48 protein-coding genes (2 of these 48 only partly in view) are annotated in these 57,671 nt (G+C 63.2%); 30 read left to right on the top strand and 18 right to left on the bottom strand.

The genetic code is table 11. The features are described from left to right. A protein-coding gene (locus OF385_RS14075; protein WP_264275933.1) for a polysaccharide lyase family 1 protein crosses the window boundary here: on the top strand, positions 1–747 show its 3' portion. 687 nt of this gene lie to the left of the window's left edge; only the last 747 of its 1,434 coding nucleotides appear in the window; its start codon lies beyond the left edge, outside the window; the stop codon is at positions 745–747. A gap of 50 nt (positions 748–797) precedes the next feature. Here the strand turns inward: OF385_RS14075 and OF385_RS14070 are convergent, their stop codons facing one another. From OF385_RS14070 to OF385_RS14040, 7 genes are read right to left on the bottom strand one after another with little or no spacing between them, the layout of a single operon-like run. Further along, positions 798–1,847 carry an LLM class flavin-dependent oxidoreductase gene (locus OF385_RS14070; protein WP_264275932.1) on the bottom strand — a complete coding sequence of 350 codons (1,050 nt, stop codon included), beginning with the start codon at positions 1,845–1,847 and terminating at the stop codon, positions 798–800. Between the two features lie 32 nt (positions 1,848–1,879). Further along, a complete protein-coding gene (locus OF385_RS14065) occupies positions 1,880–2,068 on the bottom strand; it encodes a tautomerase family protein (RefSeq protein WP_060702738.1) in 189 nt (62 codons plus the stop codon). A gap of 10 nt (positions 2,069–2,078) precedes the next feature. Continuing rightward, the gene (locus OF385_RS14060; RefSeq protein ID WP_264275931.1) at positions 2,079–3,563 is read right to left on the bottom strand and encodes an aldehyde dehydrogenase; all 1,485 of its coding nucleotides are present in this window, start codon (positions 3,561–3,563) and stop codon (positions 2,079–2,081) included. Continuing rightward, complete coding sequence (locus OF385_RS14055) at positions 3,560–4,312, bottom strand: alpha/beta fold hydrolase (protein WP_264275930.1); 753 nt, start codon at positions 4,310–4,312, stop codon at positions 3,560–3,562. The genes OF385_RS14060 and OF385_RS14055 overlap by 4 nt, the downstream gene beginning before the upstream one ends. 34 nt (positions 4,313–4,346) lie before the next feature. Beyond that, positions 4,347–4,898, bottom strand: coding sequence for an amino acid synthesis family protein (locus tag OF385_RS14050; RefSeq protein WP_171919287.1), 552 nt, complete (start codon positions 4,896–4,898; stop codon positions 4,347–4,349). Next, on the bottom strand, positions 4,895–5,554 hold the full coding sequence (locus OF385_RS14045) for an amino acid synthesis family protein (protein WP_264275929.1): 660 nt from the start codon (positions 5,552–5,554) through the stop codon (positions 4,895–4,897). The genes OF385_RS14050 and OF385_RS14045 overlap by 4 nt, the downstream gene beginning before the upstream one ends. 36 nt (positions 5,555–5,590) lie before the next feature. Continuing rightward, the gene (locus OF385_RS14040; RefSeq protein ID WP_264275928.1) at positions 5,591–6,286 is read right to left on the bottom strand and encodes a GntR family transcriptional regulator; all 696 of its coding nucleotides are present in this window, start codon (positions 6,284–6,286) and stop codon (positions 5,591–5,593) included. 116 nt (positions 6,287–6,402) lie between these two features. Here OF385_RS14040 and OF385_RS14035 point away from each other — a divergent pair, with 116 nt between their 5' ends. The 6 genes from OF385_RS14035 to OF385_RS14010 all read left to right on the top strand — a co-directional run bounded on the left by OF385_RS14035 (position 6,403) and on the right by OF385_RS14010 (position 15,593). Further along, a complete protein-coding gene (locus tag OF385_RS14035) occupies positions 6,403–7,377 on the top strand; it encodes a flavin reductase (protein WP_264275927.1) in 975 nt (324 codons plus the stop codon). A 44-nt stretch (positions 7,378–7,421) separates the two neighbouring features. Continuing rightward, entirely contained in the window at positions 7,422–9,071 is a 1,650-nt protein-coding gene (locus OF385_RS14030) for a BCCT family transporter (RefSeq protein ID WP_264275926.1), read from the top strand. A 114-nt stretch (positions 9,072–9,185) separates the two neighbouring features. Then, positions 9,186–10,016 carry a formate dehydrogenase accessory sulfurtransferase FdhD gene (gene fdhD / locus OF385_RS14025; RefSeq protein ID WP_264275925.1) on the top strand — a complete coding sequence of 277 codons (831 nt, stop codon included), beginning with the start codon at positions 9,186–9,188 and terminating at the stop codon, positions 10,014–10,016. 57 nt (positions 10,017–10,073) lie between these two features. Further along, positions 10,074–12,395: an FdhF/YdeP family oxidoreductase gene (locus OF385_RS14020; RefSeq protein ID WP_264275924.1), complete on the top strand. Its 2,322-nt coding sequence runs from the start codon at positions 10,074–10,076 to the stop codon at positions 12,393–12,395. Between the two features lie 88 nt (positions 12,396–12,483). Then, on the top strand, positions 12,484–13,938 hold the full coding sequence (locus OF385_RS14015) for a nucleobase:cation symporter-2 family protein (RefSeq protein WP_264275923.1): 1,455 nt from the start codon (positions 12,484–12,486) through the stop codon (positions 13,936–13,938). A gap of 182 nt (positions 13,939–14,120) precedes the next feature. After that, positions 14,121–15,593, top strand: coding sequence for an HNH endonuclease (locus tag OF385_RS14010; protein WP_264275922.1), 1,473 nt, complete (start codon positions 14,121–14,123; stop codon positions 15,591–15,593). Positions 15,594–15,678: 85 nt separating this feature from the next. Here the strand turns inward: OF385_RS14010 and OF385_RS14005 are convergent, their stop codons facing one another. Continuing rightward, complete coding sequence (locus OF385_RS14005) at positions 15,679–16,560, bottom strand: SPFH domain-containing protein (RefSeq protein ID WP_264275921.1); 882 nt, start codon at positions 16,558–16,560, stop codon at positions 15,679–15,681. Positions 16,561–16,693: 133 nt separating this feature from the next. On the opposite strand from OF385_RS14005, the gene OF385_RS14000 reads away from it, so the two are divergent. After that, complete coding sequence (locus tag OF385_RS14000; RefSeq protein ID WP_264275920.1) at positions 16,694–17,683, top strand: aldo/keto reductase; 990 nt, start codon at positions 16,694–16,696, stop codon at positions 17,681–17,683. A 22-nt stretch (positions 17,684–17,705) separates the two neighbouring features. Here OF385_RS14000 and nirB read toward each other — a convergent pair whose 3' ends face one another. Next, on the bottom strand, positions 17,706–20,309 hold the full coding sequence (gene nirB / locus OF385_RS13995; protein ID WP_264275919.1) for a nitrite reductase large subunit NirB: 2,604 nt from the start codon (positions 20,307–20,309) through the stop codon (positions 17,706–17,708). Between the two features lie 355 nt (positions 20,310–20,664). Here nirB and nirD point away from each other — a divergent pair, with 355 nt between their 5' ends. Continuing rightward, positions 20,665–21,039 (top strand): nitrite reductase small subunit NirD, encoded by a 375-nt coding sequence (gene nirD, locus OF385_RS13990; RefSeq protein WP_264275918.1) that lies wholly within the window; start codon positions 20,665–20,667, stop codon positions 21,037–21,039. An 83-nt stretch (positions 21,040–21,122) separates the two neighbouring features. Here nirD and OF385_RS13985 read toward each other — a convergent pair whose 3' ends face one another. From OF385_RS13985 to OF385_RS13975, 3 genes are read right to left on the bottom strand one after another with little or no spacing between them, the layout of a single operon-like run. Beyond that, entirely contained in the window at positions 21,123–22,589 is a 1,467-nt protein-coding gene (locus OF385_RS13985; protein WP_264275917.1) for an FAD-dependent oxidoreductase, read from the bottom strand. After that, entirely contained in the window at positions 22,586–24,700 is a 2,115-nt protein-coding gene (locus OF385_RS13980; RefSeq protein WP_264275916.1) for a molybdopterin oxidoreductase family protein, read from the bottom strand. Before OF385_RS13980 ends, OF385_RS13985 begins: the two co-directional genes overlap by 4 nt. 1 nt (position 24,701) lies before the next feature. After that, the gene (locus OF385_RS13975; RefSeq protein ID WP_319019136.1) at positions 24,702–26,084 is read right to left on the bottom strand and encodes an MFS transporter; all 1,383 of its coding nucleotides are present in this window, start codon (positions 26,082–26,084) and stop codon (positions 24,702–24,704) included. A 366-nt stretch (positions 26,085–26,450) separates the two neighbouring features. On the opposite strand from OF385_RS13975, the gene OF385_RS13970 reads away from it, so the two are divergent. From OF385_RS13970 to xdhC, 5 genes are all read left to right on the top strand, one after another. After that, positions 26,451–26,936: a nucleoside deaminase gene (locus tag OF385_RS13970; protein WP_264275915.1), complete on the top strand. Its 486-nt coding sequence runs from the start codon at positions 26,451–26,453 to the stop codon at positions 26,934–26,936. A gap of 9 nt (positions 26,937–26,945) precedes the next feature. Next, the gene (locus OF385_RS13965; protein WP_264275914.1) at positions 26,946–28,430 is read left to right on the top strand and encodes an NCS2 family permease; all 1,485 of its coding nucleotides are present in this window, start codon (positions 26,946–26,948) and stop codon (positions 28,428–28,430) included. Between the two features lie 177 nt (positions 28,431–28,607). Next, positions 28,608–30,104: a xanthine dehydrogenase small subunit gene (locus tag OF385_RS13960; protein ID WP_264275913.1), complete on the top strand. Its 1,497-nt coding sequence runs from the start codon at positions 28,608–28,610 to the stop codon at positions 30,102–30,104. Next, positions 30,101–32,428 carry a xanthine dehydrogenase molybdopterin binding subunit gene (xdhB, locus tag OF385_RS13955; protein ID WP_264275912.1) on the top strand — a complete coding sequence of 776 codons (2,328 nt, stop codon included), beginning with the start codon at positions 30,101–30,103 and terminating at the stop codon, positions 32,426–32,428. Before OF385_RS13960 ends, xdhB begins: the two co-directional genes overlap by 4 nt. A 2-nt stretch (positions 32,429–32,430) precedes the next feature. Next, positions 32,431–33,264 carry a xanthine dehydrogenase accessory protein XdhC gene (gene xdhC, locus OF385_RS13950; protein WP_264275911.1) on the top strand — a complete coding sequence of 278 codons (834 nt, stop codon included), beginning with the start codon at positions 32,431–32,433 and terminating at the stop codon, positions 33,262–33,264. On the opposite strand, the gene mmuM is transcribed toward xdhC, so the two are convergent. Further along, positions 33,265–34,221, bottom strand: coding sequence for a homocysteine S-methyltransferase (gene mmuM, locus OF385_RS13945; protein ID WP_264275910.1), 957 nt, complete (start codon positions 34,219–34,221; stop codon positions 33,265–33,267). A gap of 129 nt (positions 34,222–34,350) precedes the next feature. On the opposite strand from mmuM, the gene OF385_RS13940 reads away from it, so the two are divergent. After that, complete coding sequence (locus tag OF385_RS13940; RefSeq protein WP_264275909.1) at positions 34,351–35,799, top strand: amino acid permease; 1,449 nt, start codon at positions 34,351–34,353, stop codon at positions 35,797–35,799. Positions 35,800–35,870: 71 nt separating this feature from the next. Beyond that, positions 35,871–36,593 (top strand): hypothetical protein, encoded by a 723-nt coding sequence (locus OF385_RS13935; RefSeq protein ID WP_264275908.1) that lies wholly within the window; start codon positions 35,871–35,873, stop codon positions 36,591–36,593. Positions 36,594–36,649: 56 nt separating this feature from the next. Here OF385_RS13935 and OF385_RS13930 read toward each other — a convergent pair whose 3' ends face one another. Further along, on the bottom strand, positions 36,650–37,966 hold the full coding sequence (locus OF385_RS13930) for a helix-turn-helix domain-containing protein (RefSeq protein ID WP_264275907.1): 1,317 nt from the start codon (positions 37,964–37,966) through the stop codon (positions 36,650–36,652). 158 nt (positions 37,967–38,124) lie between these two features. Between OF385_RS13930 and hxlB the strand changes: the two genes are divergently transcribed. Both hxlB and hxlA read left to right on the top strand, forming a co-directional pair. After that, the gene (gene hxlB / locus OF385_RS13925; protein WP_264275906.1) at positions 38,125–38,721 is read left to right on the top strand and encodes a 6-phospho-3-hexuloisomerase; all 597 of its coding nucleotides are present in this window, start codon (positions 38,125–38,127) and stop codon (positions 38,719–38,721) included. Between the two features lie 46 nt (positions 38,722–38,767). Continuing rightward, a complete protein-coding gene (gene hxlA, locus OF385_RS13920) occupies positions 38,768–39,400 on the top strand; it encodes a 3-hexulose-6-phosphate synthase (protein WP_264275905.1) in 633 nt (210 codons plus the stop codon). 69 nt (positions 39,401–39,469) lie between these two features. Here the strand turns inward: hxlA and OF385_RS13915 are convergent, their stop codons facing one another. Then, positions 39,470–43,924 carry an FtsK/SpoIIIE domain-containing protein gene (locus OF385_RS13915; RefSeq protein WP_264275904.1) on the bottom strand — a complete coding sequence of 1,485 codons (4,455 nt, stop codon included), beginning with the start codon at positions 43,922–43,924 and terminating at the stop codon, positions 39,470–39,472. After that, positions 43,921–44,961 (bottom strand): RDD family protein, encoded by a 1,041-nt coding sequence (locus OF385_RS13910; RefSeq protein WP_264275903.1) that lies wholly within the window; start codon positions 44,959–44,961, stop codon positions 43,921–43,923. Before OF385_RS13910 ends, OF385_RS13915 begins: the two co-directional genes overlap by 4 nt. A 147-nt stretch (positions 44,962–45,108) precedes the next feature. Between OF385_RS13910 and OF385_RS13905 the strand changes: the two genes are divergently transcribed. From OF385_RS13905 to OF385_RS13880, 6 genes are all read left to right on the top strand, one after another. Next, positions 45,109–45,396 carry a WXG100 family type VII secretion target gene (locus OF385_RS13905; RefSeq protein WP_264275902.1) on the top strand — a complete coding sequence of 96 codons (288 nt, stop codon included), beginning with the start codon at positions 45,109–45,111 and terminating at the stop codon, positions 45,394–45,396. 116 nt (positions 45,397–45,512) lie between these two features. Beyond that, complete coding sequence (locus OF385_RS13900; RefSeq protein WP_264275901.1) at positions 45,513–45,827, top strand: hypothetical protein; 315 nt, start codon at positions 45,513–45,515, stop codon at positions 45,825–45,827. A gap of 30 nt (positions 45,828–45,857) precedes the next feature. Beyond that, the gene (locus OF385_RS13895; RefSeq protein ID WP_264275900.1) at positions 45,858–47,213 is read left to right on the top strand and encodes a TrbC/VirB2 family protein; all 1,356 of its coding nucleotides are present in this window, start codon (positions 45,858–45,860) and stop codon (positions 47,211–47,213) included. Positions 47,214–47,465: 252 nt separating this feature from the next. Continuing rightward, a complete protein-coding gene (locus OF385_RS13890) occupies positions 47,466–47,900 on the top strand; it encodes a hypothetical protein (RefSeq protein WP_264275899.1) in 435 nt (144 codons plus the stop codon). After that, the gene (locus OF385_RS13885; protein ID WP_264275898.1) at positions 47,897–48,487 is read left to right on the top strand and encodes a hypothetical protein; all 591 of its coding nucleotides are present in this window, start codon (positions 47,897–47,899) and stop codon (positions 48,485–48,487) included. Before OF385_RS13890 ends, OF385_RS13885 begins: the two co-directional genes overlap by 4 nt. Then, positions 48,487–49,107: a hypothetical protein gene (locus OF385_RS13880; protein ID WP_264275897.1), complete on the top strand. Its 621-nt coding sequence runs from the start codon at positions 48,487–48,489 to the stop codon at positions 49,105–49,107. Before OF385_RS13885 ends, OF385_RS13880 begins: the two co-directional genes overlap by 1 nt. 90 nt (positions 49,108–49,197) lie before the next feature. Here OF385_RS13880 and purB read toward each other — a convergent pair whose 3' ends face one another. Beyond that, complete coding sequence (gene purB / locus OF385_RS13875; protein WP_264275896.1) at positions 49,198–50,604, bottom strand: adenylosuccinate lyase; 1,407 nt, start codon at positions 50,602–50,604, stop codon at positions 49,198–49,200. A gap of 139 nt (positions 50,605–50,743) precedes the next feature. On the opposite strand from purB, the gene OF385_RS13870 reads away from it, so the two are divergent. Both OF385_RS13870 and OF385_RS13865 read left to right on the top strand, forming a co-directional pair. Continuing rightward, the gene (locus OF385_RS13870) at positions 50,744–51,016 is read left to right on the top strand and encodes a hypothetical protein (RefSeq protein ID WP_264275895.1); all 273 of its coding nucleotides are present in this window, start codon (positions 50,744–50,746) and stop codon (positions 51,014–51,016) included. 2 nt (positions 51,017–51,018) lie between these two features. Next, the gene (locus tag OF385_RS13865) at positions 51,019–52,374 is read left to right on the top strand and encodes a hypothetical protein (protein ID WP_264275894.1); all 1,356 of its coding nucleotides are present in this window, start codon (positions 51,019–51,021) and stop codon (positions 52,372–52,374) included. A 74-nt stretch (positions 52,375–52,448) separates the two neighbouring features. Here OF385_RS13865 and OF385_RS13860 read toward each other — a convergent pair whose 3' ends face one another. After that, positions 52,449–52,835 carry a phage holin family protein gene (locus OF385_RS13860; protein WP_264275893.1) on the bottom strand — a complete coding sequence of 129 codons (387 nt, stop codon included), beginning with the start codon at positions 52,833–52,835 and terminating at the stop codon, positions 52,449–52,451. A gap of 81 nt (positions 52,836–52,916) precedes the next feature. On the opposite strand from OF385_RS13860, the gene OF385_RS13855 reads away from it, so the two are divergent. The 4 genes from OF385_RS13855 to OF385_RS13840 all read left to right on the top strand — a co-directional run. Then, the gene (locus OF385_RS13855; protein ID WP_264275892.1) at positions 52,917–54,032 is read left to right on the top strand and encodes a histidinol-phosphate transaminase; all 1,116 of its coding nucleotides are present in this window, start codon (positions 52,917–52,919) and stop codon (positions 54,030–54,032) included. A gap of 121 nt (positions 54,033–54,153) precedes the next feature. Next, positions 54,154–55,296 (top strand): pyruvate dehydrogenase (acetyl-transferring) E1 component subunit alpha, encoded by a 1,143-nt coding sequence (pdhA, locus tag OF385_RS13850; RefSeq protein WP_264275891.1) that lies wholly within the window; start codon positions 54,154–54,156, stop codon positions 55,294–55,296. Beyond that, complete coding sequence (locus OF385_RS13845) at positions 55,297–56,274, top strand: alpha-ketoacid dehydrogenase subunit beta (protein ID WP_264275890.1); 978 nt, start codon at positions 55,297–55,299, stop codon at positions 56,272–56,274. 21 nt (positions 56,275–56,295) lie between these two features. Further along, positions 56,296–57,671, top strand: the 5' portion of a protein-coding gene (locus OF385_RS13840; protein WP_264275889.1) for a dihydrolipoamide acetyltransferase family protein. The gene runs 40 nt beyond the window's last position; the window shows 1,376 of its 1,416 coding nt (coding positions 1–1,376); it begins with the start codon at positions 56,296–56,298; its stop codon lies off the right edge, out of view.

Here is a 57,671-nt window from a genome sequence, read left to right as displayed (position 1 = left end):
ACCTCCACCAATATCTGGGTGGACCATGTGACCCTGGGCGATGGACGGTTCCTTGACCGCGATGCCCCCACCGGCCCCAACGGCGCCCCGATGAACCGCCACGACGGCCTGTTCGACATGAAGGACGGCACCGACTTCGTCACGCTGAGCAACTCCCACCTGCTCAACCACGACAAGACCATGCTGATCGGCTCCGGGGACGACAATGCGGACACCGACGCCGGACGGCTGCGGGTGAGCATCATCGGCAACTACTTCGAAGGCATCCAGGAACGCGCCCCGCGCGTGCGCTACGGCCAGGTGCACGTGGCCAACAACTACTTCCAGGGCCGGGTGAAGGACCCCGACTCCCCGGTCACCAGCACCGCGGCCGGCGGATACCACTACTTCCTGGGCCTGGGCTACCAGTCGCAGGTCTTCTCCGAGCGCAACGCCTTCGACTACACCGGGCCCGGGGCCGACGCTTCGGTCGCGGTCTATCTATGGAACGCCAACAACTTCCACGACGAGGGATCCTGGTTCAACCAGCAGCCCGCCGACCTGGATGCGATCGCCGCCGGGCAGTACGCGCAGCGCGCAGCCCAGGCCAGCGGCGACCCGCTGCCTGACTGGGCCGCACAGGGATTCAGCAACCAGCTCGACTGGACCCCGCCCTACGGCTTCACCGCGATGGATACTGCCAGCGGCGTGAAACACCATGCCAAGACCGCCACCGGCGCCGGGGTGCTGGAGGTCGGCGCGCCCTAGCCGGCGCAGCAAAAGGGGCCCGCTTTGAACGGGCCCCTTTGCGGTGCTGGCTACTTCTTGGCGAAGTTCGGGACAACCTCATCGATGAACAGCTGCAGCGAGCGCTTCTTCTGCTCGTGGCTCATGGAGTTGTCATTCCAGAAGCTGTACTCGGTGACACCTAGTTCGGCGTAGTGGTGCAGGCGCTCGATGATCTCGGCCGGGGTGCCGATCATCGCGGTCTGGTGCAGCGATTCCGCGGCGAATTCCGGCCGGCCCTCGAACTTCTGCACCGGGCTCGGCTCGAAGAAGCCGTCCACGGCCGGCGCCTTGTTGCCGAAGACCGCGTCGAAGGTGCGGTAGAACTTCGAGATGGCATCGGCGGCCGGGCGCCAGGCCTCGGGCTCATCGGCACTGTGCACATAGGTGTGGCGCAGCACCATGATGTCCGGGCGGTCGGTGCGTTCAGGGTGGTTGGCGATGGCGGTTTCGAACTTGCCCATCAGGTCCTCGACCTCCTCATCGCCCTTCATCAGCGGGGTGACCATGACATGGCAGCCGTTGGCGACCGCGTAGTCGTGGGATTCCGGGCTGCGTGCGGCTACCCAGACCGGAAGCTTCTTCTGCACCGGCTTGGGCACGGAAGTGGAGGTCGGGAACTGCCAGACCTCGCCATCGTGCGCGTAGTCGCCTTCCCACAGCTTCTGCATGGCCGGGATCAGCTCCTGCATGGCCTTGCCGCCGTCGGTGGCCGGCAGGCCGCCGGCCACGCGGTCGAATTCGAACTGGTACGCGCCGCGGGCCACGCCGACTTCAGCGCGGCCGCCGGAAATGACGTCCAGCAGGGCCAGCTCGCCGGCCGCGCGGATCGGGTTCCAGAACGGGGCGATGATGGTGCCCGAGCCCAGCCGGATGGTGGAGGTCCTGGCCGCCAGATAGGCCAGCTGCGCAATCGGGCTCGGCGAGGCGGTGTATTCCATGCTGTGGTGCTCGCCGATCCAGACGGTGCTGAAGCCGCCGGCTTCAGCCATCTGGGCCAGTTCGACCAGGTTCTGGAAATGCTCCTCGTGGCTCAGCGAATTATCGTAGCGTTCCATGTGGAGGAAGAGGGAAAAGCGCATGTCATGCTTCCTTCGTGGTGAGTCGTTGCGGTTTAGCGGCGTTCGGCGATGGTCTGGTTGCCGCGGGACCAGTGCTCGTGCTCGACTTCGCGCACGATGACGGTGATGTTTTCGTCGGCGGCGTCGACGGTGTCAACCGCGGCCTGGTGCACCGCGGCGATGAAGCTGCGCAGCTGCTGCTCGCTGCGGCCCTTGGCGATGGAGATATCGATCAGTGGCATGGGTGGCTCCTTAGGCGCGCATGACGAAGGGGTCGGCGACCGGGGATTCGTCGGTGTTGATCCAGATGGACTTCAGCCGGGTGTACTCGTTCATCGACTCCAGGCCGTGTTCGATGCCCACCCCGGAGCTCTTGAAGCCCTGGCGCGGGGACATCGGGGACATGGCCCGGTAGGTGTTCACCCAGATGGTGCCAGCCTCCAGCCGGCGGGCCATGCGGTGGGCGCGGGCCAGGTTCTGGGTCCAGACGCCGGCCGCCAGCCCGTACTCGGTGTCATTGGCCGCGGCCAGCAGCTCGTCTTCATGCTCGAAGGGCATGATCGCGGCCACCGGGCCGAAGATCTCCTCGCGCACCACGCGCATGTCGTTCGTGACGTCGGTGAGCACCGTGGGGGAGAAGAAGTAGCCGGGCAGTTCCAATCCGTCGGGCCGCGAGCCGCCAGCCAGCACGGTGGCGCCTTCCCCGGCGCCGATCTGGACATAGGAGGAGACCTTGGCCAGCTGATCGGCGAAGGCCAGCGGGCCCAGCTCGGTGGCCTCGGCCAGCGGGTCGCCGATGATGATGGACTTGGCGCGGTTCACGACCTTTTCCAGCAGTTCGTCGTAGATGGACTTGTGGGCGAAGACGCGGGAGCCGGCGATGCAGGTCTGGCCCGCGGCGGCATAGATGCCGGCCACCACGCCCATGGCCGCGTTGTCCACGTTGGCATCGTCGAACACGATGTTCGGCGACTTGCCGCCCAGTTCCAGGGTGCAGCCGATGAAGCGGCTGGCGGCCTGCGCGGCGATGGAGGAGCCGGTGGCGGTGGACCCGGTGAAGGAGATCTTGGCCAGCAGCGGATGGGCGACCAGTGCGGCGCCGGCCTCGGCGCCGAAGCCGGTGACCACGTTGATGACGCCGGCCGGGAAGCCAGCCTGGTCGGCCAGTTCGGCCAGCAGCAGCACGGTGCGCGAGGTGTACTCGCTGGGCTTGATGACCACGGTGTTGCCGGCGGCCAGGGCCGGGGCGATCTTGGAGATGGTCAGGGTCAGCGGCGAGTTCCACGGGGTGATGGCCCCGACCACGCCCAGTGCCTCGCGCTGGGTGTAGTTCAAGATGGCCGGGTTCATGCTCGGGATCTGCGAGCCCTGCACCTTGTCGGCCAGTCCTGCATAGTAGTAGAGGTATTCGGGCAGGGTGGCCAGCTGGCCGCGCATCTCGCGCAGCAGCTTGCCGTTGTCCAGGGACTCGAAGCGGGCCAGCTGCTCGGCATTCTGCCCGACCAGATCGCCCAGCCGGCGCAGCAGGTGGCCGCGTGCGGTCGCGCTCAGCGAGCTCCAGGAGTGGGAGGTGAAGGCACGGTGCGCGGCCTTGACGGCCCGATCCACGTCTTCGGCCGTGCCGCGGGCGGCCTCGTAGAGTTCCTCAAGGGTGGCCGGATTGGTGCTGGTGAAGAAACGATCTTCGCTGGGAGCAACGTGCTCGCCGTTGATGAAATGCAGGTAGCGCTCGCTCATGCCTGTTTCCCTTCATTGTCGCTGAAAAATTTGTTCAATTCGCCGGCCAGTGCCACCGGATTCTCCACCGGCAGCATGTGCCTGGCCCCGGGGATGATGCGCAGCCGGCAGTCGGGGATGGACTCGGCGAGCCGGCGGGACATCTGCGGGGTGGATCCGGGATCCAATTCCCCGGTGATGGCCAGGGCCGGCTGGATAATGCCGGACAGCTCTCCGGCGATCTCGCGGTCGCCGCGGGCGAAAACCGCATAGGCGTGCACATAGGATTCGACGTCATTGCCGGCCAGGGTCCGCCGCGTGGCCTCGATGATCCGCTGGTCCACCGCGGTTTCCCCTGAAGGGAACCAGCGCTGGATGGCGCGGTCGATGCCCTGGGCGAAGTCCGTGCCGGCGGTGGCCAGGCGCTGTTCCACGGCGGCGGCCTCATCGGCGGTGCGCCGGCAGACCGAGTTGACCGCGGTCAGGGTGCGCACCCGCTGCGGAGCGAAGCGTGCCAGATGCTGGGCGATCAGCGCGCCGAGCGAGAAGCCGACCAGGTGCACCGGGGCCCGGGTGTCCAGGCGCGCCAGCACATCGGCCGACAGGCTCGCCAGGTCCTGCTCGGTGCGCAGGGGCGGCTGCCCGCCGTGCCCCGGAAGATCCAGGGCCACAATCTCGTGCGACAGGTGCTCGCGCAGGGGCTGCCACATGGTGTGGTCCAGTCCCACTCCGTGCAGCAGGACTACCTGCGGGCGCTCGGTGCTTGTCATGGGTGCTTCGCTCCGTTTCGGGTGCTGCTGGGGGCTACTGTTCGGTGGACAGCGGGGCCAGTCGTTGTTGCGGGCGGCCACGGGTGGCGGCAGCCAGTGCGATCAGGATCTCGCCCGGGTGCGGGGCGTCGGAGACCTTGACTTCCACGCTCTGGTGGTGCGAGCGGATGGTCGCATCGGTGAAGTGCTTGAGCGGGATGTCGAACTGCACCCCGGCTGGCCCGCGCTTCTCCACTGCCGGAAGCAGGGTGGTGGCCTTGGCCGCGTCGCGGAAGTGGTTGCCGAACTTCAGCGTGTGGATCAGTGCCGAACCGTGCTCGATTTCGCCCTCCAGGCCCACAATGGCGGCCTTTCCATAGGCCTCGAGCGGTGCGCCCAGGGCTTCGATCACCCGTGGGGCCAGCAGTGCGCCGAGTTCTGAAGCGACCGCATCGATGCCCTCGTTCAGGTCCTCGACGAAGCCCTGTCCGGCCCAGGGGTTATCGAACACGGCGGCGACAATGGCCACCTTGGCCACGGGATCAACCGGGCGTCCGCCTTCGGTGGCGATTTCCTCGACGATGGTCACTAGCTTGCGGTAGTTCATAGTTGGATTCCCTTCAGGATGTCGGAAGTTACCGGGCGATCGGTGGTTCGATCTCCGATGCGGGCATGAGGACGCGGTCCGCCAGAGGCCGCGGCAATCACCGCGATTTCCCCGGCGTGCGGGGCATCGGACAGGAACAGGTCTATGGTCTGGTAGTGGGTTCGGGTGGCCGCAGCGTTCTTGTGCCACATCGGCACGCGCAGCGTTTCCCCGGGGACGCCCCGTCCGTCGGCGAAGCAGATGATGGAGGTTCCGCCCAGGGCTTCGCGCAGCAGGTTGCCGAAGAACGGGGTGTGGATCAGCGCTCCGGCATGCTCCAATTCGCCGTCGCTGCCTACCAGGGCCGCCTTGCCGAAGGCCTCGACCTGGTCCACCCCGCCCAGGGCGTCCAGCAGTCGGTCGGAAATCAGCTTGGCCAGCAGCGGTGCAATGGCTTCGGTGCGCTCGGACAGATCATGATCCGGACCGGTGCCCAGCCAGGGGTTCGCAATGACCGCCATGGCGGTGGCCCGGGTGATGGTCCCCAAAGTTTCGTGCGGCACTTCTTCAACGGTGCTCGACAATTTGCGCAGTCCGGCGGCCGAGGCGATATCTGCATAGCCAGCGAGTGTCGTACGGGTGCTCAGGTCGCTGGAAACGATCAAGGGAGGGTTCATCTGGATCTTCTTTCGTCTGGAGATCGGCGTCGGCCGCTAGCCCGTTGGGGCTTTGTCCTCTTTGAAGGCGGCGATGGTTGCTAATTGGCTTGAGGCTGCCACATGGCGGCGCATGACGAGTTCAGCGGCCAAGGGGTCTTTTGAGCAGATCGCATCAATGATTGCCTGATGCTCGCTGGCAGAATTCTGCAGACGCCCCGGCTGGCTCAGGGTCTGCGAGACAATGCGCTGATAGGCCAGCTGATTCATCAGCAGGTCGTAGTGCTCGGAAAGCTTCCTGTTGTCAGCTCCGGCCACCAGGGTGCTGTGGAAATCGTGCACGAGGCGCGAGTACGCCTCGGTGTCTCCCTGCTTGACCGCGAGCTGGCTTTGCTCGACGTTGTCTTTGAGATGCTCGAGTTCAGGCACCGGGCCGCGCCGGGCCATCAGCCCGGCGGCGAGTCCTTCAAAAGACTCCTTCAAGGCAAACATTTCGTTGATTTCCCGTTGAGTGGGTTTCCTGACGAAAGTTCCGACCCTGGAGCGCACTTCCACGAGGCCTTCGCGTTCCAGCTGTTTCAGGGCCTCGCGAATCGGCGTTCGACTGACCGAGAACTCCTGGGCCAGGGCCGTCTCTGCCAGCAGGTCGCCAGGCAATACTGCGCCGGTGACAATCATTTGGCGCAACCGGCTTAGCAGGGGCACGTCAGCTGTAATGTCCTGGCTGGTTTCAATCACTGAACTCTCTTGCATACAAGAACCATATCCACAGATGATCTTGTATGCAAGAGATTCCTGAGAATTCAAGAATTTTTAAAGATTTCTGGAAATCTGTTGACTATGTCACATGCTTTGCTAGCATTTCTTGCATGCAACAAACACAGCTTTCACTCCAGCAAGTCAAGAATGCTCTCGTCGCCTCATGGGAAGCAGCATGGGACCACGGCAACGTGGATTCACTCGATGACATCCTCCACGCCCAGTACCAGCGAGTCAGCAACAAATCCAAGAAAGTCTCGACTGCGCAGTCCTTGAAAGACGACATTCTGGCAGTGCGCGAGGCCTTCCCCGACCTGGTTACGACGATCGACCACGTGCTTGTCGATGACGCGGAACAGTCCATCGCCGTCTTCTGGCGGACGAACGGAACCTTCACCAGCGCCTTGCAGGGTGTGCCGGCCACCGGCCACAGCGTGGAAACACGGGGTTCGAATCTCTTGAAAGTCCAGGACGGGAAGGTCATTTCCGAGCAAGTCACATGGGACCAGAGCGAACTGCTGGAAGACGTGGGAGTCCCATCGCTCAAATCGGCGTTTGAAACGCCGGAGGACGGAATCGTCGTTGACGACCTGAGCGGGGTTCCGAACCTGGAGGAGCTCAAGGGGTTCAACCGGCAGTTCATCACCGGCGTCACCGTGGTGACCACAAAAGACGAGAACGGCGCACCGCGAGGGCTGGCCGCGAATTCCTACGTCTCGGTCTCCCTGGAGCCGCCACTGGTATTGGTATGCGTCCAGAAGACGACGAGCACCTACGCTTCACTCTTCAAGTCAACGCACCTGGGCATCAACATCATGAGCAACGAACAGCGTGAAACCGTGGGCACCTTCGCCTCCAAGGCGGACGACAAATTCGCGAACCTGGCCTGGCATGAGGGACCGAACGGCACTCCGATGCTCGACGGTTCCGCTGCGTCGATCGAGGCCGAAATCAAGGAGCGCTTCCAGGCCAAGACCCACACCGTCTTCATTGCCAAGGTCAAGCACTCGGAAGTCGCGGACATCGAACCGATGATCTACAAAGCGGGCCGGTTCTTCGACGGCGCAGAATTGCAAGCGCTCTAAGCCAGCCGTGAGCAAGTTCCACTATTGCTAAGGAATTCAAGGAAATGAATATCGACACGAACCGCAATCAGGGGCCGGTGGGCGGACCAACCCTCACCGGTGGCGAATTGCACCATGCTTCGAGTTCGGCCGACTCCAAGAAGGTCTATCAGAAACTCCATGGCCCGGGCAGCGTATTGGCTATTTCACTGCTGCTAGTTGTTGCGTTCGTGTTGTGGGCAGCGATTGCCCCGGAACAGCTCAACGACCTGATGTCCGGCGCTTCCTCGTGGTTTGTGCAAAACCTCGGCTGGAGCTACCTGGTGGTCACGCTCGGATGCATCTTCTTGATGCTGTTCCTGGGCTTCTCGCGCTACGGTGGAATCAGGCTGGGCAAAGACCATGATCGTCCTGAGTTCTCCACCTGGGCGTGGATTGCCATGATCCTCGGAGCGGTCATGGGCATTGGCTTGATCAGCTATGGCGCGGCAGAACCCATGAGCCACTTCATGGATCCGCCGCACAACCGGGCCGAGCCAGGGACCATGGATGCCGCGGTTCTTGCCTTGCAATTCTCCTACTTCGACTGGGGACCCAACGCGTGGGCGCTCTTCGGGGTCTTCGGCCTGGCCATTGCCTACTCAACCCACCGCCGCGGAAATTCGGGTCTGGTCTCGGTGATGCTGCGCCCGATCCTGGGCAAATCAATGGATGGCGCGCTGGGCAAGACCATCGACGTTTTCACTGTTCTGGCAACGCTCTTTGGCACGACGACGTCCCTGGGGCTGGGCGCATCGCAAATCGCCGAGGGATTCAACCGGTTGTTCGGCATTCCCACGGACCTCTTCGTCAAGATCGTCATCATCGCTGGCGTGACGATCATCTTCACCCTCTCCGCCCTGTCCGGGGTGGGCAAGGGCATTAAATGGCTTAGCCAAGGCACCATGATTGGTGCCGCCCTGATCGGAATCTTCGTCTTCATCTCCGGTCCATCCGGATTCATCAGCAATATCTATTTCCGGTCCATGGGCCAGTTCCTGGCGGAATTCCCTGCGGTGGCGCTGCTGACGCCGTCAAATGCCGAGGACCTGCAGTGGATGCAGTGGTGGACCTACTTCATGATGGCCTGGTGGCTGAGCTGGGGAGCTTTTGTCGGCATTTTCCTGGCGCGCATCTCCAAGGGCCGCACGATCCGCGAGTTCGTGATTGCCGTGATGGGTGTTCCGTCGCTGGTCTTCAGCATCTGGTTCAGCATCTTTGGCGGCACCTCGATGCACCAGGAAATGCATGGTTCCTCCGGCATTGGCCAGGCTACCCTCGCCGATACCAATAGCACCTTCTTCGCGATGCTGGCTGACCTGCCCTTGCCGGCGGTGACCTCGGCATTCACCGTGATTCTCGTGGTGCTCTTCTTCATCACCGGTGCAGATTCCAATACCTACGTGTTGGGGACCCTGACATCAGGCGGAAATATGTACCCGAAGCGCCCGATCCTGACCATCTGGGGGCTGCTGACCGGAGTCTGCGCAATAGTGCTCCTCCTGGTCGGAGGCCTGGAAGCGCTGCAGCAGGCGGCCATCTTGTCGGCCGTCCCGTTCACGGCCATTGTGACGCTGCTGGGAATGTCGCTGCTCAAGGAGCTCAGGGACGATACCAGGCTGCCGCTGGCCGCCCACAAGGAAAAAACGGCAGCGGGAGTACGCAGCGGCCACTGAGCAATTGCTGCCCACGCTGATTTGCGTCCTGAAGGGACAGCAGAGACTGCGTTTTTGCCAGTGGTGTGCGAGTATTGGCCAGAGCAAAAAGAAGCACCGCAAGGAGCAGCCAAGATGGGCCGTAAGATCGTTCGCCGCCGGGTTATCCGCGCTACGCGAGAGGGCGGCTGGCGCCCGCGCGAGGAGAAACTGGCCGGCGAGGAACCGCTGGAAATCCGGTTCGGCCAGACTTCCTACACCACCTCGATGCGCACCCCGGGCGACGATTTCGACATGGTCGCCGGATTCCTGGTGGGCGAGGGCGTGATCCGCGAGCCCGAGCAGCTGCTGTCCCTGCGCTACTGCGCGGGTACCGATGAGGAAGGCAACCAGACCTTCAACGTGATCGAGGTGCAGCTGGGCCCCGGCGCGGCGCCGCCGGACCTGGCCATGGCCCGCAATGTGGTGACCAGTTCGGCCTGCGGGATCTGCGGCACCAATTCGATCGACGAGGTGCGCAAGAAGGCCGGGTTCGAGCTGGATGCCTCAGCCGGGATGATCGGGCTTCAGACCCTGCTGGATTTGCCCGACACCTTGCGCGCGTCGCAGAAGCTGTTCTCTTCCACCGGAGGAGTGCACGCGGCGGGGCTCTTCTCCACCACCGGCGAATTGCTGATCCTGCGCGAGGACGTGGGGCGGCATAATGCGGTGGATAAGGTGATCGGCGCCGGGCTGCGCGCCGGGAGGCTGCCACTGAAGGATACGGTGCTGCAGGTCTCTGGCCGCGCCTCCTTCGAGCTGGTGCAGAAGGCGGCGATGGCCGGGATTCCGGTGCTCACCGCGGTCAGCGCGCCTTCATCGCTGGCTGTGGATCTGGCCGACGAGACGGGCCTGACGCTGGCGGCTTTTTCGCGCAGCCAGAGCGTGAACATTTATACACATGCGCATCGGATCAATAAGGCGTAGCCTTGTAATATGTGAGCTGGATATCAGCACCGGTCGCGTCACCACCAGGAGGGTTTCATGCATCGTTCGGCACCTAAAAAAGACATCAACGAGGATGATCTGAAAGTCAGCGAACCTGCCCATGCCGCCGCGGGCCTCAAAGCAGTCATGGTCTCCATGGAGCGCGGCTTCAGCCAGGCCGGCCCCAGCCGCACCTTGCGCTCGATGCTGCGCGTGAACCAGCACAATGGCTTCGACTGCCCGGGCTGCGCCTGGCCTGAGTCCATCACCGAACGCCGCAAGCCGGCCGAATTCTGCGAAAACGGCGCCAAGGCCATCGCCGAAGAAGCCAGCGCCCGCACCGTCACCCCCGAATGGTTCGCCCAGCACCCCATCGAGGTCCTGAAGGACAAGACCGAATACTGGCTGGGCTCCCAAGGGCGGATCACCACGCCGATGATCATCCACGAGGGCGAAAGCCACTACCAGCCGATCAGCTGGGCCGATGCCTTCTCCACCATCGCCGACCACGTGAACGCCACCACCGCGCAGAGGTGCGTGTTCTACACCTCCGGGCGCACCGCCAACGAGACCGCGTTCATGTACCAGCTGCTGGCCCGCTCGCTGGGCACCAACAACCTGCCGGACTGCTCGAACATGTGCCACGAATCCTCGGGCACCGCGCTGAACCCGACGATCGGCATCGGCAAGGGCACCGTCTCGCTGGAAGACTTCGAGCACACCGAACTGATTTTCGTGGTGGGCCAGAACCCGGGCACCAACCACCCACGCATGCTCTCGGCCCTGTCCGATGCCCGCAAGCGCGGGGCGCGGGTGGTCGCGATCAACCCGCTGCCGGAAGCCGGCTTCTTCGGCTTCAAGGACCCGCAGACCGTGGGCGGCATGCTCGGCAAAGCCGAACCGGTGGCCAGCGACTACCTGCAGATCAAGGTCGGCGGCGACCTCGCGCTTTTCCAGGCCTTCGGCCACCTATTGCTGGAAGAAGAGGCGAAGAACCCGGGCAGCGTGGTGGACCACGAGTTCATCAGCCAGGCCACCGACGGTTTCGACGCCTACCGCGACGCCCGCGCCACCCTGGACTGGGAGGCTACCGAACAAGCCACCGGGCTGACCCGGGAGCAGATCACCGAGATCGCGCAGCTGCTGATCAAATCCAAGGCGACCATCATCTGCTGGGCGCTGGGGTTGACCCAGCAGCCGCACTCGGTGCCGACGCTGAAGGAAATCATCAACCTGCTGCTGCTCCAGGGCAACTTCGGCAAGCCAGGCGCCGGCGCCTGCCCGGTGCGCGGCCACTCCAACGTCCAGGGCGATCGCACCATGGGCATCTGGGAGAAGCCCACCGAAAAGCTGCTGGCCGCAATCGACCAGGAATTCGGCATCAGCTCCCCGCGCGCCCACGGCTACGACTCCACCGAAACCCTGCACGCCTTCGAAAAGGACGAGGTGGACGTCTTCGTCTCCATGGGCGGGAACTTCGCGCTGGCCAACTCGGACACCGAAGCGCTGGAGGCAGGCATGCAGCGCGCCAAGCTGACCGTGCACATCTCCACCAAGCCCAACCGCTCGCATGTGGTGCACGGCAAGACCTCGCTGATCCTGCCCACCCTGGGCCGCACCGACAAGGACGACAAGCACCCCGGCGGCGCGCAGTTCCTCTCGGTGGAGGACTCCATGTCGGTCATCAAATCCACGCGCGGCCGGCTCACCCCGGTCTCCGAGCACCTGCTGGCCGAACCGGTGATCGTCGCCCGCATGGCCCAGGCGATCCTGGGCGAGGACCACCCGATCAACTGGCGGGCCATGGCCGAGGACTATGACGTGATCCGCGACCACATCGAAAAGGTGCTGCCCGGGTTCGAGGACTTCAACGCCCGGGTGCGCGATAAGAACGGCTTCGTGCTGCCCAACCCGCCGCGCGATACCCGCTCCTTCGCCACCGATATCGGCAAGGGCCGCTTCACCGTCTCGGACTTCGAGGCGCTGGAAGCCCCCGAAGGCCACCTGATCCTGCAGACCATGCGCAGCCACGACCAGTACAACACCACCTTCTACGGGCTCGATGACCGCTACCGCGGCATCAAGGACGGCCGCCGCGTCATCCTGATCAACCCGGAGGACCTGGAAGCCACCGGGTTCAATGATCGCGATCTGGTCGATGTGATCTCCACCTTCGCCGGCACCGAGCGCCGCGCCAACCGCTTCCGCCTGGTCTCCTACCCGACCGCCAAGGGCTGCGTGGCCGCCTACTACCCGGAGGCCAACGCGCTGGTACATCGCGACCTGGTGGCCCGCGAATCCAACACCCCCGGATTCAAGGCCATGATGGTGCGCTTCGTGGAGCACACCCAGCTGCCCGGGCGCACGCTGGATAGCTGATCTATCGGGCTCATGCGGGAGAATTGAGGGCGGGGCGCATCCCGGCAACGCGGGAGGCGCCAATTAGCAGTCCACCGCAGAGGAATTCATGAGCGCAAGACCTGAAGACGAACGATTAAGCCCAGGCCGCACGGTGGCCTACGGCTTCCAGCACGTGCTGACCATGTACGGCGGCATCATCGCCCCGCCATTGGTGATGGGCTCGGCGGCCGGCATGGACACCGCGCAGATGGGCGTGCTGGTGGCCTGCTGCCTGTTCATCGGCGGGCTGGCCACCATCCTGCAGACCCTGGGTATCCCGTTCTTCGGCGCGCAGCTGCCGCTGGTGCAGGGCACCTCGTTCTCCGGCGTGGCCACCATGATCGCGATCCTCAATGGCGGAGGGGGAATGCCCGCGGTCTTCGGCGCGGTGCTTGCCGCCGGCGCGATCGGCATCGTGATCGCCCCGTTCTTCGCCAAGCTCCTGCGCTTCTTCCCGCCGGTGGTCACCGGCGTGGTCATCACCATCATCGGCGTCTCGCTCTTCCCGGTCACCGCGGATTGGGCCATGGGCGGCTCGGCGGCCGGCGAGAGCTACGGCTCGATGAAGAACATCACCCTGGCGGCCATCACCCTTCTCATCCTGCTGGCCCTGTCCAAGTCCGGCGTCGCGGCCCTCTCGCGCCTGTCGATCCTGCTCTCCATCGTGCTGGGCACGATCGTGGCGGTCTTCATGGGCATGGCCGACTTCTCCCAGGTGCTCACCGGCGACATCTTCGCGGTGCCCACCCCGTTTGCCTTCGGCGCCCCGGTCTTCGAGATCAGCGCCATCATCTCGATGATGATCGTCATCCTGGTGACCTACACCGAAACCACCGCCGACATGCTCGCGGTGGCCGAAGTCACCGGATCCAAGGTCGACGCCCGGCGCATCGCCAACGGCCTGCGCGCCGATATGCTTTCCTCCACGGTGGCCCCGGTCTTCAACACCTTCACCCAGTCGGCCTTCGCGCAGAACGTCGGACTGGTCGCGATCACCGGGGTCAAGAGCCGCTTCGTCGTCGCTGCCGGCGGCGGCATCCTCGTGGTCCTGGGCCTGCTGCCGGTGCTCGGCCGCGTCATCGCCTCGATCCCGCAGCCGGTGCTCGGCGGCGCCGGCGTAGTGCTCTTCGGTTCGGTCGCCGCTGCCGGCATCCGCACCCTGGCCAAGGCCAAGGACGACAATATGAACATGCTGATCATCGCGACTTCGCTGGCCTTTGGCTGCATCCCGATGGTCAAGCCCGACTTCTACGCCGCGTTCCCCACCTGGGTCGGCACGATCTTCCAGTCGAGCATTTCTTCGGCCACGATCATGGCCGTGCTGTTGAACATCATCTTCAATGAGCTGTCCTGGGGCAAGAAGGAAACCTCGCAGCGTTCCATCTACAAGTACCAGCTCGACGGCCTTGAAGACGGCGATCGACTCGTGGACGGCAAGCTCTACGACCAGCAGGGCCGGGAAGTGCAGATCATCGCCGAACAGCCGGGCCAGGCCGGGGATCGGCCGATGCCCCAAGGCTAGTTCGCGGACGGCGGGCGCATTCGAGCACCACAACCTCGATTGCGCCCGTTCTGCCCGGCTTTTCCGGCCTTGTCCAACCGCCAAACCCAGACTTCACGTGCGACGTTACCGCGTCCCAAAAGTTATCCACCCACAACCCATTACTCGAAGACATATTCGACTAGCAGGCGTAAAATAAGAACATGTCCGAAACAACGATCCCCCGCACGGGTACCCCCAACCCGCAGAACCACGGCAACTACACCGCCGTGGCCCGCGCCCTGGAAACCGACCTGGCCCGGATCGAAGAAGAAGGCACCACCGAAGAATGCCTCCAAGCCATCCGCCTGCTCGAAACCCTCACCTCCACCGCGGACTACCACAAAGCAGCACTGAGCCACCAAGCCGAAATCAACATCACCCGCAACAACACCCGCAAAGGCAAATTCACCCAGCTGAACCGCGGCGCCGCCGCCGGCATCGCCCTAGCACGCAAAGCCGACCCCCACGGCTACGGCACCTACCTGGAAAACTGCCGCATCCTCTTCAACGACACCCCGCACCTGGCCGCCGCCTACAGCCGCGGCGAATACACCGAAACACAAATGCGCGCCATCCTCACCCCGCTGCGCGCAGTCAAAGCCGACCGGCGCAAGGAATTCGACACCCTCTACGCCCAGAACCCGGCCATGTTCCACAACCTGGGCCACCGGAAAATCAGCGACACCGTCAAGGACTTCACCCTCGCCTACGGCAGCGACGACCAGTGCAAAGAGCAAAAAGCCGCCGACGAACAACGCCACGTGAAATTCACCCCGCACGCAGCCACCGGCACCATGACCCTGCACGCGCACCTGCCCCTGGCCGCTGGCATCGCCATGAAAAACCAGATCAAAGCCACATCCCAAAGCCTCAAAGCCGCAGGCGATGAACGCACCCGCGCCCAGATAGAAGCAGACTACCTCGCCAGCTTCTGCACCAACCCCGACGCCAAAGTCCCGGTGAACCTGACGATCGGGCTGATCATGACCGATAAGACCCTGTTCCTCGGCGACCGGCAGCCCGCCTACCTCGAAGGCTACGGCGTGATCGCACCCCAGTACGCCCGGGAACTGGCCGCCGGAGAAGAGATCAGCAACAACATGACCCTGGCCGAAATGGCGAAAACCCGCTCCCCGGCCTTCATCGAGCAACTGGAAGCCACTGTGGAACTCATCCGCCTGTATACCGCTCCAGGAGACCAGGACCTGATCGCGATGGACTCCAAAGCGCGGATCTTCCCGGAGAAGATGAAGAAGTTCATCAAGATGCGCGACCGCCGGTGCCGCACCCCGTTCTGCGACGGCATGATCGAAGAAATCGACCACGTCACCCAAGCCCATCTCGGCGGGCACACCTGCGTGATCAACTCCGATGGACGCTGCAAATTCTGCAACCAGACCAAGGAAACCCCCGGATGGCAGGAAATCGTCATCTCAACCGGCCCACACCAGATGAAAATCGCGACCGGAATGGGCCCGACCTATCACTCCACCGCGCCACCTGCGACAGGATTCGCGCACAAGCCCTACCCGCAATGCATGAGTGAAGCCGACTGGGTGCACTCATTCGAAGAGTGGCTGCATCAGCCACCAGACACCAGCAGTCCGCCGGGCAACGAGGAAACCCCCGCCTGAGGAGTCCGAAGAGCCAATGATTGCCAGCTGGATACACTCATCGCCCCAGTTCAGCACCGGGGCGATGGGGACCAAACGGTAAATACTACTTGTTGTTATTGTCGCCGGTCATGGTAATTGGCTGAACTCCAGAATTCGGGAAGCACCCAATCGGGCTCTGGTTGGATTCAGCAACGATGTCCAAGCACTTGGAAGTCAGGGTCTCAGGGGTCAAAGACCGCTCCAGAATCTCGTTGGCTTCGGCTTCAGCGGTACTGGTTTGCTTGCGCTGTTCAGCTACGCGCGTTTTGGCGGCTTCTGCCTGAAGCTCATTAATGCGGTTCTGGGTTGGTTCATCGAAGTTGATGATTGGCAATGTGACTGAGCGAATCTCGATCTGAGTCTTGACCTCGGCCTGCATCTTTTCCTGCACTGCATTGGCCAGGCCCTCAAGATCCTGTCCACCTTTGGATGGTTCGGTGTAGGCCAGCGGATCGTAAGTCGCCATGACTTCGTTCAAAGTCGCGCGGAAGTTCCGATCCACCAGGTTCGACTGGATACCTTCAAAAGTGCGGTAGTCCAAGAAGACGTCCATCGCGTCATCGGTCTTCAGCTGCCACTGAATCGAAGCATCGACATTGGCACGGCCGTTGTTGCCCAGGCGAACGGGAATGCCGCTATCGCCGGAATAGACGTCGTTCTGCACGGAACCGTCCAGCTTCTCGACCTTTTCCCATGGCCACTTCAAGTGGAAGCCGTTGCTGACTACAGAAGTCGGCTTGCCCAGGGCAACCTTCACGCCAACGGTGCGAGGCTGGACGATGGTGGTGGACATGATGGCCACAACGATCAGCGAGACAACGAAGATGCCGACACCGGTCGCCCGGGTGGCGCTGCGGTTCTTGTTTGCGGGTTTCATTGACTTGCCGGCAATCATGACGATCAGGCCGATGAAAGTGCATAGGAGCGCAAAAATGGTGGGAAGCATGATCTCCTCAGTGTTGTGATGATACCGAATATTCTATCGAATGGATCAGAAAGATCATGACGGAAACGCTGATTGTGTCGAGAAAGGTCAAACGCATCGCCTCCGATCATGGTGGCGCACTACACTCGAAACCATGCAACAACGAGAACTTGGACGAACACAACGCAACGTATCGGTCATCGGCTTGGGAACTTGGCAGCTGGGAGCTGACTGGGGATCGGTCGAGGAATCGGATGCTCTTGCAGTACTGGATTCCGCCTACGCAGCCGGCGTGAACTTCTTCGACACCGCCGACGTGTATGGAGATGGCCGAAGCGAACAATTGATCGGCACTTGGCTGAAGAACAATCCAGAAGCCGACGTCACTGTCGCCACCAAAATGGGACGCCGGGTTGATCAGATTCCAGAGAACTACAACCTCGACGCATTCCGCGCATGGAACGATCGCTCACGAGCAAACCTCGGCATGGACACCCTCGACCTGGTCCAGCTGCATTGCCCGCCAACCCCGGTGTACACCACCGAAGCCACCTATGATGCGCTGGATCTGATGGTGGACGAAGGGCGCATGGCCAGCTACGGCGTCTCCGTGGAAACCGTTGAGGAAGCCCTGTCCGCCATCGCCCGGCCGAATATCGCCACGGTGCAGATCATCATCAACGCCTTCCGCCACAAACCGCTGGAGGCTGTTCTGCCAACAGCGCGCGAGGCGGGCGTCGGAATCATTGCCCGCGTTCCGCTGGCCAGCGGACTGCTGACTAACCGGTATTCCCTGCAGACCGAATTTTCCAAGGACGATCACCGCAACTACAACCGCGACGGCTCGGCCTTCGATGTGGGGGAGACCTTCTCGGGCGTGGACTATGCGACCGGTGTGGCAGCGGCGGGCGAATTCGCCCAGCTGGCAGCGGCCGAAGCCCCAGAGGCAACCAGCGCACGGGTGGCTCTGGCCTGGCTGGCTGCACAGGACGGGATCAGCACCATCATTCCCGGGGCACGCAACCCGGAACAGGCGCGCGCCAACGCGGCCGCTGGATCGCTGGAAATCTCCGGGGGCTTCAATGCCTCGGTGCGCGATCTCTACGATACGAAGCTGCGCGCGCAAATCCACCCGCGCTGGTAGCAACGCGGGCGGATCGGGCAGTTTAGCGCTGCGGCGCTCCAACCGGAATGCTGGTGCCAAGCGACACCGGCTCGGCGGGGCGTCGCTGGCCGCGCTCGGACACGTATTCCAGATCCGTATCCGGCTGCGCGGTGTTCACGAAGGAGCGGAAGCGCTTGAGCTTGACCGGGTCGGCCAAGGTAGCGGCCCACTCATCTTCGTAGTTGGCCACGTGGGCTTCCATGGCCTCTTCCAGCTCCTGCGCCAGGCCCAGCGAATCGTCGACGACGATCTGCTTGGCCCGTTCCAGCCCGCCGTCGAGGTCCTGGAGCCAGTGCGCGGTGCGCTGCAGCTTGTCGGCGGTGCGGATGTAGTACATCAGGTAGCGGTCGATGTACTTCAGCAGCGTCTCATCATCTAGGCCACCGGCCAGCATCTGGGCGTGCGCGGGATTGGCACCGCCATTGCCGCCGACGTAGAGGTTCCAGCCGTCGGTCGTGGCGATCACGCCGATGTCCTTGGCCCGGGCCTCGGCGCATTCGCGGGCGCAGCCGGAGACACCCATCTTGAACTTATGCGGGGCACGCAGGCCACGGTAGCGCAGCTCCATCTTGATCCCCATCGCGGTGGAGTCGAGCATGCCGTAGCGGCACCAGGAAGAGCCAACGCAGGTTTTCACATTGCGCAGGGACTTGCCGTAGGCCTGGCCGGACTCGAACCCGGCGTCAACCAGTTCACGCCAAATCTCAGGCAGCTGCTCAAGCCGGGCCCCGAACATGTCTATGCGCAGGCCGCCGGTGAGCTTGGTGTACAAGCCGTACTTCTGCGCGACGGCGGCGATCACGCCGAGCTTCTCCGGGGTGATCTCGCCACCTGGGATGCGCGGAACCACCGAGTAGGTGCCATCCTTTTGCATGTTGGCCAGCACGCGGTCGTTGGTGTCCTGGGCTCCGGCCAGTCCGGCATCCATCGGGTGCACCGAGGTCTGCGAAGAGAGGATGTTGGCGATGACCGGCTTGCAGATATCGCATCCTGATCCTGAACCGAAGCGTTCCATGACCTCGTCGAAGGTCGTTGCGCCGGCGACGCGGACGGCTTCAAAGAGCTCGGGACGCGAGAAGGAGATGTGCTCGCACAGGGCAGTGGATACTTCGGCACCGTCCTTTTTCATCTGCGATTCCATCAGCTTCTTGAGCATCGGCACGCAAGAACCGCATTGGGTGCCTGCTCGGGTGCAGCCCTTGAGCCCCGCCACCGTGGTGACCGGATCGTTGCCTGCGCAACTGCCGCAACCGGAGACTGCATCGCGGATGTCCCCGGCCAACACGTTGTTGCAGGAGCACAGCACCGCGTCATCGGGCAGTTCGCCCTCGGGCGCTTCGCCGCCGATGGCGCTGAGGTAGGCACCGGGTTCACCTGGAAGCTCGCGGCCCAGCATCGGGCGCAGCGACTGGTACGGGCTGGCATCGCCGACAAAGATGCCGCCGAGCAGGGTCTTGGCATCAGCGGACACGACGAGCTTCTGGTACAGGCCGCGTGGGGCGTCGGCGTAGACCACTTCCAGCGCGCCGTCGGACTGGGCGAAGGCATCGCCGAAGCTGGCGACGTCAACGCCGGACAGCTTGAGCTTGGTCGCAGTATCAAAACCGGCGAATTCGGCGTGGCCGCCGGCGAGCTGTTCGGCAACGATTTCGGCCATGGAATTCGCCGGGGCGACCAGGCCTACGCACATGCCGTCGAAGTTCGCGACCTCGCCCACCGCCCAGATGTGTTCGATGTCGGTGGCGCAGTTGGCATTGATGACAACACCGCCGCGAGGGCCCAGGGTGAAGCGCGGGGCATCGCTGCCGGAGAGCTCTAGCTCCTGGTTGTAGCGGCGGGCGAGCTCGTCGCGCGGGGTCAGGCCGATGGAGACAACGACCATATCGGCCTCGACCACCTCGTCGTTGGCCAGGACGATGCCGGTGACATTGCCGGACTCGGAGATGATTTCCTTGGGGCGGAAGCCAGCGTGGATCGTGAATCCGGTGTCGTTGATCAGACGGCCCATGGCCTGACCTGCGCCTTCATCCAGCTGGGCGTTCATCAGCCACTTGCCGCTGTTGATCACCACGGCCTGGGCGCCCAGGGCCTGTGCGCCGGCGGCCGCTTCCAGCCCGAGCAGGCCGCCGCCCACGGTGGCGACTACCGGGGTGCGGCCCAGCGTGGTTTTCAATTCTTCGATTTTTTCCGCGATCGACCAGACATCTTCGAGGGTGCGGTAGACGAAGCTGTGCTCGTGGCCCGGGATGCCCAGGGTCGCGGCATCCGAACCGGTGGCCAGCACCAGCTCGTCGTAGCCGAAGGTGCGGCCATCCTCGGTGGTGACGATGCGCTGCTCGCCATCGATGGCGACAGCCTTGGCCCCGGTTTCCAGGCAGACATGCTCGGCTTCCCAGAGCGCGGTGTCGCCCAGGGTCAGGTCGATGTCGCGATCGGTCAGCGCCTTGGAGAGGGCAACACGGTCGTAGGGTAGGTGGACTTCTTCGGTCAGCACGGTGATGTTCAGGTTCTGGGGGGCGCGGCTGGACAGCGATTCGGTGAAGCGATGTGCTGCCGGGCCGCCGCCAATAACCAAGATGCGACGTTCAGTGTTCGTTGTACCCATGATCTATTTCGACTTTCGCTGGGAAACGGGATGTAACAGGTTCTTGGTTACAGCCTAGAAAGCCGTTTTTGCCGGGCAATTTCTCTTGTGTTTCGGCGGATGTAAATCTCTTCCCCAAGCATCGGGCACCCGGTTAAACCTGCGAAACATGGTGGAATCATGGATTTCAGCCGCGTAAAGCGCGGGCCAGGGCCATGGTCGAAAAACCCCGGTGTTCCGGGCGATTCGGGATTTCACCATGGACGGTGCGGCTGTTAGCCAGGGTTTACCGACTGGCAACTGCCCACGGCCTTGGGCGAAACATGGAACTTCTAGGCTCGGTATATCAGCGAACAACTACCTAAGGACGATGTTCATGAGCCTGAACCTCGCAGAAAAGACCGTGGATACGACGCCGGCCTTCGCCCCGGTATGCCGCAGCGAAGAGCTTGAGCCAGGCTGGGGCGAAGCCCTGCTGCTCAAAGGCGCCCAGCTGGCCCTGTTCCGCACCGATGCCAATGCTTTCTACGCGTCCTCGCACCACTGCCCGACCACCGGCGCCAAGGTCATGGCCCGCGGCATCCTGGGCAGCACCGTGGTTGACGGCCAGCCGGTAGCGACCATCGCCTGCCCGCTGCACAAGGAGGTATTCCGCTTGGATACCGGCGCCTGCCTGAACGCCGATTCGCCGGCCCTGCCGATGCACCAGCTCATCGAGGGCGACGGGCAGTTGTGGATGGAACAGTTCTAGCGCTCGCAGCGACCTCGAAAACAATAAAGAACACCGGGACGAGAAATCGTCCCGGTGTTTTTTGCTGGGTGCCGCGGAGTGTCCTACGCCAAGGCGGGTGCTTTTTTCAGCAGTTCCTCGATCTTCGACTTGCAGCCGCCGCACCCGGTGCCCGCGCGGCAGGATTCGCCCACCTGGGCCACGGTGGTGCAGCCTTCGGAGACCGCATGCGCGACCTGTCCGTAGGTGGCTCCGGAGCAACGGCACAATTGGTCCTCGTCGCTAGGGACCGAGGAGGCCGGATCGACGGCAGGGTCATCCAGGCGCAGCAGGGTGGAGCGGTCCTGGGGCAGTGCCGAGCCGCGTTCGTAGGCGAGGATCAGCTCCGCGCTGGTCTGCGGCAGGCCGATGGACAGGAATCCGGTGACCACATCGTTGTCCGTGACGATCTTCAGATAGCGGCCGGAGGCGGGGTCGGCGAAGATCGTGGCTTGCAGTTCGGGACGGTCCCAGAAGCCGGCGCTGATATCGCCGGCGGCGGCCACCTCGATGCCCTGGCCCTTGAGCATGAGCACGTCGGAGGCGGAAAAATCCGGGGCCGGGAGTTCGGCATCGGTGGACAGGTGCTGCGCCAGCCAGCTGGCTTGGGCCCAGCCCGGGGCGAGCAGGCCGACCGGCGGCTGGCCATCGACCTCGGCGCAATCTCCGAGCGCGTAGATGCGCTGTTCGGTATCGGCGCAGAGGAACTGGTTGGTCTTGATGCCGCGGCCCACGGCCAGGCCACAGCCTGCGGCGAGCTCGGTCCGGGCGCGGACGCCGGTGGAAATCAGCAGGGCGCCGCCGGGGATCTGCCCGTGGGTGGAGGTGGACAGGGCGCTGAAGCCGTTGTCGTCCTTGGTGATTCCGGTGGCCTTGACCCCGGAAATCACTTCCACTCCGGCCTGTTTCAGGCAGCGGGTGAGCAGGGCTCCGCCGTCGGCATCCACCACGCGGCCCAGCGGGGCGGCGCCATGGTGGATCAGCGTGGGCGAACCGCCCGCGGCGGCGATGGCCAGCGCGGCCTCGATGCCCAGGATGCCGCCGCCGAGGATGAGCACCCGGCGTTCGGCGGCCAAGGCGCTGCGCAATTTCTGCGCGTCGTGCACGGTGCGCAGGGCGAAAACGCCCTCGGGCAGTTCGGCATCGGCATGCGGATCGAAGTTCAGCCCGTTCAGGGTGGGGATCATGGCGCGGGCGCCGGTGGCGAACACCAGCCGGTCATAGGACACCGGTTCCTGGCCGCGGATCAGCACCCGGCGCCGTGCCCGGTCCACGCCGGTGGCCTGGGCGCCGAGTCGAAGCTTCACTCCGGCGTTGACCAGGCGCGCGGCGTCGACCATGCGCAGGTGCTCGAACTGCGCGGCGCCGATCGCCAGTTCGGCAAGCATGACCCGGTTGTAGGCCAGGTGCTCTTCGGCGCTGACCACGGTCAGTTCGCAGTCGCCGGCGGCCACCGAAGGCAGCAGGCCCTCGACCAGTGAGGCGGCGACCGGGCCGAAGCCGATGATCACCATCTGTTCAGGGCGCTTCATGATTCTCCCTCGATCGGGTTCAGAGACACATGGGCATGCTTAAATTCGGGCATCGAGCTGAACGGGTCCACGCTCGGGCTGGTCAGCAGGTTGGCGGTGCCGTCCCGGGGATAGTGGAAGGGCAGGAACACGGTGTCCAGCCGCATGTCAGCGGTGAGCTTGGCGCGCACGATGGTGGTGCCGCGCTGGTTGGAGACCTTCACCATCTGGCCATCGCTGATGCGGTGGGCCAAGGCGGTGCTCGGGTGGATTTCCAGAGCGGCTTCCGGGGCGGCCGCGGCCAGCTCGTCTACGCGGCGGGTCTGCGCGCCGGACTGGTAGTGCTCCAGCAGGCGGCCGGTGACCAGCGAGATCTGCTTGGCCGGCATGGTATTCGGGGCGTGGACCGCGAGGATCTTCGCCTTGCCATCCGGGTGCGCGAAGCGGTCGAGGAACAGCCGCGGAGTGCCATTGCGGGCACCGCGTTCGGTGCTGATCGCGCTGCCTTCGGGGCAGGGCCAGTAGATCGCCGCGCCCTGGTCCACGTCGTGCCAGTCCACGCCGGAGTAGTCGGCGATCCCGCCGGACGAGGCGAGCTTCAGTTCCTCGAACACCTCGGCGGCGCTAGCGGAGAAGGTGCCCGGGGCCTGCAGCCGTCGGGCCAATTGGGAGAAGATCCACAATTCGCTTTTGGCCTCGCCGGGTGCCTCGATCGCGGCGCGGCGGCGCAGGATCCGGCCCTCCAGGTTGGTCATGGTGCCTTCCTCTTCGGCCCACTGCAGGACCGGGAGCACCAGGTGGGCTTCGGCGGCGGTTTCGGAGAGGAAGAAGTCGGCGACCACCAGGAAGTCCAGGCGGCGCAGTGCGGCAAGGATCTGGGTGGCATCCGGGGCGGAGACCACAGGGTTGGCGCCGTGGACCATCAGCATGCGCGGCCCGCCCTCGGTGCCCAGGGAAGTGAGCAGCTGCACTGCCGGGATGCCGGGGCCGGGAATGATCTTGGGGTCAACGCCCCAGGCCTTGGCCACCTGGGCGCGGTGTTCCGGGTCGGCGATCTTGCGGTAGCCGGGCAGCTGGTCGCATTTCTGGCCGTGTTCGCGGCCGCCCTGGCCATTGCCCTGGCCGGTGATGGTGCCGTAGCCCCCGGCCAGGGTTCCGGGCAGGCCCAGGAGCAGGGCGAGGTTGATGGCGGCGGTGACGGTGTCGGTGCCGTTGGAGTGCTGTTCGATGCCGCGGCCGGTGAGGATGTACACCGGGTGGCCGCCATTCTTGGCTTCGCGGGCGGCGGCGGCCAGGGCACGGGCGGTGCGGCGGATGCGATCGGCGGGAACACCGGTGATTTTTGCGGTGCGCTCCGGCCACCAGGCGGCCACCGACGAGCGCAGTACCTGGAGCCCGGTGGTGCGTGCGGCGAGGTAATCGGTGTCCATCAGGGATTCGGCGATGACCACGTGGGCCAGGCCCAGCAGCAGCTGCAGGTCGGTAGCCGGGGTGGGCTGCAGGTGCCATCCGGCGCCGTCGGCGCTGAGCTTGGCGGTGGCCGATCGGCGGGGATCAACCACGATCAGCCCGCCGCGTTCCCGCACGGTTTGCAGGTGCCGGACGAAGGGCGGCATGGTGTCGGCGACGTTGGAGCCGAGCATCAGGATCATTCCTGCGTCATCCAGGTCGGCCAGCGGGAAGGGCAGCCCGCGGTCCAGCCCGAAGGCCCTGTTGGTGCCGGCGGCCGCGGAGGACATGCAGAATCGCCCGTTGTAGTCGATCCGCGAGGTGCCCAGGGCCAGGCGGGCGAACTTGCCCATCTGGTAGGCCTTTTCGTTGGTCAGCGAGCCGGAGCCGAACATCGCGACGGCGTCGGCCCCCGACTCTTCGCGGATGCCGCGGGCTTTGCCAGCCACCAGATCCAGTGCGGTGTCCCAGCCGATGGCGGTGAAACTGCCATCGGCCTGGCGCAGCAGCGGGGAGGTGATGCGATCGGGGTGGCCCAGCAGCTTGGCGGCGCTGAAGCCTTTGCGGCACAGGGCCCCGCCATTGGTTTCGAAGTCCCGGCCGCCCAGGGTGGTTGCGCCGGCCGGGCCTTGAAGGGTGATGCCGCACTGCAGGGCGCAGTAGGGGCAGTGTGTGGCGGTCATCTTAGACTCCATGCTGGGCGAATCGGGTCCCGCGGCGAGCGTAGTTGAACCAGGTCATCAGCATCAGCCCGAGGTAGGCGGCGATGAAGACGATGAATGCCGGGGTGTAGGAGCCGGCGCTGGACATGGACAGCCCCAGTGCCTGCGGGATCAGGAATCCGCCGTAGGCGCCGATCGCGGAGATCAGTCCGAGCGCGGCCGCCGACTTGCGTGATGCTTCGGCCCCCTTGGAGCCCACGCCCAGGGCGAAGACCGCCGGGATCATCCGGTAGGTGGATCCGTTGCCGATGCCGGTGGCGGCGAAGAGCATCAGGAAGAGGGCCAGGAAGAGCCAGAAGTTGGCCAGCGGCAGGGTCACCACGACCAGCGCGGTGATCAGCGCCATGGCGGCCAGCGAGAGCACGGTGATTTTCGCGCCGCCGTGGCGGTCGGCCATTTTGCCGCCGTAAGGGCGGGAGAGCGAGCCGACCAGCGGGCCGAGGAAGGCCAGGGTAAGGGTGGCGGTGCCCAGCGGGATGCGGGAGAAGTCGGGGAAGGTATCAACGATCAGCTTGGGGAAGACGGCGGCGAATCCGATGAACGAGCCGAAGGTTCCCACGTACAGGCAGGCGATGATCCACAGGTGCTTTTCCTTCAGGCAGGCGATCGCTCCGCGCACATCGGACTTGGCCGAGGTCAGATTGTGCATGCAGCGCCATGCGCCGAAGGCCGAGATGAGGATCAGCGGGATCCAGATGACCCCGGCCAGGGGCAGCTGCAGCGAGCCGGCGGCGAAGATCGTGATGGCGATCGGGACCAGCAGCTGGGCGACGGCGGCGCCGAGGTTGCCACCGGCGGCGTTCAGGCCCAGGGCCCAGCCCTTTTGCGCGGCGGGATAGAAGTGGGTGATGTTGGCCATCGAGGAGGCGAAGTTTCCGCCGCCGAAGCCGGTCAGCGCTGCCAGCAGCAGCATCACGCCGAAGGAGGTGCTGGTGTTGGCCAGGGCGAAGCTCAGTCCGACCGCCGGGATCAGCAGCAGCAGGGCGGAGACGATGGTCCAGTTGCGTCCGCCGAAACGGGCGACCATGAAGGTGTAGGGGATGCGCAGCGTGGCGCCCACCAGGCTTGGCATGGAGATCAGCCAGAACAGCTGGGAGGTGCTGTATTCGAAGCCGGCGGTGGGCAGGTAGACGACCACGATGGCAAAGAGCTGCCAGACGCTGAAGCCGAGGAATTCGGCGAAGATCGACCACTTCAGGTTGCGGCCGGCGGTGCTTTGGCCGATGCTGTTCCAGAAGGCAGGGTCTTCGGGGGTCCAGTTGTTGATCCATCGTCCGGGGCGGATATCCAGGGATGGTGCGGTGTCGGTGCGCAGTTGCGTTCCCGGGTCTACTTGTGAGCTCACGGCATTCTTTCCCTTCGCAGGTAACTGATGCTTAGAGCATGGCAAAGCGGTATTTCACGAACGTGCAATGGTTGTTGCACCGAGGGGAATTTAAACTCACGGGTGCGCTTTTGGGGCCGATAGAGATTTGTAATGCGATGGAAACGCGGAAAATCGCCAATTATTCATAATGTGAAAAAACAATCTCAAAAAACATTGCGAGACCCAGATCACGCTGATACTCTCATACGTGTCTATGGCGGGCACCCTGACAGGGTCGCTATCTACCGGGCGTGCAACTGATAAATTCAGCAGACAAGTACGGCCGGATCACCACGGGTCACCGGATGATGCCTCGTGCTTGTCTACAGCATGAGGAGACACGCGATGAGCGTTAACACCACTGGCCAAGACTATCTTTCGATGGCCATCAACCTTGCCACCCAGAACGTCCAGAATGCCGGGGGCCCCTTTGGCGCCGTGGTCGTCACCCCCGATGGACAGGTTTTCGAGGGAGTCAACCGGGTCACTGCCAGCCATGACCCCTCGGCCCACGCAGAAGTGGTCGCCATCCGCGCCGCTGCCGCCGCGCTGGAGAACTTCGATCTGAGCGGCTGCGTTCTCTACACCAGTTGCGAACCATGCCCGATGTGCCTGGCCACCTCGCTCTGGGCCCGCATCTCCAAGGTCTACTTCGCCGCCGACCGCCACGATGCCGCCAAGGCAGGCTTTGACGACGCGGTGTTCTACGAATACTTCGAGGCAGGCTCGGACCACGCCCTGATGCCGGTGCGGCATTTCGAAGATGCCGCCGTTGCACACCTCAGGCCATTCGAGGCTTGGGACTCGCTGGAATCCCGCACCGATTACTAGGCGCCGGCCATGACAACGCTCAGCGAAAAGCACGACGTTGCCAACTCCGCGCCGCAACCGGGCGGAGCCGGGAAACTGCTGGACTCGCTGTTCAGCATCAGCCAACGCGGATCCACCCTGGGCCGCGAAGTACGCGGCGGGCTGGTCACCTTCTTCACGATGGCCTACATCGTCATCCTGAACCCGCTGATCATCGGCGGCTTCAGCCCCGACGCCGCGCCGGTGGACGTGGCCGGCAACTGGCTGCCGGCCGCCCAGGTCGGGGCGATGACCTCGCTGACCGCGGCGGTGATGACCATCCTCTTCGGGGTGATTGCCAACCTGCCCTTCGCCCTGGCCGCCGGACTGGGAATGAACTCCTTCCTGGCCGTCTCGGTGGTGCAGGAAGTCACCTGGCCCGAAGCCATGGGCCTGGTGGTGATCAACGGCGTGCTGATCGTCCTCTTCGGGATGACCGGCATCCGCACCGCGATCTTCCGGGCTATCCCGAAGGACCTGAAGGCCGCCATCACGGTGGGCATCGGCCTGTTCATCACCTTCATCGGCTTTGTGGACTCCGGCTTTGTCACGCGCACCGAAGCCGGACCGCCGGTGCAGCTGGGCGATGGCGGATCGATCGTTTCGATCCCGACCATGATCTTCGTGCTGGGCCTGCTGATCATGGGCGGGCTGGTGGCCCGCGGGGTGCAAGGCGGAATCCTGATCGGCATCGTCATCTCCACGGTGCTGGCGGTGATCGCCGAGCAGGTGTTCAAGATCGGGCCGAGCAGCGCAGCGAACCCGCACGGTTGGCACCTGAATATGCCGGTGCTGCAGGGCACGATCGTCTCGCTGCCGGACCTGTCGCTGGCCGGTGGCTTCGACCTGTTCGGCTCCTTCAGCCGGATCGGCGTGCTGGCCGCGACCATGCTGGTCTTCACCCTGGTGTTCACGAACTTCTTCGACGCCATGGGCACCATGACCGGCCTGGCCAAGAACGCCGGGCTGGCCAGCAAGGACGGGACATTCCCGCGGCTCAAGGCCGCCTTCGTGATCGAGGGCCTGGGGGCGGTGGCCGGAGGTGTTGGATCCAGCTCGTCGAATACGGTTTACGTGGATTCGGCGGCCGGGATCGGCGAGGGCGCGCGCACCGGGCTCGCCTCGGTCATCACCGGGCTGCTGTTCCTGGGCTCCATGTTCTTCACGCCGCTGACCTCGGTGGTGCCGATGGAAGTGGCCGCGGCGGCGCTGGTTCTGGTGGGCACCATGATGTGCGCGCAGATCCGCGAGATCAACTTCAAGCGCTTCTCCTCGGCCATGCCCGCCTTCCTGACCCTGATCACCATGCCGTTGACCTATTCGATCGCCAACGGCATTGGCGCGGGCTTCATCGCCTGGGTGGTGGTCAATACCGCCGCCGGGCGGCACAAGAAGGTGCACCCGCTGATGTGGATCGTGGCCGCCGGCTTCCTGGTGTACTTCGCGCGAGGACCGCTGACCCTGCTGATGGGTTGATGTGATCCGGGTTATATTTGAGTCCAGCACGGGAATGAAGGAGAAACTGCTCATGGGTGAATGCATCGCCTGGTCCAAGGGCCAGATCGCGCACGGACACTAAGCGCGGTTTTTCCCGCACAGTATCCAAATCATTCATGGTGCGCCCGTTGAGCGGGCGCAGGAGGTGTCAACGGCATGAATGCCGAAAATTCCCTGAAAACCGGTTGCCGGATCACCGTCAACGGCAACGACCTGGACTTCGCCGGTCCACCGCACAGCAATGCGCTGGATTTCCTGCGCAACCAGGGCCTGGTAGGCAGCAAGGAAGGCTGCGCCGAAGGCGAATGCGGTGCCTGCGCCATTCTGGTGGCCCGCGGCGACGCCGGCGGCAGCCGGTGGACCTCGGTGAATGCCTGCCTGGTGCCCGCCGCGGCGCTCGACGGGCAGGAAGTGATCACCGCCGAAGGCCTGGGCAGCGTGGATCAGCTGCACCCGGTCCAGCAGGAGATGGCTGATCGCGGCGGCTCCCAGTGCGGATACTGCACCCCGGGCTTCATCTGCTCCATGGCCGCCGAGTACTACCGGCCGGAACGAGCCGAGCAGCGCAGCGGTGAGCAACCGGCGGACCACGAATGCGGTCCGAACGGATTCGACCTGCACTCGCTGTCCGGGAACCTGTGCCGCTGCACCGGCTATCGCCCGATTCGCGATGCCGCCTATGCGCTGGGCGATCCTGCCCAGGACGATCCCTTGGCAGCCCGCCAGTCCCAGGGCGCTCCGGCACCGGTGGCCACCGACCTGCAGGCCGCCGATACCCCCACCGGGGAGCTCGGACGCTTCCGCCGCCCGGCCAGTTTGGCCCAAGCCCTGCAGATCCTGGCTGACGAACCGGCCACCAGCGTCGTGGCTGGCAGCACCGACTGGTCAGTGGATGTCAATATCAAGGGCGCCCGCGCTCGCAGCGTGCTGGCCATCGACCGGCTCGACGAACTGCGCCAACTGCGCTGGGGCAAAGATTTCCTTGAGATCGGCGCGAGCCTGACCCTCAGCGAGATCGAACGCCAACTGGCAGGTCGGGTGCCACTGCTGGGGCAGCTTTTCGGACAGTTCGCGTCCCGGCTGATCCGCAACTCGGCGACCATGGGCGGCAACCTGGGCACCGGATCTCCGATCGGCGACACCCCGCCGGCATTGCTGGCCCTGGAAGCGCAGCTGGTGCTCACCAGCTCGCACGGCCAGCGCGTGGTGGAACTCGCCGGGTATTTCACCGGGTACCGGCAGACCGTGCGCGGCGCCGGCGAGCTGATCACCGCGATCCGCATTCCCTTGCCGTTGGCACCCCGCACCAGCTTCCAGAAGATCTCCAAGCGGCGCTTCGACGACATTTCCTCGGTAGCCGTGGGCTACGCATTGAACGTGGTGGACGGGGTGATCACTTCCGCGCGTATCGGTGTGGGTGGTGTGGCCGCCACGCCGCTGCGTGCCGTGGCCACCGAAGCCATGCTGGAAGGCAAGCCCTGGACGCTGGAAACGATTCGTGCCGCGGCCGCCGTGATGGCCGGCGAAGGCACCCCGATGGATGACCATCGTGCCAGTGCGAAGTACCGCAAAGCCATGCTCGCCTCATCCCTGGAACGTTTTTATGCACAACAACTAGCGGTGTCAGCCCCAAGCAAGGAGGTGCAACCATGAGCCAGCTATCCCAACGCCCCAAAGCGTCGATTGCCGGCCAGCGCCACCGCCATGAATCGGCGGCGGCCCACGTTACCGGCACCGCCCTGTACACCGATGATCTGGCCCACCGGCTGGTCGGAGTTCTCCACGCCTACCCGGTGCAATCAACGGTGGCCCACGCAAGAATCCTGGGCCTTGATACCGCGCCAGCGCTAGATGTCCCGGGCGTTATCAAGGTCATCACCGCCACTGATATCCCCGGCGTGAATGACCAGGGCGCCAAGCATGACGAGCCGCTGCTTCCGGTGGATGAAGTCATGTTCTATGGCCAGCCGGTGGCCTGGGTACTCGGCGAAGACCTGGAAGCCGCCAAGGCCGGAGCCAAAGCGGTTTCGGTGGACTATGAGCCTCTGGAATCCTTGATCACCGTGCAAGATGCCATCAAAGCCAACAGCTTCCATGGCATCCAGCCGGTGATCCAGAAGGGCGATTGGGACGCCGGGTTCGAGCAGGCCGCCCATGTTTTCGAGGGCGACTTCGACTTTGCCGGGCAGGAGCACTTCTACCTGGAGACGCAGAACTCGCTGGCGCTGATCGATGAGAGCGGACAGATCCTGATCCACTGCTCAACCCAGCACCCCACCGAAACCCAGGACATCGTCTCGCATGTGCTCGGTGTGCCAGCGCATGAAATTTCCGTGCAGGTTCTGCGCATGGGCGGCGGCTTTGGCGGCAAGGAAATGCAGCCGCACGGCTATGCAGCGGTGGCCGCCCTGGGCGCCCAGCTGACCGGGCGGCCGGTGCGGGTGCGCTTGGATCGCACCTTGGATATCACCATGACCGGCAAGCGCCATGGCTTCTACGCCACCTGGAAAATCGGCTTTGATGAACAGGGAAGAATCCTTGCGCTGGATGCCCAGCTGACTGCCGATGGCGGTTGGAGCCTGGATCTTTCTGAACCGGTGCTCACCCGTGCCATGTGCCATATCGACAATTCCTACTGGATTCCGAATGTCCGGGTCTCCGGGCGGGTGGCCAAATGCCATAAGACCTCGCAGACCGCGTTCCGTGGATTCGGCGGTCCGCAAGGCATGTTGGTGATGGAAGATATCTTGGGACGCGTGGCACCGCAGCTGGGCATCGAGGCCCGGGAATTGCGCCGGCTCAACTTCTATACCGAAGGCCAGGACACCCCGTACTACCAGCCGGTGCGCCATCCCGAGCGCATCGAGGCGGCCTGGCAGCAGGTCCTCGACTCAGCGGACGTGGCAGCGCGCGAAGCAGAAATTGCCGAGTTCAACGCGAACAATCCCTACAGCAAGCGAGCGCTGGCGATCACTCCGGTGAAGTTCGGCATCTCCTTCAACCTCACCGCCTTCAACCAGGGCGGGGCGCTGGTATTGGTCTATAAGGACGGTTCGGTACTGGTGAACCACGGTGGCACCGAAATGGGCCAGGGCCTGCACACCAAGATGCTGCAGGTGGCGGCCACCAGCCTGGGAGTGCCCTTATCCAGCGTGCGCATTGCCCCAACGCGCACCGACAAGGTGCCTAACACCTCGGCCACCGCGGCCAGCTCGGGCAGCGACTTGAACGGTGGCGCGGTCAAGGATGCCTGCGAGCAGATCCAGGCCCGGGTGGCCCAGGTAGCCGCCGGCAAATTCGGCGTCCCGGCCGCGGATATCCGCTGTGCCCACGGCAAGATCACCGCATTGGGCAAGACCGAAGAACTCGAATGGAACGACGTGGTCCGCGATGCCTACATGCAGCGCATCCAGCTCTCGGCCGCCGGGTACTACCGGACCGAGGGATTGCATTGGGACCTGTCGCGCATGACCGGAAGCCCGTTCAAGTACTTTGCCTACGGGGTGGCCGCCAGCGAGGTGGAGGTCAGCGCCTTTGACGGCTCCTATGTCCTGCGCCGGGTGGATATCGTTCATGACGTGGGTGATTCGCTCTCGCCAATGATCGACCTGGGACAGATCGAAGGCGGTTTCGTCCAGGGCACCGGCTGGCTGACCCTGGAGGACCTGCGCTGGGATACCTCCGATGGTCCGGGCCGCGGGCGCGTTGCCACCCAGGCGGCCAGCACCTACAAGATCCCGAGCTTCTCCGAGATGCCAGAAGTCTTCAACGTTGCCTTGTTGGACAAGGCACATGAGGAAGGCGCGGTGTACGGCTCCAAAGCGGTCGGCGAACCGCCGCTGATGCTGGCCTTCTCGGTGCGTGAAGCACTGCGCCAAGCGGTCGCTGCTTTTGGCCCGGAAGGATCTTCGGTTCAACTGGCGTCTCCGGCAACTCCCGAAGCGGTGTTCTGGGCTATCGACTCGGTGCGTGGATAATCATGGAACTGTGGATTGATGCGGTCAGCACCTTGCACGCTCAACGGCGCGCCGCGGTGCTGCTGACCGTCACCGCGGTGCGCGGACATGCTCCACGTGAAGCCGGAGCCAAAATGGTGATCGCCGCAGATGAAACCTTCGGGACGGTCGGCGGCGGCAACTTGGAAATGGCGGCCATCGCCCGTGCTCGCGAGTTGATCAGCCAGGGGAGCACCGCCCCGGAAACCATGGAGCTGCGGCTCAATGACAAGGCCACGGCAACCTATGGCCGGCAATGCTGCGGCGGGGAAGTCAGGCTCTTGCTCGAGCCCTTGCCGGTCCCGGAAACGGTGGCACTTTTCGGGGTGGGGCATGTGGGGATGGAATTGGCTCGGATCCTCTCCCGCCACCCCATCGACCTGTATCTCACCGATTCGCGGCCCGAGGCGATCGACGCCGCGAGAGTGCTGCAGCCCAGTGTTGCTTCGATCCGCGCCCAGGTCGCAGTCATGGGGGAGCAGGTGCTCAGCACGCTTCCCGAAGGCAGCCATGTGCTGATCATGACCCATGATCATGCCGAGGACTTCCACCTCAGTGATGCCGCCTTGCGCCATCCTTCGCTGGGCTCCATCGGGTTGATCGGCTCCAAAGCCAAATGGACGCGCTTCCGCAAGAATCTGGCCGCCAACGGATTCACTGAACAGCAGATCTCACGGATCCAGTGTCCCATCGGGATTCCGGAGGTGGCCGGCAAGCAGCCAGCAGTGATCGCCGTGAGCGTGGCAGCCCAGCTCATGGGGCTGCTGGCACAGCCTGCGGTGAAGCGCTCGGCGGATGTCGTTGAGCTGCGGGCCTAGCTAGTTGCCAGCAATCGCCTGGGCCGCTTCGCGGACCCGGGTGATCTGCTGGGGGCTGACTTGGCAGCAACCGCCGATCAGCCGCGCGCCGGCAGCGATGAGCTCGGGAACCACAGAAGGCAAATCGTTGCCTTCGATGCCCGGAACCCAGACGCGGGACTCGTGGTCCCAAATCTCGCCGCTGTTCGGGTAGACGCAGAGCGGCAGACCGGTTTCTTCGCCAAGGATGCGCAGCGCGGCGACCGCCTGGGGCACCGGGCAGCAGTTCACGCCCACGCCGGCCCAGGCGCCGGATTCGGCAACAAGCTTCGCGGCATCCCGGAGATCAGTGCCATCGCCCAACACGATCTGCCCATGCTCATCGGCGCGGACATTCACGCTGAGAATGGCAGGCAGCTCAAGGTCCTTGGCCAGCAAGGTCAAGGCTTCGACCTCGGCAAGGCTCGGCACGGTCTCGAAGATGATGGCATCGGCTCCGGTACCCGCCAGAATGGCCAGCCGTTCACGGTGCCATTGGGCCAGTTCGGCGGCGCCCAGATCGTAGGCGCCGTCGTATTCGGTGCCAGCACCCGGGCCTGCGCCATAGGGTCCCACGGATGCGGCGACCCAGCGCGTGGGAGCCTGCGCCTCTTCGCCGGCGGCTTCCCGGGCCAGCGCAACGCTGGTGCGCAGCATGGTTTCGAACTGGCCGGCGGAGCCTGCCTGTTCCAGGCCGTCACGGCTGACCTGGTAGGAGCAGGTGGTGGCGACCTGGGCGCCGGCGGCAAAAAAGTCCCGGTGCGCCGCGCGGACCTCATCGGGGCGATCCATCAGGATCTGCGCAGACCACAGTTCGCCGGTGACGTCATTGCCGCGATCGGCCAGATGGGTGCCAAGGCCTCCGTCGAGGATGATCGGTCCGGTTCCTTCGGCGGTCAAGGCATCACGGAAATTGCTGGGGTGTTTTGCGGTAAGCACGTCATCGAGGGTACACGGAGAGGGCCTAGATGACCGAGCTTGACGCTGTGTGACCGCACATGACGGGCCCGCCAAATCGGTTGCAGGAATCTCGATATTCTGAAACGCATTCATTTCAGAAGGAGCCCCATGACCGAGAGCACAATCAGCAGCCGCGAGAGCGCTGGAACCGAGTCCGGGCTGCGCAGGACCATGACCTCGCGCCACCTGGTCATGATCGCCCTGGGCGGCGTGATCGGCTCGGGCCTGTTCGTCTCCTCCGGGTACACCATTTCCCAGGCCGGACCGCTCGGTGCGGTGCTGGCCTACGCGGTAGGCGCCCTGGTGGCCTACATGGTGATGAGCGGGCTGGGCGAGCTTTCGGCAAGGCATCCGGTGGCCGGCGGCTTCCACGCCCACGCCACCCGCGACTTGGGGCCTGCGTGGGGATTCGCCACGGCATGGCTCTACTGGCTGTGCTGGGCGGTGGCCTTGGCCAGTGAGTTCACCGCCGCCGGCCTGCTGATGCAGCGCTGGTTCCCCTCGGTATCGGTCTGGGTCTTCTCCCTGGTCTTCGCCGCCTTGCTGTTCGTGTTGAACGCCATTTCCTCGCGGGTCTTCGGAGAAACCGAATTCTGGTTCGCGCTGATCAAGGTGGCCGCGGTGCTGCTGGTCATCGTCGTCGGCATCGCCACGATCATCGGCATCAACCCGGCCAGCGAGGCCGGAGCCATCGGCTTCTCGAACTTCCAGACCGAGGACGGGTTGTTCCCGACCGGGATCACCGGCGTGCTGGTGACCATCCTGTCGGTGTTCTACGCCTTCAGCGGCACCGAGCTGATCGGTGTTGCCGCCGGCGAAGCGAAGAACCCGCAGTTGAGCATCCCGCGGGCTATCCGCACCGCGGTGGTGCGCCTGACCATCTTCTTCATCGGCGCCATCGTGGTGATTGCGGCGATCATTCCCTTCTCTGAAGCGGGCGCCAATGAGAGCCCATTCGTGACCGTTCTGGACGCCGCCGGCCTGCCAGCGGGCGCCGATATCATGAACTTCGTGATCATCACGGCTCTGCTCTCGGCAGGCAACTCCGGGCTGTACTCTTGTGCCCGCATGCTGCATTCCATGGGCGCGGCAGGCCAGGCGCCCAAGGCGCTGTCCCAGACCAATAGCCGCGGCATCCCGATGCTGGCGCTGAGCCTGTCCATGCTTGGTGGACTGGTGTCCCTGTTCTCCAGCTTCATCGCCGCCGAATCCTTGTTCCTCGCGCTGGTGTCCATTGCCGGGTTCGCGGTGGTGGCCGTGTGGATCGTGATTTGCGCATCGCATCTGTCCTTCCGCCGCCACCATGTCGCCGTGCACGGATCCACCGACTCGCTGCCTTACCAGTCGCCATGGTTCCCGGTCCTGCCGATCATCGCCTTGGTGCTGCTGGTTGCCTCGCTGATTGGCGTGGGATTCGATCCGGCGCAGCGACCGGCCTTGCTTTTCGGCGTGCCCTTCACCCTGGCCTGCTTGGGCTATTACCGGTGGCGCCACGGCGCTGGGGTTTTCAGCCCGCAGCGTGCAGCAGAAATGGTGGGAACTAAGTCCGCGGCCTAGGAGTTTAAGAGGGTAGATGCGCTCGCAGAGCGTGCCGTTAACCCCTTCAACCAGGAGTGATAGTCGTGTCCATGTTCAACAAGTTGATCCGCAAGGGCAAAGCGATGGCCGGCGAGTACGTGCGCGAGCAGCTGAACGAGCGCAGCTCGCAGAAATCGCGCGGTACAACTCCCAGCTATTCGCAGCAGCAACGTCCGGACTACAACAACCAGGGCTACGCGAACCAGAATTACTCCACCCAGCGCCCGGCATCCGGTGTCTCGCGCGAGGACCAGGCGGCGATCGAGAAGTACAAGTACATGCTGCGCACAGCGCCGCCCCAGGACATGGAACGCGCCCACGCCGAGGCCTTTGCCCGCCTGACCCCGCAGCAACGCGCGCAGTTGCAGGCTGAGCTTGCTGGGCAGCTGCCGGCAGCAGAACGCCCGGCTAGCGATCAGCCCCAGGACTTGGCGCGGGCGGCAACGCGTGCCGAGGTCTCGCGTCCCGGCTTCATGGAAAAGATCCTGGGTTCAGGCTCGGGGCGCTCCCGTCTGGCCGGCGGCTTGGCCGCCGGTGCCGGCGGGCTGGGCGTAGGCTTGCTCGGAGGCGTGGCCGGTGCCTTCATCGGCACCGCGATAGCCGGCCCATTGCTCGAAGGCTTCGCTGGGATCGGCGAGGAATTCGGATCCATGGCCGAGGGCTTGGGCGATACCGTCTCGGGTGCGGGCGACCAGATCTCCGCGGCCGGCGATGGGCTCTTCGGCGATTTCCTTGGCGGAGCCGGCGGGGATTTCGGCGACTTCGAGTTCTAAGCAGATTCTGGTGCAGGCCGGTAGCGGCAGCACGTTGCTACCGGCTGTCGAGCACCTCAGGGAGCATCCATCATGCCGCGGCTATGGGCCAGAGCCGCGGCTTCGGCGCGGGAGCGGACCTCCAGCTTCCTGAACACGTTCCGGATGTGGAACTTCACGGTATTTTCGCTGATGCCCAGCTGCATGGAGATGGCGCGATTGCCCTGCCCGGAAGCGAGAAGCTGCAATACCTCGAATTCGCGCTTGGCCAATTTCCAGTGGGCAACATCGACCGCAGAGCTTCGCGGCGCATCCAGCGGCAGCGCTACCGCGACGTCGGTGCCCCACCCGGCGATGGGCGACAGGTTCAGCGTCCCCTTCAGCGCCTGCACTTGGCGCTGGAGCCTTTGGAGGATCGGTGCCTGGTGGTCCAACGCACCGAGACCGTCATCGCGGACATGGATCAGCAGGTTTTTCCCGTCGCAGTCCCACTGCGCGCGAATCCGCTGGATCTTCGGCTGCTCCATCATGACCATGGCCAACCCGCGCATGATCGAACGAGCCGCGTGGGCGACCTCGCCCGGCAAGGCCCGCCCGTCGGCAGGCGGCTCGATGAATTGCAATTCCACGCCGCCTGCCTCGCTCAGGGGGCGCAGGTCATCGCGCAAGCGGTTGAATGCGGTGCCTACCGGTTCTTCGGCCAATCCATGCGTTCGGTCATCACGGGTGCGCAGGCCCACCAGGGTATGCGCTGCCCACTCGGTGGCTTTCTGGCGTGCCGGGGCATCGGCGATGTGCCCGCTGCGCAGCGTGGCCAGCAGGGCCTCCAGGCTCGCAGAGAATCGATCCACCAGCTCCGTGGTGACCCGCGTGCGCTCGGCCGAGACCGCTCTGGACTCGCGCAGATAGGACGGCGGCGCATCAGCAACTTTTTCTCGAATCCGAGCTGCCGCCAAATCCCATAAGTAGTCAAGCAGATCCCCTGAATCGGCAGGTCCCACGGGTGCATCGCCGAATTCAGGGTCCACCAGAACAAGCAGCGCATTGCTTGGCACGTAGCGCAGAGCAAGTATTTCGCGCTCCGAGCCCGCGATCAGATCCGTGGCGCGCCAGCGCACCTGCTCGGAATGGGAACGCCGTAAACGCTCCAGTTCCTCGATGCTCGCTTTGGACGTAATCGATTCATCCCCGGACTTCTTTTGCGGCCGGTCGGCGCAATCCTCGGTGAAGATCAGCAGGGCAGAACAACGGACCGCCGGCGAGAGCGCAGCCTGCAGCCGCGGCGCGATGTCAAGCAAGGGCGAGGTGGCCAGCAATGAAACCTTCCTGAGCAGATCCCATGCTGCGGGCCGATCATCTGCCACGCCAGGGGCTGTGTCTTGATTCGTTGGCATGGGGAGATCCTAATCCACCCGCGGTCCACCCGCCTACCCTTTCGGGTGGGAGAAACCGCCAGAAGACGGAGTATTGCCTACCCGCAGGGTTCGCGAGGATTGAAGGTATTGAACCGGGCGAGCTCAGCAAGCCCGCAGCAACCAGCGAAGGGAACAGCATGAGCGCAGCTCCGGCGGTATCAGCGGCAAGAGTGGCGGACGAGTCCGTGCTTGGTGCCAGGGAAGTTCTTCTCGCGGAACTCGCCACCAGCGCGCGGGCCGTGGAAGCCTCCCAGGCGGCCCAAGCCGCGCGGATGATCGGCGGGGCGCCGCGGGTTTTTCTCGCCGGCGCTGGACGCAGCGGACTTGTACTGCGGATGGCCGCCATGCGGTTCATGCATCTGGGGCTGAGAGTGCACGTGGTGGGGGAGACCACCACCCCGGCGATCAGGGCCGATGACCTCCTGGTCGTTGCCTCGGGGTCCGGAAGCACCTCCGGCGTGGTGAAGAGCGCCGAAACGGCGGCCAAAACTGGTGCCCAGATCCTGGCTGTGACCACCGACGGCGGCTCGCCGCTGGCGAACTTGGCGACGACCACGGTGCTGGTTCCCGCCGTGCGGAAAACAGATCACGTCTCTTCGCTGTCCGAGCAGTATTCGGGCAGCCTGTTCGAGCAGTCGCTATTTGTCCTCATCGAAACCATCTTCCACATCCTATGGAAGACCTCGGATGCCACGGCGGAAGAACTCTGGATGAGACACGCCAATTTGGAATAAGAGCCTTGGGCATTCAGGCGGAAAACTACAAAGAAAGAAGAGAGCTATGAAAATTCAAGTTGCCATCGATTTGCTGACCACGCAGGACGCCTTGGAGCTGGCTGCCAAGGTGGCACCCTACGTCGATATCATCGAACTGGGGACGCCGCTGATCAAGGCCGAAGGCCTCTCGGCAATCGCCGCGATCAAGAGCGCCCACCCGGAGAAGATCGTCTTTGCCGATATGAAGACCATGGACGCCGGCGAGCTGGAGGCAGACATCGCCTTTGCCGCCGGAGCCGACCTGGTCTCCGTGCTGGGCAGCGCCGATGATTCCACCGTGGCAGGTGCGGTGAAAGCGGCGAAGGAACGCGACAAGGGAATCGTTGTCGACCTGATCGGCATCGCGGACAAGGCCAAGCGGGCCAGGGAAGTCATTGCCCTGGGGGCGCAGTTCGTGGAGTTCCACGCTGGACTGGATGAGCAGGCGCAACCTGGCTATGACCTCAATGGACTGCTCAAGGCCGGAATCGTCGCCGAAGTCCCATTCTCCGTGGCGGGCGGGGTCAGCATCACGACGATCGGCGAGGTCCAGAAGGCTGGAGCCCAGGTGGCGGTAGCTGGCGGAGCCATTTACAGTGCCGCGGATCCTGCCCTCGCGGCGCGCGAACTGCGCGAAGCCCTGGTCCAGGCCGCATAGGGGCAGGTGCCAGGAAAGGTGGATTCGCACGGTTGCGAATCCACCTTTCCTTGTGCTTGGGCGCCTGGCCTACTGCTCGACGAGCGGCAGGTGGACCAGCGTCCGCTGGCCGTTCTGGACCATGAAGCCTCGGCCCGGCGGGAATTCGTGGCGCTTGACCCGCGGGAAGGGCACCTTGAACAGCGAGTCCCCGTCGTAGGCGTCGGGCTTGAGCGCGATGCCGTGCCTGCTGGACTTCAGTTCGCCGAGCAAGCCGAAGCTGGAGGAGAACTGGTTGATATCGCCATCGGCCACCAGGAAATGATCCGAGCGGTTGATGGCCTTGAGCAGCTCCTTGAGCGGACGCTCGGCATCCGAGTCGGCGAATTCGCTGAAGTTCTCGACCACGAAAACCATCTTGCCGGGCATGGACTCATCGGCGACCTGGTCCACCATGTCCTTGGCGAACTGGCGGGCTTCGGCCGGACCCGAAGCCGTGCCGTTCCACATCCGCCAGGTGCGCAGCTCGGCACGCCGCCCGCCGATGTGGAAGAACTGGGTGGCCGGGTTGGCCCGTTCCAGGGCGGTGACCATGGCGCGCAACGCGGTGGTTTTGCCGCTCTGCGGAGGGCCGGCGATGACAAAGGATCCGATCGGCTCGAAACCGCACGGGCCCAGTGTCGCATCCGAGAGCCCGATGACCGGTTCGCCCTGGAATGTATCCGGAAGCAGCTCGGCGGAGAATTCCTGGGGCAGGGCTTCGACGCCGGCGGCCTGCGGGGCCCCGGAAGCACGCAGCTCCTGCGCCCAGCTGGTGGTCAACGCCGTTTGCTCGGCCACGTTGGCGGTGCCGCCAAGCACCGCGATCTGCGCCTCGTGGCCCTTGATGATGGCGCGTCCTGGGACGCTGCGTTCGCTGAGCACGTCCTTGGCCACCCCCAGCACGTTGTAGGCCTGCTCATCGGCCATGCGCAGCACCACGCGCTGGGTGATGTTCGCGCTGATCGCGGTGGGCACCGCGCCAAAGCGGTCGGCGGTGGTGACGACGTGCACGCCCAGCGGGCGGCCTTCGCCCACAATGCGCATGAACACCTGGTAGAACTCGCCGCGGCCGTGGCCCAGTTCCCAGTCGCTGCGGAACTGGCCGAAGCCGTCGATCAGCAGGAAGATGCGCGGCTCGGAAATATTGCCGGTGACCTGGCGGTATTCGCTCAAGTTCGCGGCGTTCGCAGCCGCATAGCGGGCGGAGCGCTCATCGAGGTGCTCGGAGAGGATGCGGAAGACGCGCTGGATGCGCTCCACGTCGTCGCCGCCGATCACGGCGCCGACATGGGGCAGCGGATCCAGGGAGCGCAGCGAGCTGGTGCCGAATTCCAAGGCGTACACCGCGGCGGTGCCGGCCGAAGGATTGGCGCCGGCCGCGAGCGCGATGCTGCGCAGGGCCGCGGACTTTCCGGCGCCGGACGTGCCGTAGATCAGCAGGTGGCCGTCGGTATCCGGTTCGAACCAGGCCGTCTGCTGGGCCTGGTGCTCGGGGATGTCGGCCAGCGCCAACGGGATCCTGCTGTCCGAGTCCGGGGCCAGCTCGCGCAGGTCCACGGTCGCCGCCAGGTCATCGAGCCACGGCCGGCGCGGGGCCGGAATGCCGGCGCCCTGGGAGGCGGCGATGAAGCTGGAGACCAGGCGCTTCTGGTCATTCGGCCCGCTGTTCTCCTCGATCTGCTCGCTGGCGGATTCGGGCTGCTCCCAGACGCGGACCCCGCCGAAGCGCAGGTCCTCCACGCGCACCTCGGCGGCCTCGGGCTCATCGGTGGTCCAGCCGCCGGCATAGCCGGACTGGAAGGGAACCAGCCGGCCGGGTCCGGTCTTGGCGATGCCGCGTCCGGGCAGCGAGGGGTCGAAGCCCGCGGCAATCGGGTCCTCCACCACATCGTTGGAGTCCGCGGCGTCGGCCATGCGCAGGGCCACGCGCAGGTTGGTATTGGCGCGCAGGTTGTCCTTGATGACGCCGGCCGGGCGCTGGGTGGCCAGGATCAGGTGGATGCCCAGGGAACGGCCGCGCTGGGCGATGTCCACCACGCCATCCACGAACTCGGGCACCTCGCCGGCCAGGGCGGCGAATTCGTCCACCACCAGCACCAAGGCCGGCGGGGTTTCCGGGTCCTGGCGCTTTTCCAGCTCCAGCAGGTCCTTGGCCTTCTTGCGGTGGAAGAGCTTCTCGCGGTGGTGCAGCTCGGCCCGCAGGCTCATCAGCGCGCGGCGGACCAGGTGCGGGGAGAGGTCGGTGACCAGCCCGACGCAGTGCGGCAGCTCCACGCAGTCGGCGAAGGCCGAACCGCCCTTGTAGTCCACGAACAGGAAGGTGACCCGGTCCGGGCTGTACTCGGCGGCCATGGCCAGCACCCAAGCCTGCAGGAACTCGGACTTGCCCGAGCCGGTAGTGCCACCCACCAGGGCGTGCGGCCCCTGGGTGCGCAAGTCGAGGCTCATCGCATCCGGGGTGCCCTGGCCGATGTAGGCGCGCAGCGTCCCGGCGCGCTTGAGCCGCGGCCTCGCACCGGCGGCAGCGCGGTCGATCACCGAGTTGTTCTGCTTCCAGCGCTCGAGGACCGCCTCGGGGGACTCGGCCAGCTCGGGGCCCAGAACCCGCAGCAGGGACACCGAGTCGGGGATATCCGAGGAGTCCGGGATCAGCGAGCTGGAATCCACGACCGGGGCCAGCCGGCGGGCGAAGTGCTCCGCGTGCTCGCGCGAGACCCCTTCGACGGCGACCTGCCTCGCTTCCTCGCCGGAGCGGACCCAGCCGACCCGCGCGGCGTCCAGTCCGTCGGTGACGTCCAGGAAGGTGCGGCAGGCCGCGGGCAGGGACTCGACGGTGGGAGCCGCGAAAATCGTGTAGATGCCCACGGCCGGGCCGCGCTCGATGATCTGCGAGAGCCGGGCGCGGTCTACCGGGGCGTCATTGCTGACAAAGAGCACCAGCGACAGGTCCTTGGCCGGCGGAACCTTGGTATTCTGCTCGCCGACCTCCTTGCCCATCTCCATGGAGGAGTCCCTGGTGGCCAGCGGGCCCAGGCGGTAGGAGGATGGGTCGTTGCGCCGGGCGATCAGTTCTTCGAGGGCGTTGAGCAGCACCGTGCCCGAGGGCTGGGTGTCGGCCATCGCGACATTGGCCAGCGGGGAGCGCGGGCCGGTGGTGTGCGGCAGCCACTTGAGCCACTCCAGGTCCTCGGTCCAGGCCGGGTCGATGATCGCCGCGGTGCACAGGTCATTGGGCGCGTGCAGGCCGAAGAGCTGCACCGCCAGCGAGCGCAGGGCGTCGGCGGTCTGAAGGCGCGGACCGGCGATGCCGATGGCCCCGGCCGCGGGCAGCAGCTCGATGATCGGGACATCGTCGATCATCCGGTATTTCTCGGTGAGCTGCTCCACCCGCTCCACGTAATCCTGCAGCCCGGACCGGTCCGAGAGCTCGGCGACGGTGGTGCGGCTGCGCGCGGAGCCGGACCCCAATCTCAGCGAGAGGAAATTCCAGTGCTCGGGGCGCCGGGTCCAGAGCAGCGGGCCGAGCGACTCGGCCTGCTCGAAGACCGTGGCGGTGGCCGGGGCCTCGCTGCGCCGGTGGGATCGCTCGGCGTCCTCCCCGTTCAGCAGGGCATCCTCCAGCTGCTCGAATTGCCGTTCGAAGGTCTCGATTTCCAGGCGCAGCTTGTTGCCATCCTGGGTGCGCTGCCCGATCAGGTTGCCCAGCATCATCAGCGGGGAGACCAGGACGACGATCAGCGACAAGACGCGCTGGGTCAGCGAGAAAATGGTCAGTCCCATGATCAGCGGCGCGAAGATCATCGGCCATGGGAAGAGCTTGGGGGTGGCTTCCTGCGGAATCGCGGGGCGGGGCAGCTCCTGGCCCGGATAGCGGATCTCCACGCGGGGGGAGCGGTTGAAGATGATCGAGCCGCCCTTCTCGTGCACCGGGGACTGCCCGGTGGTATGCCGCGGCAGCAGCTCGAAGTAGACATCGGTGGATCCCAGGGTGATGAGCTGCCCGGGGATCACGGCCACCCGCTGCACCAGCCCGCCGTCAACCAGGATGCCGTTGGCGGAGTTCAGATCCACCAGCTCGATCTTGCTTCCCACCTCGATGCGGGCGTGCCGGGTGGAGACCAGGCGGTCGTTGAGCACCACAGTGGACTTTTCCGAGCGGCCCACCGTTGAGGTGCCCGCCGGCAGGGCAAAGGCCATGCCGGCGTCCGGCCCATTGGCGATGCGCAGCACCGCGGCCGCCGAACCTCCCGAGACGAAGGCATCGGTGGTCGGCACGACCTCGATGGAGAAGCCGGAGCCGAGCTCGGCCTCGGCCAGCAGGGTCTGCGGGTCCAGCTGGACCGGCGCGGTGCCGGCGGCCGTGGCCAGCAGGGTGGGTCGTTCCGGGGACTGGTCACCTGCAAGAGCCCGGGCCGCGTCGCCCACGGTTGCGGTGGCATCGCAGGTCATCACGATGTCGGCGGTGCTGGTGTCCGGTCGCCTGAGCGTGGCCTTGATTTTCACTGGTCGGTCTCCTGGAAAGCGATGCGGAAGGAACGGCTGCCCACATGGACGATGTCGCCGTCGTTGAGGTTCACCCGGGTGCGGGACGAGATGTTATAGGGGGCGCCGGAAGCCACGGTGATCTGGGTCCCGTTGCCGGAGTCCAGGTCCATGACCCATACGCTCGCCCCGTCGCAGCCGAAGGCCAGATGGGTTTTGGACAGCAGGCGCTGTGGATCCTTCAACGCGATCAGCAGCTCGTTGCCGGCACTGCCCTGGGCTTGCGGAGCCCGGCCGATGAGCCCGGATTCGGGCACCGGAATATAGGAGCCGTCATCGAATGCGAAGGCCGCGCGCCGGATGACTCCGCCGAAATTCTCCGGCGCCGCATGCCAGTCGCTGTTCTGCGCGCCGATGATGCCCGCAGTGGACCTCGGGCGCGAGGGGAGCACCACCTCGTCCAGCTCCGCGTCCTCGGCCGTGCCCAGCGAGGGCAGGTGCTCGGAGACATCGCGTTCGGGGCGGGAAAGCAGGTACTCTGCCCGGGCCAGCGCCCGCGAATTGGTGGGATCCAGGCCATTGCGGACGTCCACCACGAAGGTCTGGGCGATCTTGTCCAGCCAGCTGCGGTGGTGCTCCTTGTCGAATAGGCAGGAGAGCAGCAGCAGTGCCGGGCCGATGACCGGGACCAGATGGCTGAGCAGGAAGACCAATCCGGCGACGAGCACCCGCGCAAGGCCGGGGGCACGGAATGTGCCCACCTGCGCGGCGCGCAGCCGCATGGCGGATTTGCCCGGTGAGTTGCCCTTGCGGCTGTTCATCGATAGCAGCACTACAGCATAGACCAGCAGCAGCAGCGCGCTGATACCGCTCAATGCCGCCGGGACCATGGAGAAGGTGCCGCTGACCCGGAAGACCACGAAGCCGATAGCTGCGGGCAGCAACGCGGCGCACGCCACGGCGTAGTCGATCAGGTAGGACCAGATGCGCAAGCGAGCATTGGCCGGCCGCATTCCGAGTGTGCGGGATTTGGCGAGAGTTGCTGCGACGACGTCCATAGGTTCTTTCTACTGCAGTGGGATATTGATCCGCCACGGGGAGTTCTCCCCATTGTATTAAAGCCATTTGCCACATTAGCGTAGATTGCGTTACCTGCCATTGAGGTCCGAACAACGGGCTTGCTGAATGCTCAGAGGAGAAGAGTTATGACTGATTTCAAGGCCAATTACGGTGAAATGGAAGCCATGGCGTCGAAGCTGGATACCGGCCGCGATGACCTGGATGGAATCCTGGAACAGCTGCACTCCGGTGTTGACAAGCTGCTGGGGGAGGACTTCACCACCGAGCACGCTTCGGGGCAGTTCGGCGAGGGCTACAAGGAATTGGACCAGGGCCTGAAGAAGGCCTTCGATGGCATCAACGACATGGCGACGGCGCTGCGCGACATGATGTCGCAGATCCAGGACACCGACCGCGGAATGGCTGGCCAGTAGCACCTCGTGCTAGTGCGACATGAGGTGGCCGCCTGGCAAGTGCGAAGGCGGCCACTACGCTGGTCGGTCAAGCAATTCATGTAGTCGTCTTTTATCGAAAAAGGAGCCATTGACCAGTGGGCGATATCATCTATTTGGCCCGACTTGACGAGATCGTTGCCGATCTAGGGGCAAGCACCACAGACTTTAAAGATGCTTCGGAGATTGCAAAGGATATCGCACGATCGGTTGGCACCCCCAAAGGCAAAGGGGACCTCAAGGATCGCGTTGAAGATTTCGAGAATGACTGGAATGACACGCGCGAAGACCTGGTGGAGAAGCTAGACGGCGTTCATCAGCAGCTGAAGGATATCCGAGACGGATTCAAGGAATGGGATACGAAAACCCAACAAGCATTCCTGAATTCACGGAAGAGCGATACTCCTAAGTAAACACGGCAGACCAACAGAAGGAACGCAGTCATGAGCCTGCAATCACCAATCACCGGCGAGAGCCTTGAACTGATTGACGGAGATGCAGCAGACATTCATCGCCATGCCGTGGAGCTGATTCGCTCTAGCGAGGCGATGGATCGTGCTGCCAATCGTCTGGAAGATATCAGCAACGGAACCACTGATTTAGTCTCCGAAGCCATCACCAAGGTTAGGGAATCAGCCGACGAGGTCTTTCCGGATCTGCGCAAGGCCGCGATCCGCTATAACGGTACGGGAGAGGCACTGAAGAATTATGCCTCCGCCCTAGCCAGCGTTCAAGGTGCCTTTGCCCAGTGCACAGCTCAGGGTGGGATTGACACTTATGCCTCTTTGAGCACGTTGATTGAAGATATCCAAGAAGCCAATACGAATGCGGAGTCAAAGCGGAATCTCGAAGACGATGCGCAAGGCCTTGTCAATGAACATGACGGGTTCCTCGGCATGGGGGAAGGCACCGATGAGCAGAAAGAAGACGCCGCAGAGGGCCTGAAAGATGCCCAGACTGCGCGCCAGAATGCTGAAGAGGAGCTCGAGGAGCTCTGGGGTAAATTCGACGGCCGGGTCTCCTACTGGGAAGACGCCTACGACGAGGCCGTAGGAAAGATCGAGGATGCTTTTGCGGCCGCGGGAAATGACGATACAGCCATGCAACTCATAGGCGATATCCTCAACTATGTCGCTATAGCCGCAGCGATTATTGCGATCTTCGTTACCGGACCGTTCGCTTTGGTGCTTGGTGCCATTGCGCTCGTTGCTTCCGTGATTGTTTTGGGCATGGAGATATATAAAATGGCCGTTGGCGACGGGTCTTGGTCGGATCTGGCATTTGCCATCATTGGGTTGGTTCCTTTTGGCCGTGTCTTTGGCAAGGTATTTTCCAGTATGGGTAAGGGCTCAAAGGGCTTCTTCAAGGCCCTGACGAAGACACGCACGAGCAGTGCCAAAGGTATCGTCAGGTCTTCGGTCAAGCCCGTTGGAAGACGCCCACGCATGACCCGGGTGAAAGGCAAGGGGCCAAGGCGCCAGCAAATCCGTCGGCAGAATGATGTCAAGAAGCAGAAATTCAGCGATGCCCACAACCGGCGAAAAGATGCATATATGCAGGGATTTGAGGACTCCTTCTCGAAGAACAAGTTCAAAATGTATGTGACCTACGCGCTGGATGGAGGTGCGGCGAAGCAACGTGCCCTGGCCGAGTATGTGAAAAATAATCCTCACCAGGTGTCGCGAGTCGCCGAAGAATGGGCCAAAGGTGTAGGCAAGGGAGCGACACGGGAAGAATTCGGACAGTGGCTGATCTCGGTGGGCCTCTTTGGGCTCCAGAAAAAGGTCAACGAAAAATAATGTCTGATTTCCCTGGCCTGTTTCCAGACAGCAGGTCTCGAGCGGTGGCGGAGAAAAATCATGGCCCAAGATCAAATGCAAACTAGCCCAGCGCCTACCGGGATCCGGTACCACATGGTTTTTCCTCCTGGTTGGCGTGAATTCAGGACCAGCATCGAGTTCGAAGAGGCTCTGGTAAAGCTGGTCACGGCTGAGCCGCGGGCGCGGGGCCGTGCCGATGTCGTGCTTATGCTCCGTCAGAAGGTCCATGAGATGTTCGAGGACCTGCGACGGCGTGGATCGCTTAGCTTCGCGATACCGGCAGAGCGTGGCAAAGCAGGGGTCTGGCCGGTCTCGTTGATCGTGACTCCGCTGAAAACCGGCCCGAGCGGCACCTTGGCTGAAGCCGTACAACGTGCCGCTCGCGGGAGCGCGGTGGGCACGGAATCCGTCGAGGATGCTGATTGGTTCTTTTGGAACACGAGTACCAGGGCGAAGGACGCCCAGGAACTCCAAAGCCATGGCATAAATATGGTGGTGCCCCGCCCGTTGCCCGATGGCAGCGTCGATCCTGATCCCAAGGCAGGGCTTTGGCTGATGTACACCTATGCTGAGTTAGATCAGTTGAAACAGGACGAAGTGAATGAGGGGCTGAGGCAGCTGGGATATGCGATATTGGGAAGCTTCAAGTGGGTGCCAGTGCAATGACCGCCTATGAAATCGAACCCGATCTGGAACTGTGGCTGCCGGTGCCACGGGACTTTCCCGGAGATGGCTTCCAGACTCCCGAAGAATGGGCCGAGGACCTGTCCCAATGCGCAATTCCCGACGATGCAGATTTGCGAGAGACCTACCGGCAGCTGGCCGTGGAAGTCGCAGTGAACCAATTCGAGGATTCATCGCACACTTTCTGGTATTCGCCGGAAGACGGGCACGCCCTGGGCACAGCGCATCTGGCGATTTTCGAAGATGACCCGGAGTCAACCCTGGAAGAAATTGCCAAGCCGGAATACGAGTCGGTGACCCCCTTGCACCTGGAATCCTTCAAATCCGGGGTTTTCGGCGAGGTGATTCAATCAGCATCGACCATCGCGTCGGAGGAAATCGCGATTGGCCAAATTCAGTCTGCCGCCGCCATTGGGCATACCAGGACCGTTGGACGCAGCCATGGAATGATTTTCGTGCTGGAAGCCTATGACTCGGACCTGACCACCTTGGGATTCATGATGGAACCAATGGTCGAATTCTTCGAGTCGGTCTCATTCGCAGAAGACGATGAGGGAGAGTTGTTCTGATGGGCAAAGGGAAATCCGGTGCGCCAAAAGTTACCGGGTTCGTGACGCAACCGCACCACCACCTGCCGAGGCTGCGGAAAAGTCTGGTCATTCTGGTTATCGGCGCGGTACTTGCCTACCTCGGGTTTTTTCTGATCAGCAACGACCTCCCCGATACTTCCTCCCGCCGAGCTCAAATCGGCCTGCAAGGTATTCCGGCCGCATTCGGCGGCGCGCTACTGATATTTGGCGCTATCGGCGCGGTGACGGCCTTGGCCGGCCTCAAGCGCACCGGAGCGGAAGCTATCGACATGATTGTCGAGAAATCCGGACTTGTGGTGCGCGGAGAACGGCGGATCCCGTGGGAGTCCATTGAATCGGCCACCAGCATCCAGTATAAAAATGAGGCAAAGGTCAAGCTGCTGTGGGACCCGTCCCAGCTTCATCGTTCGCTGCTGCTGAAGGTCGCGGGCGATGCAGGCCTGCCCGGACGGCAAGCTGCGGATGGCGGCCATGAGGTCAAGATCGATTTGGTGCGATACCCCGAAGCAGACTATTCGAAGTACTTCAAAATGGCCATGGGCCAATTTTCACTTCATGGCATCGCTGTGGAACAGAAGACGAAGTGGATGCAAACGTGATGGCTGCCTGACATGCGGTGCACAGTAGAGGCCCGGCGCATCTTGGAGACCTCCAAGATGCGCCGGGCCTCTCCCACGGGGCATGTCCTGCTATTTCAGGTGGTCAACCAGCTGGGCGGCAATGCCGTTGTAGGTGCCTGGGGTCAGCGACTGCAGGCGCTGCTCGGCCTCAGCGGACAGGCCGAGCTCGCCCACGAATTCCTTTAGTCGGGCTGCATCCACGCGGTGGCCGCGGGTCAGGTCCTTCAGGCGCTCGTAGGGGTTGTCCATGCCTTCGACTCCGGCGATGGCCTCGGCGCGCATGACCATCTGGATGGCCTCGGCGAGAACTTCCCAGTTGTGGTCCAGATCGTCAGCCAGTACGGCTTCGGCAACGTCCAGACGATCCAATCCCTTGGCAACGTTGGAGATCGCAAGCACCGAGTGGCCGATGGCGGTGCCGATGTTGCGCTGCGAGGAGGAGTCGGTCAAATCGCGCTGCCAGCGGCTGGTCACCAGGGTGGAGCCGAGGGTATTGAGCAGTCCGTTGGAGATCTCCAAGTTGGCTTCGGCGTTTTCGAAGCGAATTGGATTCACCTTGTGCGGCATGGTTGAAGAGCCGGTGGCACCAGCCACAGGGATCTGTACGAAGTAGCCGATGGAGATGTAGCTCCAGACATCGGTGCACAGGTTGTGCAGGATGCTGTTGAAGCGGGCGATGTCTGCGTAGACCTCTGCCTGCCAGTCATGGGATTCGATCTGGGTGGTCAGCGGGTTCCAGGTCAGGCCCAGGTGCTCAACAAAGCTCTGGGAAACCTTCTGCCAGTCGGCGCTTGGCACCGATGCGTAGTGGGCTGCGTAGGTGCCGGTGGCGCCGTTGATCTTGCCGAGGTATTCGGTCTTTTCGATGCGGTCCAGCTGGCGGGTGAGGCGCCACGCCAGAACGGCCAGTTCCTTGCCCAAGGTCGTAGGGGTTGCTGGCTGGCCATGGGTGCGCGAGAGCATTGGAACTTCGCGGGAGTCTTCAGCCATCTTGGCCAGCTGAGCGACGAGATCGCGAGCTGCTGGCAGCCAGACCCTGGTGACGCCGCCTTGCACGCCCAGGGCGTACGAAAGGTTGTTGATGTCCTCTGAGGTGCAACCGAAATGAACCAGCGGCTTGAGGTTGCCAATGCCGATGGCTTCGAGGCGGTTGGCGATGTAGTACTCGACAGCCTTCACGTCGTGAACGGTGACTGCTTCGATCTCTGCCAGTTCCTTCACGGAATCTGCATTGAAGTCGGTGACGATCTTGCGCAGGGCGGCCTTCTGATCATTGGTCAGCGGGGCAGTGCCTGGAAGAACGGAGTTGTCGGTCAAGTGGATCAGCCATTCAACTTCAACGTGAACGCGATCGCGGTTCAGAGCCGCTTCGGAAAGGTAGTCAACTAGCGGTGCCACGGCGCTGCGGTAGCGTCCGTCGAGGGCAGTCAAAGCCAGTGGTTCATTAGCAAGGGAAGTGCGCGCAATCTCAGCCATACTCATATTCTTCCATCACTGGCGCGCCATCACATCTTTTACTTCATGCAGGTTTCCACATCGAGCAACAATCCTGCACAGGGGCATCGAGCACACGCACATGATGAGGAACAGAATTCGAATGATGAGGAGCAGGAAAATGATGTTCTCAGCAACGTTGGACTCGATGGCTTTTCAGCTGGATGACGCACAGAAAACTACACGGTTCGCTATTACGCAGCTAGATTCGATTGGCTTGTTGACTTGGAAATCTGCTGCTGGCCGAGCCTTCTACGAACGGGTATTGGAGCTGAGCTCCTGGTTGGAACGGCTGAACCAGGAGCTGGTGGAATCCGAGGCCTACCTCAGCGCTGCCATTCATGAGATCCAGGAACTGGAGTCGCTGATCATGAAGCAGAAAATGGCGTTCTGATCATGGGGTATGACGTCAATTACAACGAGTCCGATTACGCGCAGGCGTATGGGATCTGCCAGCGGGTCTCACGTGAGCTTGCTGAAGTTCGTGACCGGGTGCTCGCTGCTCAACGTGCCGCGAGCCGATGCCAAAGCGACATTGCCGCAGCAGCCATCAGTGCTTGCCTGGTTGCGCGGAGCCCCAGTTTGGACACGCTCATATGGCGGCTGCGTGCAGCGGTGTTCCAGGCCGAATCATCGGCCTCTGAGAGTACGCAGTTGAGCGCGGCTATTGGACGAGCCGGCCGAAATTTCGAATCAGCCGAGAACCGCGTGGAACACCAGATTTTGGCCGAAACCTTTGCGCAAAATCTTGGCGACGTCATTCAAGGCATCAAGAACAACAACATGCGCCCACCCACTGGACACATGGAGACAATCCTGCGCATGTTGATGCTGCTGCGCCCGGATTTCATGTTGGACCGGAACAAGAGCTTCGGCGATCAGGTTGAAATCCAAACCAGGGAGTTGGCCGAGTTGATGCGCCACTTTGATTCACGTCGTGATGCCGAAATCGTCATTACCCAGCAGGACCCACCGCAAGAAGTCCAGGTGAATGGTGGGCCGGAGAGCTTCTACGAACTCCACAGCATGCTGGAGGACCGGGGCCCTGAGGATAACGGAAAGTTCATGGTGGTAGAGGTCGACGAGAATACCTATGCGGTGATTCTCCCGGGTACGCAAGACAGGAATGGCGGTAAAAATCCTTGGGATGATTGGGGAATTATTGATGGCTTGGAGCTTGAATCGGAGAACTACGTGGATGCCATCGCCGATGCCATTGAAGCCAGCGGTGCCAAGGAGGGAGACGAGATCATCCTGTCCGGATACTCCCAAGGCGGAATTCATGTGGCGCAGTTGATCAAGAACAAGTTCTTGAATCGCAAGTACAAGATGAACAAGATGATTACCCTGGGTTCCCCCATCGGCGGAATTGAAATCCCGGATCGCGTACGCAGCCTGTCAGTTGAAGACGATAGGGACATGGTTCCAGGAACAGATGGAACGCCGAACAAGAATAGGGGCCGGAACCATTACACGACAATCTTTGACGGGCCACGCGAGGAGATCAAACCACTGCTTGATGAGGATTCCTTGTTCGGAGCGCCGCACCAGCTCAAGAACTATGGGGATCACTTGCGGGAGTTAGGTGAGAAGCCGAAACCTGAAATCCGCGAGCATCTCAGGCACTTCCAATTGCCGAAAACACCGATGAAAATTCGGAAGTTCAAGATTGAGCGCGTACCCCGCAGGATGACTGAGAAACAACGCAGAGACAACGAGCAAAGACTCAAGAATATGAGCCTTCCGCACTGATGCGGGCAGAGGTAGTAAAAAAGTGGTTTCCGCTGGGGAAACCACTTTTATACGAGATGAACGACCAATCAGAGTCAGTCTCTGTCGCTCTTGACGAACAGTCCCAAAACTGCGGAGACGATCGCAATGATGATCGTTCCGGCGATGGCATCCCACCAGAAGGATTCAATGGAGAGCTCGATGGGCGTGAAGCTCGTCAGCCAAGAAGTGAGCAACAGCATCAGCGCATTGATCACGATGGTGAACAAGCCCAACGTCAGGCAGGTGATCGGCAAGGAAAAGACCTTGACGATAGGACGTACCAGGGCGTTAACCAAGCCGAAGATTACTGCGACAACAAGGTAGGCGATTGCGGTACTTGCTGCTCCATCGCGGACAGCGTGAATCTGCAAGCCGGGGACAATCCAAACGGCGGCCGCGAGGGCCAAGGCATTAATGATGACTCGAATGAGGAAGCTCATGCCTCAACTCTGTCATAAAAAGCTGAGTTGGGAATGTGGAAGGGATGTAATCAGCCCTTAAATGGGGGATACGCTTTAGCTATGACTGAAAATCCGGTGACCCAAGACCAGGTGCAGCCACGCCCCGTCGTTGCACGTCTCCCAAAATACGCTGCAGGCAAGCCGCCAGCACCTGTAGAAGGCATCACTGCCTACAAACTGTCATCGAACGAGATTCCATTCGGCCCATTGGATACCGTGCGCCAAGCCGTGATCGAGCAAAGCAGCTTGAACCGCTATCCAGATCCACTGTCGACCAAACTGCGTGAAGCGCTGTCCGAGTACTTGGATGTGCCAGCTGAAGATATCGTCACCGGTGCTGGGTCCCTCGGTGCGCTGACTCAAATTCTGAGCACCTTCGCGGGACAGAACGAAGATGGAATCCAGGATGAGGTTATTTACGCTTGGCGATCCTTCGAGGCTTACCCGATTCTCGTTCAGAGCGCCGGTGCACTTCCGGTGGAGATTCCGTTGCTGCAAGACGGACGCCACGATCTTGAAGCCATGATCGCTGCCGTCAATGAGAACACGTCGGTGATCTTGCTGTGCACGCCTAGTAATCCGACGGGGCCAATCCTGACCCAGGCCGAAGTTGATGACTTCTTGGCCCGCGTTCCCAAAAACGTCCTGGTCGTTCTGGACGAGGCCTACATCGAGTTCGTTCGCGACGAAAAGTCGGTGGATGGCGTTCATACCTACAACGCGCATGAGAACGTTGTTCTTCTGCGTACTTTCTCGAAAGCCCATGGCCTGGCGAATCTGCGTGTAGGCTATTCGGTCTCCCACCCGGAAATCACCAACAACATCCGCGTCATGGCTACGCCGTTCGCGGTATCGAGTGTTGCCGAAGATGCTGCTGTCGCATCGCTGGCGCAGATTGACCGCGTACTTGAGCGAGTCGACTCGTTGGTTCAGGAACGCGAGCGTGTGGTGGCTGCGCTGAAGGACTTGGGATGGAAGATCCCTTCGACCCAAGCGAACTTCGTCTGGTTGCCGTTGGGAGAGAAGACCTCGGAGTTCGTAGAACGGGCAAATGCTGTCGCGCTTTCGGTGCGTGGTTTCGCCAACGAAGGCGTGCGGGTATCGATCGGCGAAGCGGAAGCTAATGATCGATTCATTGAACTGTGCAAGGAATCACGGTATTTGGCGCATAGCTGATTGGGGTTGCTGTCTCGCGTTTTAGCGGTCAATGGCTATAGGCTTAGGAGTTAGACAAGCCGTATATGTCCCATGCGGAATGTATTCCGTGTGGGGCATATTTATGATCAAAGGAAGATATATGACGCGTGCTGCGACTCAGGCGACGGAGTCGGATCTGATTCAGATCCTGACCCCAGACGGCCAGCGTCACTCCCACGAAACGTATGATGCGTATCTGGGGGACGTTGATGATCAAATGCTGCGTGGTTTCTACCGCGATATGGCAATGACCCGCCGTTTCGACCAAGAAGCCACGGCACTGCAGCGTCAGGGCCAGCTGGCCCTCTGGGTTCCACTGCGCGGACAGGAAGCAGCCCAGATCGGTTCAGGCCGCGCTACCCGGCCGAACGACTATATCTTCCCTACCTACCGCGAACACGGGGTTGCCCTGACCCGCGAGGTTTCCTTCTCGGAAATGCTGCGCCTCTTCCGCGGCATCTCCGGTGGCGGCTGGGACCCCCGGGAAAACAACTTCCACATGTACACCATGGTCCTCGCCGCGCAGATGCCGCATGCGGCCGGCTATGCCATGGCCCTGAACATGGAACAGCACGGATGGGATGAGGAACGCCGCGCTGCTGAAGGCAACGCCGTGGTGGCGTACTTCGGTGACGGCTCATCCACCGAGGGTGAAACACACGAGTCGATGGTCTTCGCCAACTCGTTCAACGCCCCCGTGGTGTACTTCTGCCAGAACAACCAGTACGCCATCTCCGTGCCGTTCGAAGTGCAGTCCAAGGTTCCTCTGGTCAACCGCGCTGCTGGCTACGGCATGCCAGGCATCCGGGTCGATGGCAACGACGTCTTGGCCGTTCTTGCAGTGACCCGCTGGGCGCTGGAACACGCACGCAGCGGCAAGGGCCCGGTCTTCATCGAAGCTGTGACGTACCGACTCGGCGCGCACACCACCGCCGACGATCCCACGAAGTACCGCATGAGCGAAGAGGAAAAGCAGTGGGCTCCCAAGGACCCATTGGTTCGCCTCGAAACCTACCTCCGCGAAAACAACCTCGTCGATGACGCATTCTTCGAGCAGCTAGCCACTGACGCTGACGCCATGGCGGCCAAGGTGCGCGACGACGCAATGGCTTTCCCTGTTCCGCCATTGGCCAAGTCCTTTGAACAGGTCTACGCAGAAGCGCATCCGCTGATCCAGGAAGAACTTGCCTGGCATAGGGAATACGAAGCTGGATTCGCTGACGCGGCCGAGGGAGAGCAGTAAATGACCACCACCATGACCCTGGCCAAGGCCATCACCTCGGGCCTGGACAAGATTCTTGATACCAATGACAAGTCCTTGCTCATGGGCGAGGACATCGGACGTCTCGGCGGCGTCTACCGCGTCACCGACGGCCTGATCGACAAATACGGTTCCCACCGCGTGATCGACTCGCCACTAGGCGAAGCCGGCATCGTCGGCACCGCAGTGGGAATGGCACTGCGCGGCTTCAGCCCGATCGTCGAGATCCAGTTTGACGGTTTCGTCTTCCCCGCCTTCAATCAGATCACCACGCAGCTGGCCAAAATGCATGCCCGTTCCGAGGGACGCCTTACCGCTCCGGTGGTTATCCGCATTCCTTATGGCGGCGGCATCGGTTCCATCGAGCACCATTCGGAATCTCCCGAAGCGCTCTTTGCCCACACCGCTGGCCTGCGCATCATCACCCCATCCAACGCGCACGACGCCTATTGGATGATCCAGCAGGCCGCTGGCTGCCAGGACCCGGTCATCGTTTTCGAGCCGAAGCGCCGCTACTGGCTCAAGGGCGACGTCGACACCGAAACCCCGGCCCTGGATGCTTTCAAGGCCCAGGTGGTTCGCCCCGGCACCGACGCAACGATCGTCGCCTACGGCCCGCTGGTTCCGATCGCGCTGGCTACCGCTGACGCGGCACTGGAAGATGGACGGAGCATCGAGGTGATCGACCTGCGTTCGATTTCCCCGATCGACTTCGACACCATCACCGAGTCGGTGCAGAAGACCGGACGGTTGATCGTCACCCACGAGGCTCCGACCTTCGGCGGCATCGGTGGCGAGATCGCAGCCCGAATCACCGAGCGCGCTTTCCTCTCCCTGGAAGCCCCAGTGCTGCGTGTCGGCGGATTCCACATGCCATATCCGGTATCCAAGGTGGAGTCCCAGTACCTGCCCGATATCGACAAGTTGCTTGAAGCCCTCGACCGGTCATTCGCTTACTAAAGCGAAACCCAAGGAGTAGAAATGACTGTTTTTAACCTCCCCGACGTGGGCGAAGGCCTGACCGAAGCAGATATCGCCTCGTGGAAAGTCCAGGTGGGCGACACCGTCGAGGTCAACCAGATCTTCGTCGAAATCGAAACCGCGAAGTCGCTCGTTGAACTGCCGTGCCCATTCGCCGGCGTCGTCACCGCACTGCACGCCGCCGAAGGCGACACCGTACTGGTGGATCACCCGCTGATCAGCATTGACCAAGACGGCAATGCCGCACCTCCAACAGGCGTGCCAGAACCGGTGGAGGCGCTGAATACCGCAGCCCCACAGGCCTCGGAAGAACCCGGCCCGCTGGTCGGCTCCGGCCCCACCGCTGACTCATCGGTACGCCGGGCGCGCACCAGCCGTCCAGCCCCATCGGCCACCGGCGCTCGCACTGCGGCAGTGCGAACCTCTGGAGCGGCACTGGCTGATACCATTTCGCGTCGCGCCCAGTCGCTGGGCAACGTCGTGCGCGAAGAAGTCGATCGCCGCAAGCCTGCCGTAGCCAGCTTCGTCGACCGCGTATTGGCCAAACCGCCGGTACGCCGCCTGGCCAAGGAGCTGGGCATCGATATCAACGATGTCGTCGGCACCGGAACCCAGGGTGAAATCACCCGCGAAGACGTGAACAGCTACCAGGCACAGCGCGAAGCCGAGCACGCAGCAGCGCCAACCTACTGGGCCCACGGCCAGCTGGCTGATGCCCGCGTTGAACGCACCCCGGTGCGTGGCGTCCGCAAGGCTACCGCCAAGGCCATGGTGGACTCGGCCTTTACCGCGCCGCATGTCTCGATCTTCGTTGACGTGGATGCCAGCCGCACCATGGAGTACGTGCAGCGGCTGAAGAAGTCCCGCGACTTCGAAGGCATCAAGGTCTCCCCGCTGCTGGTGCTGGCTCGCGCCGTCATCTGGGCTGCGGCCCGCAACCCGTCGGTCAATGCCAGCTGGGTGGAAACTGAAAACGGAGCGGAAATCCACCAGAAGCGCTTCATGAACCTGGGCATCGCCGCAGCCACCCCGCGTGGCCTGCTGGTACCGAATATCAAGGACGCACAGAACCTGAACATGAAGGAACTGGCCATTGCCCTGAACGAGCTGGCCACCACCGCTCGTGCCGGCAAGACCCGTCCAGAGGACATGCGTGATGGCTCGCTGAGCATCACCAATATCGGCGCGCTGGGCATCGATACCGGCACCCCGATCATCAACCCCGGCGAAGTCGCGATCGTTGCTTTCGGCACCATCCGCCAGAAGCCATGGGTCGTTGACGGCGAAGTTGTTCCGCGCTGGATCACCACGCTGGGCGGTTCCTTCGACCATCGCGTTGTTGATGGCGACCTCTCAGCTCGCTTCATGGCTGATGT

It is taken from the genome of Glutamicibacter sp. JL.03c (genome assembly GCF_025854375.1).
In the GTDB taxonomy this organism is placed as follows: domain Bacteria; phylum Actinomycetota; class Actinomycetes; order Actinomycetales; family Micrococcaceae; genus Glutamicibacter.
The sequence above is the reverse complement of the archived record's forward strand: the minus strand, read 5'-3'. Positions and strand labels throughout refer to the sequence as shown.

What these genes read in the sequence shown, in the direction of transcription:
- OF385_RS14070 (WP_264275932.1), bottom strand. Translation starts at nt 1,847, where the DNA reads ATGCGCTTTTCCCTCTTCCTCCACATGGAACGCTACGATAATTCGCTG.
- OF385_RS14065 (WP_060702738.1), bottom strand. Translation starts at nt 2,068, where the DNA reads ATGCCACTGATCGATATCTCCATCGCCAAGGGCCGCAGCGAGCAGCAG.
- OF385_RS14060 (WP_264275931.1), bottom strand. Translation starts at nt 3,563, where the DNA reads ATGAGCGAGCGCTACCTGCATTTCATCAACGGCGAGCACGTTGCTCCC.
- OF385_RS14055 (WP_264275930.1), bottom strand. Translation starts at nt 4,312, where the DNA reads ATGACAAGCACCGAGCGCCCGCAGGTAGTCCTGCTGCACGGAGTGGGA.
- OF385_RS14050 (WP_171919287.1), bottom strand. Translation starts at nt 4,898, where the DNA reads ATGAACTACCGCAAGCTAGTGACCATCGTCGAGGAAATCGCCACCGAA.
- OF385_RS14045 (WP_264275929.1), bottom strand. Translation starts at nt 5,554, where the DNA reads ATGAACCCTCCCTTGATCGTTTCCAGCGACCTGAGCACCCGTACGACA.
- OF385_RS14040 (WP_264275928.1), bottom strand. Translation starts at nt 6,286, where the DNA reads ATGCAAGAGAGTTCAGTGATTGAAACCAGCCAGGACATTACAGCTGAC.
- OF385_RS14035 (WP_264275927.1), top strand. Translation starts at nt 6,403, where the DNA reads ATGCAACAAACACAGCTTTCACTCCAGCAAGTCAAGAATGCTCTCGTC.
- OF385_RS14030 (WP_264275926.1), top strand. Translation starts at nt 7,422, where the DNA reads ATGAATATCGACACGAACCGCAATCAGGGGCCGGTGGGCGGACCAACC.
- fdhD (WP_264275925.1), top strand. Translation starts at nt 9,186, where the DNA reads ATGGGCCGTAAGATCGTTCGCCGCCGGGTTATCCGCGCTACGCGAGAG.
- OF385_RS14020 (WP_264275924.1), top strand. Translation starts at nt 10,074, where the DNA reads ATGCATCGTTCGGCACCTAAAAAAGACATCAACGAGGATGATCTGAAA.
- OF385_RS14015 (WP_264275923.1), top strand. Translation starts at nt 12,484, where the DNA reads ATGAGCGCAAGACCTGAAGACGAACGATTAAGCCCAGGCCGCACGGTG.
- OF385_RS14010 (WP_264275922.1), top strand. Translation starts at nt 14,121, where the DNA reads ATGTCCGAAACAACGATCCCCCGCACGGGTACCCCCAACCCGCAGAAC.
- OF385_RS14005 (WP_264275921.1), bottom strand. Translation starts at nt 16,560, where the DNA reads ATGCTTCCCACCATTTTTGCGCTCCTATGCACTTTCATCGGCCTGATC.
- OF385_RS14000 (WP_264275920.1), top strand. Translation starts at nt 16,694, where the DNA reads ATGCAACAACGAGAACTTGGACGAACACAACGCAACGTATCGGTCATC.
- nirB (WP_264275919.1), bottom strand. Translation starts at nt 20,309, where the DNA reads ATGGGTACAACGAACACTGAACGTCGCATCTTGGTTATTGGCGGCGGC.
- nirD (WP_264275918.1), top strand. Translation starts at nt 20,665, where the DNA reads ATGAGCCTGAACCTCGCAGAAAAGACCGTGGATACGACGCCGGCCTTC.
- OF385_RS13985 (WP_264275917.1), bottom strand. Translation starts at nt 22,589, where the DNA reads ATGAAGCGCCCTGAACAGATGGTGATCATCGGCTTCGGCCCGGTCGCC.
- OF385_RS13980 (WP_264275916.1), bottom strand. Translation starts at nt 24,700, where the DNA reads ATGACCGCCACACACTGCCCCTACTGCGCCCTGCAGTGCGGCATCACC.
- OF385_RS13970 (WP_264275915.1), top strand. Translation starts at nt 26,451, where the DNA reads ATGAGCGTTAACACCACTGGCCAAGACTATCTTTCGATGGCCATCAAC.
- OF385_RS13965 (WP_264275914.1), top strand. Translation starts at nt 26,946, where the DNA reads ATGACAACGCTCAGCGAAAAGCACGACGTTGCCAACTCCGCGCCGCAA.
- OF385_RS13960 (WP_264275913.1), top strand. Translation starts at nt 28,608, where the DNA reads ATGAATGCCGAAAATTCCCTGAAAACCGGTTGCCGGATCACCGTCAAC.
- xdhB (WP_264275912.1), top strand. Translation starts at nt 30,101, where the DNA reads ATGAGCCAGCTATCCCAACGCCCCAAAGCGTCGATTGCCGGCCAGCGC.
- xdhC (WP_264275911.1), top strand. Translation starts at nt 32,431, where the DNA reads ATGGAACTGTGGATTGATGCGGTCAGCACCTTGCACGCTCAACGGCGC.
- OF385_RS13940 (WP_264275909.1), top strand. Translation starts at nt 34,351, where the DNA reads ATGACCGAGAGCACAATCAGCAGCCGCGAGAGCGCTGGAACCGAGTCC.
- OF385_RS13935 (WP_264275908.1), top strand. Translation starts at nt 35,871, where the DNA reads ATGTTCAACAAGTTGATCCGCAAGGGCAAAGCGATGGCCGGCGAGTAC.
- OF385_RS13930 (WP_264275907.1), bottom strand. Translation starts at nt 37,966, where the DNA reads ATGCCAACGAATCAAGACACAGCCCCTGGCGTGGCAGATGATCGGCCC.
- hxlB (WP_264275906.1), top strand. Translation starts at nt 38,125, where the DNA reads ATGAGCGCAGCTCCGGCGGTATCAGCGGCAAGAGTGGCGGACGAGTCC.
- hxlA (WP_264275905.1), top strand. Translation starts at nt 38,768, where the DNA reads ATGAAAATTCAAGTTGCCATCGATTTGCTGACCACGCAGGACGCCTTG.
- OF385_RS13910 (WP_264275903.1), bottom strand. Translation starts at nt 44,961, where the DNA reads ATGGACGTCGTCGCAGCAACTCTCGCCAAATCCCGCACACTCGGAATG.
- OF385_RS13905 (WP_264275902.1), top strand. Translation starts at nt 45,109, where the DNA reads ATGACTGATTTCAAGGCCAATTACGGTGAAATGGAAGCCATGGCGTCG.
- OF385_RS13895 (WP_264275900.1), top strand. Translation starts at nt 45,858, where the DNA reads ATGAGCCTGCAATCACCAATCACCGGCGAGAGCCTTGAACTGATTGAC.
- OF385_RS13890 (WP_264275899.1), top strand. Translation starts at nt 47,466, where the DNA reads ATGTTCGAGGACCTGCGACGGCGTGGATCGCTTAGCTTCGCGATACCG.
- OF385_RS13885 (WP_264275898.1), top strand. Translation starts at nt 47,897, where the DNA reads ATGACCGCCTATGAAATCGAACCCGATCTGGAACTGTGGCTGCCGGTG.
- OF385_RS13880 (WP_264275897.1), top strand. Translation starts at nt 48,487, where the DNA reads ATGGGCAAAGGGAAATCCGGTGCGCCAAAAGTTACCGGGTTCGTGACG.
- purB (WP_264275896.1), bottom strand. Translation starts at nt 50,604, where the DNA reads ATGGCTGAGATTGCGCGCACTTCCCTTGCTAATGAACCACTGGCTTTG.
- OF385_RS13870 (WP_264275895.1), top strand. Translation starts at nt 50,744, where the DNA reads ATGATGTTCTCAGCAACGTTGGACTCGATGGCTTTTCAGCTGGATGAC.
- OF385_RS13865 (WP_264275894.1), top strand. Translation starts at nt 51,019, where the DNA reads ATGGGGTATGACGTCAATTACAACGAGTCCGATTACGCGCAGGCGTAT.
- OF385_RS13860 (WP_264275893.1), bottom strand. Translation starts at nt 52,835, where the DNA reads ATGAGCTTCCTCATTCGAGTCATCATTAATGCCTTGGCCCTCGCGGCC.
- OF385_RS13855 (WP_264275892.1), top strand. Translation starts at nt 52,917, where the DNA reads ATGACTGAAAATCCGGTGACCCAAGACCAGGTGCAGCCACGCCCCGTC.
- pdhA (WP_264275891.1), top strand. Translation starts at nt 54,154, where the DNA reads ATGACGCGTGCTGCGACTCAGGCGACGGAGTCGGATCTGATTCAGATC.
- OF385_RS13845 (WP_264275890.1), top strand. Translation starts at nt 55,297, where the DNA reads ATGACCACCACCATGACCCTGGCCAAGGCCATCACCTCGGGCCTGGAC.